The sequence below is a fragment of the endosymbiont of Pachyrhynchus infernalis genome (assembly GCF_004296515.1).
Lineage (GTDB): Bacteria > Pseudomonadota > Gammaproteobacteria > Enterobacterales > Enterobacteriaceae > Nardonella.
Map to the genome: position 1 here is coordinate 173,015 of NZ_AP018160.1, position 53,285 is coordinate 226,299.

At 18.0% G+C, this 53,285-nt stretch carries 53 protein-coding genes, 9 tRNA genes, 3 rRNA genes and 1 other RNA gene (1 of these 66 cut by a window edge); 47 read left to right on the top strand and 19 right to left on the bottom strand.

All coding sequences use genetic code 11. The features are described from left to right. Positions 1-1,264, top strand: the 3' portion of a protein-coding gene (gene rpoD / locus NARPIN1_RS00935; protein ID WP_130579324.1) for an RNA polymerase sigma factor RpoD. The gene continues 446 nt to the left of window position 1, outside the view; 1,264 of the gene's 1,710 nt are visible here — the last part of the coding sequence; its start codon lies beyond the left edge, outside the window; it ends in the stop codon at positions 1,262-1,264. A gap of 6 nt (positions 1,265-1,270) precedes the next feature. Here rpoD and NARPIN1_RS00940 read toward each other — a convergent pair. Both NARPIN1_RS00940 and NARPIN1_RS00945 read right to left on the bottom strand, forming a co-directional pair. Beyond that, positions 1,271-1,343, bottom strand: a tRNA-Ile gene (locus NARPIN1_RS00940). Positions 1,344-1,386: 43 nt separating this feature from the next. After that, on the bottom strand, positions 1,387-4,002 hold the full coding sequence (locus NARPIN1_RS00945; protein WP_130579326.1) for a valine--tRNA ligase: 2,616 nt from the start codon (positions 4,000-4,002) through the stop codon (positions 1,387-1,389). A gap of 71 nt (positions 4,003-4,073) precedes the next feature. Between NARPIN1_RS00945 and NARPIN1_RS00950 the strand changes: the two genes are divergently transcribed. The 3 genes from NARPIN1_RS00950 to murA all read left to right on the top strand — a co-directional run bounded on the left by NARPIN1_RS00950 (position 4,074) and on the right by murA (position 6,157). Continuing rightward, a tRNA-Leu gene (locus NARPIN1_RS00950) sits at positions 4,074-4,157 on the top strand. Between the two features lie 7 nt (positions 4,158-4,164). Next, a complete protein-coding gene (locus NARPIN1_RS00955) occupies positions 4,165-4,815 on the top strand; it encodes a Fe-Mn family superoxide dismutase (protein WP_172597010.1) in 651 nt (216 codons plus the stop codon). Between the two features lie 76 nt (positions 4,816-4,891). Further along, entirely contained in the window at positions 4,892-6,157 is a 1,266-nt protein-coding gene (gene murA / locus NARPIN1_RS00960; RefSeq protein WP_130579330.1) for a UDP-N-acetylglucosamine 1-carboxyvinyltransferase, read from the top strand. Between the two features lie 8 nt (positions 6,158-6,165). Here the strand turns inward: murA and NARPIN1_RS00965 are convergent, their stop codons facing one another. Continuing rightward, positions 6,166-7,584, bottom strand: coding sequence for a Do family serine endopeptidase (locus NARPIN1_RS00965; protein WP_320409196.1), 1,419 nt, complete (start codon positions 7,582-7,584; stop codon positions 6,166-6,168). A gap of 110 nt (positions 7,585-7,694) precedes the next feature. Here NARPIN1_RS00965 and rplM point away from each other — a divergent pair, with 110 nt between their 5' ends. Together rplM and rpsI are read left to right on the top strand one after the other, a co-directional pair. Beyond that, the gene (gene rplM, locus NARPIN1_RS00970; RefSeq protein WP_130579332.1) at positions 7,695-8,114 is read left to right on the top strand and encodes a 50S ribosomal protein L13; all 420 of its coding nucleotides are present in this window, start codon (positions 7,695-7,697) and stop codon (positions 8,112-8,114) included. 9 nt (positions 8,115-8,123) lie between these two features. Then, positions 8,124-8,510 carry a 30S ribosomal protein S9 gene (rpsI, locus tag NARPIN1_RS00975; protein ID WP_130579334.1) on the top strand — a complete coding sequence of 129 codons (387 nt, stop codon included), beginning with the start codon at positions 8,124-8,126 and terminating at the stop codon, positions 8,508-8,510. On the opposite strand, the gene NARPIN1_RS00980 is transcribed toward rpsI, so the two are convergent. Beyond that, a complete protein-coding gene (locus NARPIN1_RS00980; RefSeq protein ID WP_130579336.1) occupies positions 8,511-9,068 on the bottom strand; it encodes a hypothetical protein in 558 nt (185 codons plus the stop codon). 71 nt (positions 9,069-9,139) lie between these two features. Here NARPIN1_RS00980 and rnpB point away from each other — a divergent pair. The 9 genes from rnpB to NARPIN1_RS01025 all read left to right on the top strand — a co-directional run bounded on the left by rnpB (position 9,140) and on the right by NARPIN1_RS01025 (position 13,869). After that, positions 9,140-9,477, top strand: an RNA gene (gene rnpB / locus NARPIN1_RS00985) — RNase P RNA component class A. Positions 9,478-9,500: 23 nt separating this feature from the next. Beyond that, positions 9,501-9,839: a preprotein translocase subunit YajC gene (locus tag NARPIN1_RS00990; RefSeq protein WP_130579339.1), complete on the top strand. Its 339-nt coding sequence runs from the start codon at positions 9,501-9,503 to the stop codon at positions 9,837-9,839. A gap of 9 nt (positions 9,840-9,848) precedes the next feature. Continuing rightward, positions 9,849-10,748 carry a 50S ribosomal protein L3 N(5)-glutamine methyltransferase gene (prmB, locus tag NARPIN1_RS00995; protein WP_172597011.1) on the top strand — a complete coding sequence of 300 codons (900 nt, stop codon included), beginning with the start codon at positions 9,849-9,851 and terminating at the stop codon, positions 10,746-10,748. Positions 10,749-10,758: 10 nt separating this feature from the next. Next, positions 10,759-11,820 carry a chorismate synthase gene (aroC, locus tag NARPIN1_RS01000; RefSeq protein WP_130579343.1) on the top strand — a complete coding sequence of 354 codons (1,062 nt, stop codon included), beginning with the start codon at positions 10,759-10,761 and terminating at the stop codon, positions 11,818-11,820. Position 11,821: 1 nt separating this feature from the next. After that, a complete protein-coding gene (gene dnaX, locus NARPIN1_RS01005; protein WP_130579345.1) occupies positions 11,822-12,940 on the top strand; it encodes a DNA polymerase III subunit gamma/tau in 1,119 nt (372 codons plus the stop codon). A gap of 25 nt (positions 12,941-12,965) precedes the next feature. Continuing rightward, on the top strand, positions 12,966-13,634 hold the full coding sequence (locus NARPIN1_RS01010) for an adenylate kinase family protein (RefSeq protein ID WP_130579347.1): 669 nt from the start codon (positions 12,966-12,968) through the stop codon (positions 13,632-13,634). 2 nt (positions 13,635-13,636) lie between these two features. Further along, positions 13,637-13,707: transfer RNA gene (locus tag NARPIN1_RS01015), tRNA-Gly, on the top strand. A gap of 4 nt (positions 13,708-13,711) precedes the next feature. Continuing rightward, positions 13,712-13,782: transfer RNA gene (locus NARPIN1_RS01020), tRNA-Cys, on the top strand. 6 nt (positions 13,783-13,788) lie between these two features. Next, positions 13,789-13,869 (top strand) — tRNA-Leu (locus NARPIN1_RS01025). Here NARPIN1_RS01025 and cysS read toward each other — a convergent pair. Then, complete coding sequence (cysS, locus tag NARPIN1_RS01030; protein ID WP_232021809.1) at positions 13,858-15,228, bottom strand: cysteine--tRNA ligase; 1,371 nt, start codon at positions 15,226-15,228, stop codon at positions 13,858-13,860. The two genes, NARPIN1_RS01025 and cysS, sit on opposite strands and share 12 nt — an antisense overlap. An 80-nt stretch (positions 15,229-15,308) precedes the next feature. On the opposite strand from cysS, the gene ybeY reads away from it, so the two are divergent. Genes ybeY through NARPIN1_RS01065 form a run of 7 tightly spaced genes read left to right on the top strand, consistent with a single transcriptional unit; the run spans position 15,309 to position 23,263 of the window. Continuing rightward, complete coding sequence (gene ybeY / locus NARPIN1_RS01035; protein ID WP_130579351.1) at positions 15,309-15,752, top strand: rRNA maturation RNase YbeY; 444 nt, start codon at positions 15,309-15,311, stop codon at positions 15,750-15,752. 19 nt (positions 15,753-15,771) lie between these two features. Next, entirely contained in the window at positions 15,772-18,222 is a 2,451-nt protein-coding gene (locus NARPIN1_RS01040) for a class I tRNA ligase family protein (RefSeq protein WP_130579353.1), read from the top strand. 13 nt (positions 18,223-18,235) lie between these two features. Next, the gene (locus tag NARPIN1_RS01045) at positions 18,236-19,276 is read left to right on the top strand and encodes a hypothetical protein (protein WP_130579355.1); all 1,041 of its coding nucleotides are present in this window, start codon (positions 18,236-18,238) and stop codon (positions 19,274-19,276) included. Further along, on the top strand, positions 19,257-19,610 hold the full coding sequence (gene rsfS / locus NARPIN1_RS01050) for a ribosome silencing factor (protein ID WP_130579357.1): 354 nt from the start codon (positions 19,257-19,259) through the stop codon (positions 19,608-19,610). The genes NARPIN1_RS01045 and rsfS overlap by 20 nt, the downstream gene beginning before the upstream one ends. Beyond that, the gene (mrdA, locus tag NARPIN1_RS01055; RefSeq protein WP_130579359.1) at positions 19,588-21,420 is read left to right on the top strand and encodes a penicillin-binding protein 2; all 1,833 of its coding nucleotides are present in this window, start codon (positions 19,588-19,590) and stop codon (positions 21,418-21,420) included. Before rsfS ends, mrdA begins: the two co-directional genes overlap by 23 nt. Before the next feature lie 3 nt (positions 21,421-21,423). Further along, positions 21,424-22,494 (top strand): rod shape-determining protein RodA, encoded by a 1,071-nt coding sequence (gene rodA / locus NARPIN1_RS01060; protein WP_130579361.1) that lies wholly within the window; start codon positions 21,424-21,426, stop codon positions 22,492-22,494. Positions 22,495-22,534: 40 nt separating this feature from the next. Beyond that, positions 22,535-23,263, top strand: a complete 729-nt coding sequence (locus NARPIN1_RS01065) for a Bax inhibitor-1/YccA family protein (protein WP_130579363.1) — start codon at positions 22,535-22,537, stop codon at positions 23,261-23,263. A gap of 13 nt (positions 23,264-23,276) precedes the next feature. Here the strand turns inward: NARPIN1_RS01065 and rplI are convergent, their stop codons facing one another. The 7 genes from rplI to ppa are packed head-to-tail and all read right to left on the bottom strand — an operon-like array spanning position 23,277 to position 27,146. Then, complete coding sequence (rplI, locus tag NARPIN1_RS01070; RefSeq protein ID WP_130579365.1) at positions 23,277-23,726, bottom strand: 50S ribosomal protein L9; 450 nt, start codon at positions 23,724-23,726, stop codon at positions 23,277-23,279. A gap of 6 nt (positions 23,727-23,732) precedes the next feature. Continuing rightward, entirely contained in the window at positions 23,733-23,972 is a 240-nt protein-coding gene (gene rpsR, locus NARPIN1_RS01075; RefSeq protein ID WP_130579367.1) for a 30S ribosomal protein S18, read from the bottom strand. A 7-nt stretch (positions 23,973-23,979) separates the two neighbouring features. Beyond that, positions 23,980-24,318 carry a 30S ribosomal protein S6 gene (rpsF, locus tag NARPIN1_RS01080; RefSeq protein WP_130579369.1) on the bottom strand — a complete coding sequence of 113 codons (339 nt, stop codon included), beginning with the start codon at positions 24,316-24,318 and terminating at the stop codon, positions 23,980-23,982. 28 nt (positions 24,319-24,346) lie between these two features. Next, complete coding sequence (gene rlmB / locus NARPIN1_RS01085) at positions 24,347-25,084, bottom strand: 23S rRNA (guanosine(2251)-2'-O)-methyltransferase RlmB (RefSeq protein ID WP_130579371.1); 738 nt, start codon at positions 25,082-25,084, stop codon at positions 24,347-24,349. Position 25,085: 1 nt separating this feature from the next. Then, entirely contained in the window at positions 25,086-26,045 is a 960-nt protein-coding gene (gene miaA / locus NARPIN1_RS01090; RefSeq protein WP_130579373.1) for a tRNA (adenosine(37)-N6)-dimethylallyltransferase MiaA, read from the bottom strand. A gap of 4 nt (positions 26,046-26,049) precedes the next feature. Next, a complete protein-coding gene (orn, locus tag NARPIN1_RS01095) occupies positions 26,050-26,595 on the bottom strand; it encodes an oligoribonuclease (protein ID WP_130579375.1) in 546 nt (181 codons plus the stop codon). Positions 26,596-26,603: 8 nt separating this feature from the next. Beyond that, positions 26,604-27,146, bottom strand: coding sequence for an inorganic diphosphatase (gene ppa, locus NARPIN1_RS01100; RefSeq protein ID WP_130579377.1), 543 nt, complete (start codon positions 27,144-27,146; stop codon positions 26,604-26,606). 97 nt (positions 27,147-27,243) lie between these two features. Between ppa and trpS the strand changes: the two genes are divergently transcribed. Genes trpS through rpmG form a run of 3 tightly spaced genes read left to right on the top strand, consistent with a single transcriptional unit; the run spans position 27,244 to position 28,650 of the window. Then, positions 27,244-28,239, top strand: coding sequence for a tryptophan--tRNA ligase (trpS, locus tag NARPIN1_RS01105; protein WP_130579379.1), 996 nt, complete (start codon positions 27,244-27,246; stop codon positions 28,237-28,239). Positions 28,240-28,243: 4 nt separating this feature from the next. After that, positions 28,244-28,468, top strand: coding sequence for a 50S ribosomal protein L28 (gene rpmB / locus NARPIN1_RS01110; protein ID WP_130579382.1), 225 nt, complete (start codon positions 28,244-28,246; stop codon positions 28,466-28,468). A 5-nt stretch (positions 28,469-28,473) separates the two neighbouring features. Further along, positions 28,474-28,650 (top strand): 50S ribosomal protein L33, encoded by a 177-nt coding sequence (gene rpmG / locus NARPIN1_RS01115; protein ID WP_130579384.1) that lies wholly within the window; start codon positions 28,474-28,476, stop codon positions 28,648-28,650. A gap of 2 nt (positions 28,651-28,652) precedes the next feature. Here rpmG and tpiA read toward each other — a convergent pair whose 3' ends face one another. Genes tpiA through hslV form a run of 3 tightly spaced genes read right to left on the bottom strand, consistent with a single transcriptional unit; the run spans position 28,653 to position 31,305 of the window. After that, positions 28,653-29,411 (bottom strand): triose-phosphate isomerase, encoded by a 759-nt coding sequence (gene tpiA / locus NARPIN1_RS01120; RefSeq protein WP_130579386.1) that lies wholly within the window; start codon positions 29,409-29,411, stop codon positions 28,653-28,655. Between the two features lie 38 nt (positions 29,412-29,449). Continuing rightward, complete coding sequence (gene hslU / locus NARPIN1_RS01125) at positions 29,450-30,772, bottom strand: ATP-dependent protease ATPase subunit HslU (RefSeq protein WP_130579388.1); 1,323 nt, start codon at positions 30,770-30,772, stop codon at positions 29,450-29,452. Between the two features lie 8 nt (positions 30,773-30,780). Beyond that, positions 30,781-31,305, bottom strand: a complete 525-nt coding sequence (gene hslV, locus NARPIN1_RS01130; RefSeq protein ID WP_130579390.1) for an ATP-dependent protease subunit HslV — start codon at positions 31,303-31,305, stop codon at positions 30,781-30,783. A 154-nt stretch (positions 31,306-31,459) separates the two neighbouring features. Between hslV and rpmE the strand changes: the two genes are divergently transcribed. The 17 genes from rpmE (at position 31,460) to NARPIN1_RS01215 (ending at position 44,621) form a co-directional block, all read left to right on the top strand. Then, positions 31,460-31,669 carry a 50S ribosomal protein L31 gene (gene rpmE, locus NARPIN1_RS01135; protein ID WP_130579392.1) on the top strand — a complete coding sequence of 70 codons (210 nt, stop codon included), beginning with the start codon at positions 31,460-31,462 and terminating at the stop codon, positions 31,667-31,669. 54 nt (positions 31,670-31,723) lie between these two features. Continuing rightward, entirely contained in the window at positions 31,724-32,038 is a 315-nt protein-coding gene (gene rplU, locus NARPIN1_RS01140) for a 50S ribosomal protein L21 (protein ID WP_130579394.1), read from the top strand. Between the two features lie 5 nt (positions 32,039-32,043). After that, the gene (rpmA, locus tag NARPIN1_RS01145; protein WP_130579396.1) at positions 32,044-32,307 is read left to right on the top strand and encodes a 50S ribosomal protein L27; all 264 of its coding nucleotides are present in this window, start codon (positions 32,044-32,046) and stop codon (positions 32,305-32,307) included. Then, on the top strand, positions 32,304-33,353 hold the full coding sequence (locus NARPIN1_RS01150) for a GTPase (RefSeq protein WP_130579398.1): 1,050 nt from the start codon (positions 32,304-32,306) through the stop codon (positions 33,351-33,353). The genes rpmA and NARPIN1_RS01150 overlap by 4 nt, the downstream gene beginning before the upstream one ends. Before the next feature lie 48 nt (positions 33,354-33,401). Further along, positions 33,402-33,863 (top strand): transcription elongation factor GreA, encoded by a 462-nt coding sequence (gene greA, locus NARPIN1_RS01155; RefSeq protein ID WP_130579400.1) that lies wholly within the window; start codon positions 33,402-33,404, stop codon positions 33,861-33,863. A gap of 23 nt (positions 33,864-33,886) precedes the next feature. Then, the gene (locus tag NARPIN1_RS01160) at positions 33,887-34,492 is read left to right on the top strand and encodes an SAM-dependent methyltransferase (protein WP_172597012.1); all 606 of its coding nucleotides are present in this window, start codon (positions 33,887-33,889) and stop codon (positions 34,490-34,492) included. A 41-nt stretch (positions 34,493-34,533) separates the two neighbouring features. Beyond that, positions 34,534-36,324 (top strand): ATP-dependent zinc metalloprotease FtsH, encoded by a 1,791-nt coding sequence (gene ftsH / locus NARPIN1_RS01165; protein ID WP_232021810.1) that lies wholly within the window; start codon positions 34,534-34,536, stop codon positions 36,322-36,324. Positions 36,325-36,329: 5 nt separating this feature from the next. Then, positions 36,330-36,545 (top strand): hypothetical protein, encoded by a 216-nt coding sequence (locus NARPIN1_RS01170; RefSeq protein ID WP_130579404.1) that lies wholly within the window; start codon positions 36,330-36,332, stop codon positions 36,543-36,545. An 8-nt stretch (positions 36,546-36,553) separates the two neighbouring features. Continuing rightward, positions 36,554-36,633 (top strand) — tRNA-Leu (locus NARPIN1_RS01175). Between the two features lie 44 nt (positions 36,634-36,677). Continuing rightward, positions 36,678-36,751, top strand: a tRNA-Met gene (locus tag NARPIN1_RS01180). A 105-nt stretch (positions 36,752-36,856) separates the two neighbouring features. After that, on the top strand, positions 36,857-37,858 hold the full coding sequence (locus NARPIN1_RS01185) for a NusA N-terminal domain-containing protein (RefSeq protein ID WP_130579406.1): 1,002 nt from the start codon (positions 36,857-36,859) through the stop codon (positions 37,856-37,858). 16 nt (positions 37,859-37,874) lie between these two features. Beyond that, the gene (locus NARPIN1_RS01190) at positions 37,875-39,620 is read left to right on the top strand and encodes a GTP-binding protein (RefSeq protein ID WP_130579408.1); all 1,746 of its coding nucleotides are present in this window, start codon (positions 37,875-37,877) and stop codon (positions 39,618-39,620) included. Continuing rightward, on the top strand, positions 39,620-39,949 hold the full coding sequence (gene rbfA, locus NARPIN1_RS01195) for a 30S ribosome-binding factor RbfA (protein ID WP_130579410.1): 330 nt from the start codon (positions 39,620-39,622) through the stop codon (positions 39,947-39,949). The genes NARPIN1_RS01190 and rbfA overlap by 1 nt, the downstream gene beginning before the upstream one ends. 3 nt (positions 39,950-39,952) lie before the next feature. Continuing rightward, the gene (gene truB / locus NARPIN1_RS01200) at positions 39,953-40,663 is read left to right on the top strand and encodes a tRNA pseudouridine(55) synthase TruB (protein ID WP_130579412.1); all 711 of its coding nucleotides are present in this window, start codon (positions 39,953-39,955) and stop codon (positions 40,661-40,663) included. A 24-nt stretch (positions 40,664-40,687) separates the two neighbouring features. Next, a complete protein-coding gene (gene rpsO / locus NARPIN1_RS01205; RefSeq protein WP_130579414.1) occupies positions 40,688-40,924 on the top strand; it encodes a 30S ribosomal protein S15 in 237 nt (78 codons plus the stop codon). Positions 40,925-40,966: 42 nt separating this feature from the next. Beyond that, positions 40,967-43,039: a polyribonucleotide nucleotidyltransferase gene (gene pnp, locus NARPIN1_RS01210; protein WP_130579416.1), complete on the top strand. Its 2,073-nt coding sequence runs from the start codon at positions 40,967-40,969 to the stop codon at positions 43,037-43,039. A gap of 10 nt (positions 43,040-43,049) precedes the next feature. Further along, a complete protein-coding gene (locus tag NARPIN1_RS01215; RefSeq protein WP_130579418.1) occupies positions 43,050-44,621 on the top strand; it encodes a DEAD/DEAH box helicase in 1,572 nt (523 codons plus the stop codon). 1 nt (position 44,622) lies between these two features. Here NARPIN1_RS01215 and proS read toward each other — a convergent pair whose 3' ends face one another. Beyond that, complete coding sequence (gene proS, locus NARPIN1_RS01220; RefSeq protein WP_130579420.1) at positions 44,623-46,302, bottom strand: proline--tRNA ligase; 1,680 nt, start codon at positions 46,300-46,302, stop codon at positions 44,623-44,625. Positions 46,303-46,457: 155 nt separating this feature from the next. Here proS and NARPIN1_RS01225 point away from each other — a divergent pair. The 5 genes from NARPIN1_RS01225 to NARPIN1_RS01245 all read left to right on the top strand — a co-directional run bounded on the left by NARPIN1_RS01225 (position 46,458) and on the right by NARPIN1_RS01245 (position 51,301). Further along, positions 46,458-48,015, top strand: a 16S ribosomal RNA gene (locus tag NARPIN1_RS01225). 43 nt (positions 48,016-48,058) lie between these two features. Then, positions 48,059-48,130, top strand: a tRNA-Ala gene (locus NARPIN1_RS01230). Between the two features lie 17 nt (positions 48,131-48,147). Continuing rightward, positions 48,148-51,052: ribosomal RNA gene (locus NARPIN1_RS01235) — 23S ribosomal RNA — on the top strand. A gap of 50 nt (positions 51,053-51,102) precedes the next feature. After that, positions 51,103-51,217: ribosomal RNA gene (gene rrf, locus NARPIN1_RS01240) — 5S ribosomal RNA — on the top strand. Together the 16S, 23S and 5S rRNA genes with 2 tRNA genes alongside form the textbook arrangement of a ribosomal RNA operon. A gap of 12 nt (positions 51,218-51,229) precedes the next feature. Beyond that, positions 51,230-51,301, top strand: a tRNA-Trp gene (locus NARPIN1_RS01245). Between the two features lie 4 nt (positions 51,302-51,305). Here NARPIN1_RS01245 and mnmE read toward each other — a convergent pair. From mnmE to rpmH, 3 genes are read right to left on the bottom strand one after another with little or no spacing between them, the layout of a single operon-like run. After that, a complete protein-coding gene (gene mnmE / locus NARPIN1_RS01250) occupies positions 51,306-52,727 on the bottom strand; it encodes a tRNA uridine-5-carboxymethylaminomethyl(34) synthesis GTPase MnmE (protein WP_130579422.1) in 1,422 nt (473 codons plus the stop codon). A 1-nt stretch (position 52,728) separates the two neighbouring features. Then, positions 52,729-53,088 (bottom strand): ribonuclease P protein component, encoded by a 360-nt coding sequence (rnpA, locus tag NARPIN1_RS01255; RefSeq protein ID WP_172597013.1) that lies wholly within the window; start codon positions 53,086-53,088, stop codon positions 52,729-52,731. A 1-nt stretch (position 53,089) separates the two neighbouring features. Further along, complete coding sequence (gene rpmH / locus NARPIN1_RS01260) at positions 53,090-53,239, bottom strand: 50S ribosomal protein L34 (RefSeq protein ID WP_130579426.1); 150 nt, start codon at positions 53,237-53,239, stop codon at positions 53,090-53,092. Positions 53,240-53,285: the final 46 nt, after the last annotated feature.

Below are 53,285 nucleotides of genomic sequence, written 5' to 3' on the forward strand. Positions count from 1 at the left end.
AAATTATATAGATAATAAAAAAGAATTTTTTATTAAAAATATAAAATATGAAAATGATGATATAGATTTTAAATTAGTAAATAAAAAAATTATTAATTTAAAAAATCAATTTAATATAGTAAATAATTTAATAAAAGAAAATGGTAGATATGATAATAAATCTATAATAGAAATAAATAATTTATTCAATATTTTTAAACAAATAAAATTATCAAAAAATGAACTAAATAATATTGTAAATATAATAAGTGATATAAATAATGATATATTAGAAAAAGAACAATATATAAAATATTTATTAATAAATAAATGCAATATATCTAATAATATATTTGAATATTTATATAAAAATAAAAAAATTGATTTTATTTGGTTAGAAAAAGAAATTAATTCTAATAATAAATGGTCTAAAAAATTAAAAAAATTTAATAATGAAATATTTAAAACAATTTGTTATTTAAAAAATTTAGAAAAAAATGTAGGATTAAATATAGATCATATAAAAAATATAAATAAAAACATAATTATAAATTTATATAAACTTAAAAATTTAAAAAATAAAATGGTAAAAGCTAATTTAAGATTAGTTATATCAATATCAAAAAAATATTTAAATAGAGGATTACAATTCTTAGATTTAATTCAAGAAGGTAATATAGGTTTAATGAAAGCTGTAGATAAATTTCAATATAAAAGAGGATATAAATTTTCAACTTATGCAACTTGGTGGATAAGACAATCCATAACTAGATCTATAGCTGATAATGCAAGAACAATAAGAATTCCAGTCCATATGATAGAGACTATAAATAAACTAAATAGAATATCAAGAAAGATAATACAAGAATTTGGTAGAGAACCTACTTATGAAGAATTATCTAATAAAATGTTAATATCAGAAGATAAAATAAGAAAAATAATGAAAATAGCAAAAGAACCTATATCTATGGAAACTCCTATAGGAGAAGAAGATACTAATATAGGAGATTTTATAGAAGATACATCATTAACTTTGCCAATAGAAGAAGCTACATCAGAAAGTTTAAAATTAGTTACAAATAATATATTATCTACTTTAACTGCAAGAGAAGAAAAGGTTTTAAGAATGAGATTTGGTATAGATATGAAATCTGATCATACTTTAGAAGAAGTAGGTAAAAAATTTAATGTTACTAGAGAAAGAATAAGACAAATTGAAGCTAAAGCATTAAAAAAATTAAGACATCCAAGTAGATCAGATATATTAAAAGAATTTTTAGATTAAAATTTTTGGCTTCTGTTGGATTTGAACCAACGACCTAACGATTATGAGTCGTTTGCTCTAACCTCTGAGCTAAGAAGCCTAAAATAAAATTAATTTATAAATATAATATACAAAAGAAATATTTAAGTCAAAAATATTATTTTAATGTCATTTATTAAATTATCTTTATATATAATATTATTATAATTATAATTATAATAATTTATATATAATTCGTATATATTTACAAATTTAGATATTATATATATATCATTTTCATTTAATTCAATTTTAATATTATTAATAATTATTTTAAAATTATTATTTGTTATTTTACTTTTTATATTTCTTATTTTTTTAATTATTTCTTTTATTATATTTATTTTATATGTATATTTTAAATTTATATAGTTATTATTAAATTTTGGAAAATCTTGTTGTATTAATAATTTATTAATATTTAATTTTTGTGATATTTCTTCTGTTATAAATGGAATTATTGGATGAGATATTTTAATTATATTTATTAATATATATTTTAAAAAATATTTTATTTCTTCTATTTCTTGTTTTTTCTCTATCAAAATTTTAGAAAATTCTATATACCAATTACAAAATTCATTTTTAATAAATTTATATATTAATTCACCATATACATCTAATCTATAATTATTTATTTCTATATTTATATTTTTTATTAAAATATTTAATTTAACTAAAATCCATTTATTAATATCTAATTTTATATTAGATAATTCTATTTTATTATAATTTGTATAATTTGTATTTTTTATTACAAATAAACTTACATTCCATAATTTATTACAAAATTTATTATAACTATCAATTAAATTTATATTTAATTTAATATTTTTATTATTAGAATAAGATAATTTTATTAACCCATATCTTAATGAATCAGCACCATATGATTTTATTCCATTTGGAAATTCTTTTGTAGTTGATTTTATTATTAATTCTTTCTTATTTTTATTTAATAAATTACTAGTTCTTTTTATTATTAATTTCTCTAATGATATTCCATTTATTATATCTATTGGATCTATAATATTTCCATTAGATTTAGACATTTTATACCCATTTTCATCATTAATTAATCCAGTTATGTATATTTTATTAAAAGGAACTATATTTTTTATATTTTTATTATCTTTCATAAAATATATTGACATCATTATTATTCTAGATATCCAAAAAAATATAATATCAAATCCACTAATTATTATACTAGTTGGATAAAATTTTTTAATTTTTTTATATGATTTAGGCCATCCTAAAGAAGAAAAAATAAATAAACTAGATGAAAACCAAGTATCTAATACATCGTTATCTTTCTTTAAAATTAATGATTTAGATAAATTAAATTTTTTTCTTATATATATTTCATTAAATCCTACATATATATTATTATTATTATCATACCATGCTGGAATATTGTGTCCCCACCATATTTGTCTTGATATACACCAATCTTCTATATTTTTCATCCAATTAAAATATGTATTTTCATATTTTTTGGGTATAAATTCTATATCCTTATTTTTTATAACATTTATTGCATCTAATGATATTTCTTTTGTTTTTAAAAACCATTGATTAGTTATCAAATTTTCTACAATAGAATTACTTTTATTACTATATGGAATAATTATTTTTTCATTATTAATAGAATCAATTAAATTTAATTTTAATAATTCTTTTACTATTATTTCTCTAGATTCTAAAATAGTTTTATTTTGTAATAATGTTGGAACCTTTTCTAAATTATATTTTAGTTTATTATTTATATCTATTAATTCTAAAAATTCATTTATTTTCCCATTTTTATTAAAAATATTTATAATTGGAAGAGAATTTTTTATTCCTATTTTATAATCATTTATATTATGTCCTGGTGTTATTTTAACACATCCTGTTCCTTTATTTATATCTATACTACTATCGAATATAATAGGTATTATTCTATTTATTATTGGAATTAATACCTTTTTACCTATTAAATTTGTATATCTATTATCATTAGGATTTATTGCTATTGCTGAATCTCCTAATATTGTTTCTGGTCTAGTTGTAGAAACAATTATAAATTTATTATTTTTTATATTATTAAATGATACATCATTTAATAATGGAAATTTTATATTCCATACTTTATTTAAAGATTCTTTATATGAAATTTCTAGATCTGAAATAGCACTACCAATTTTTGTATCCCAATTAACTATTTTAGTATCTTTATATATTAAATTATTATTATATAATTTAATAAAAGCATAATTAACTGAATAATTAAATTTTTTATCTAAAGTAAATCTACTATTAGAAAAATCAATAAAATTTCCTATTTTTTTTGTTTGAAATTTTATTTTTTTTTTTACTTTTTCTTTTAAAATCCAAGCTTCTTTGTTTAAAAATTTTATATTTTTATTTTTATTCAAATTATTATATATATTTGTTTTTTTTTCTATTATTATCTGTGTTGCTATACCTGCATGATCTAATCCAGATTGCCATAAAACATTTTTTTTTATCATTTTATTATATTTAACTAAAAAATCCATAATTACATGTTGAAAAGCATGTCCTATATGAAGATTTCCAGTTATATTTAAAGGGGGAAGTATTATTGAATAATAATTATTATTATTTAAATTTTTATTAAATATAATATTTTTATTTTTATTCCATAATTTAGATATTTTATTTTCAATAAATTTTGGATTATATATTTTTTTCATTTTTTTATTTTTTATAAAATAATAATTTATATATTATCATAATTTATATTATATAGTATAATAATATAAATACCGAAGTGGTGGAATAGGCATACACAATTGACTCAAAATCAATTATCTTAAATGATATGTCGGTTCAAATCCGACCTTCGGTATCAATTAATGAATAATATAAAATTACCTAACTTAAATTTTAATTTTAATTATTTTGAACCATATATAGATACAGATACTATGAAATTACATTATTTTAGTTATCATAAATCATATGTTGATAATTTAAATAATATTTTAAAAGAAAAACATTATTTAAATAATTTTAATTTAATTAATTTAATTGAAAATTTAAGTAAATTTCCTAGATCAATAAGAAATATATTAAGATATAATATAGGAGGATATATAAATCATAATTTTTTTTGGGAAAGTTTAGGATACAATAATAATATTCATAATTCTCTTATTAATTGCATAAATAAATCTTTTGGAAATATAAATAAATTAAAAAATGAATTTGAATATAATGCTATATCTTCCTTTGGTGTAGGATGGTTATGGTTAATATTAAATGATAATAATATATCTATATTATTTACTAAAAATAATGATAATCCTATAATGGGTTTTAATTTTTGTAAAACATTTGGATATCCAATATTAGTATTAGATTTATGGGAACATTCTTATTTAAATAAATATAAAAATAATATATTAAATTACGTTAAATCATTCTGGAAAATAATAAATTGGAATTTTATTAGTTATAGATATTTAAATATAAAATTTAAATTAAATAAGAGTAATATGATATAAATTATTTATATATTTTTTAATTTTATAATATATATATATTATAATATAATAATAAGAAATTTATAAAATAATTAATATGAATAAAATTTGTATAAAAGGACCATCTAAATTAATAGGAGATATAAAAATATCAGGATCAAAAAATTCAGTATTACCTATACTTATACTTTCATTATTTTTAGATGGTGAAGTTATAATAAAAAATGTACCAAATATATTTGATGTTAATATAGTAATTAAATTATTAATATATATTGGTTCTAAAATAGAATATAGTAATTCTACTTATTACATAAATAATAAATTTATAAATACTTCATCAATTCCATACGAATTTGCCAGTAAAATAAGAGCATCTATATGGATTATAGCACCATTATTATATAGATTTAATTGTGTTAATACTTTTTTCCCAGGGGGCTGTTCAATAGGATTAAGACCAATAGATTTACATATATATGCTTTAAAAAAATTAGGTGTTTTATTTGAATTAAATAATAATATTATAAGTGCAAAAATAAATGGAAGTTTTTTTGGATCTATAATTAATTTAAATAAAATAAGTGTTGGTGCTACAATAACCAGTATAAGTGCTGCTATTTTAGCTGAAGGAACAACTATAATAAAAAATTCTTCTAAAGAACCAGAAGTAATAGATGTTATTAATTTTTTAAATATGTTAGGTGCTAATATAATTGGTGCAGGGACTAATGAAATTAAAGTAATAGGAAAAAAAAAACTAAATAATATTGGAAAATCTTATTATATACCATTTGATAGAATAGAAACAGGAACATTTTTAATAGCAGCTGCTATTTCTAGAGGAAATATAACATGTGAAAATGTAAAATTTGATAGACTTAAAATAGTTTTAAATAAATTAAAAAATACTGGAGCTTCAATTAATGTAGGAAATGATTTTATAAATTTAAATATGAATAGTAAAAGACCTAAATCAGTTTCTTTATACACTTTTCCATATCCTGGATTTCCTACAGATATGCAACCTCAATTTAGTATATTAAATTCAATAGGTACAGGAAGTAGTTATATTATAGAAAATATATTTGAAAATAGATTTACTCATGTAAATGAATTAATAAGTATGGGAGCTAATATAATTATAAAAAATAATAAAATAATATTTTATGGAGTAAATAATTTATTTGGTTCAATTATAGAAGCAAAAGATTTAAGATCTTCTATAAGTTTAGTATTAGCAGGATCAATTGCAATTGGAGAAACAATAATAAATAATATAAATTATATAAACAGAGGATATGAAAATATATTTAGTAAATTAAAATCTATAGGATTAAATTTTAAATTATTTTTTGATTAAATTCTAAATTATTTTCTAAAAATTAAAAATACATTAGAATTATTTCTAATTACTGATAATGACATTAATTTATTTTTACTATTTATTAAAATTTTTTTAAATTGGTTTAAATCGTATACTTTATTTTTATTTAATTCTATTATTATGTCATTTTTTCTTAATCCTATTAAATAAGCAATAGAACCTTTTATTATATCAGAAACTTGTATATAATTAATATTATCTTTTACGATATTTTTAAATGTAGCTCCTTTTAAAGAAGAAATTAATATTTTTTCTTCATTATCTGATAATGATAAATTATCTAATTTTACATATATATATTTTGTTATATTATTTCTTAGTATTCCTACTTTTAAATTTTCACCTGGTAATGAAATTCCTATTTTAAGTTTTAATTCAGAAAAATTGTTTATCTCTTTATCATTTATAGATAATATAATATCACCGGGTTTAATATCATATTTATATGCTGGAGATCCATACATTACTTCACTTATAAATATACCCTTACTAATACTTAAATTGAATGCTTTAGATATATCAGGATTTAATTCAATACATTTTATTCCTAATTGATTTCTTTTTACTTCTCCAAATTTTATTATTTGATAACTTAAATTTTTTATTATATTACTTGGTATCGCAAATCCTATACCTATATTACCTCCGTTTGGAGCTATAATAGCAGTATTTATTCCTATTAATTCTCCATTTATATTAACAAGAGCACCACCAGAATTACCTTTATTAATTGAAGCATCTGTTTGTATAAAATTTTCTAATCCATTAGAATTTAAACCACTTCTACCTAAAGCTGATATAATACCAGATGTTGCTGTTTGTCCTAATCCAAAAGGGTTTCCTATAGCTACAACAAAATCACCAACTCTAATTAAATCAGAATTAGCTATTTTTATTTCTACTAAATTTTTAGGTACATTTACAAATTTAATTATAGCTATATCATTTCTATTATCATTTCCTATTAATTTTGCATTAAATTCTCTACCATCATTTAATCTTATTTTTATTTTGTTAACATTTTTTACTACATGATTATTTGTAATAATATATCCTTTATTAGAGTCTATTATTACTCCAGATCCTATTCCCTCAAATAATTTATTATCTTTTGGTATATTAGGTCCAAAGAAATATTTAAATTCTTTTGGAATATTATATTGTTTTTCCTTTACTCCTTCTGTGTATATATTAACTACTGATGGTATAACTTTTTCTAACATAGGAGCTAAACTAAAAGTTATATTTTTATTATCTTTATGATTATTGTAAGAATGTATTATAGATGTACTAAATATATTTGATATTATTAATAATATTTTTAGTAATAAATTTAATTTCATATAAAATTTTAATTGATTATTTATTATAAATTTACTAAAATTATTATAAATTAAATACATATTTTATGTCAACTAATATCAAATTTTATATTAGACTATAAATTTATAATATTTAAAATTTTAATATTTTTACTATATTAAATATATAATTAAGATAATATTTATAAATTATGTTATTAAATAAAAAAGTAATAAGAAAGTGGTATTTATTAGATGCAGAAAATAAAAATTTAGGTAGAATTTCTACTTTAATATCATTAATTTTACAAGGAAAAAATAAATCAGAATATTCTTCTAATATAGATGTTGGAGATTACATAGTATTAATAAATGCAAAAAAAATTAAAGTAACTGGTAATAAATTTAATAATAAAATATATTATAAACATACTGGATATATAGGTAATTTAAAAAAATATTGTTTCAAAGATATTATGCAAAAAAATCCTAAATATATTATTATTCATTCTATTAAAGGAATGTTGCCTAAAAATAAACTTCAAAATATTTTTATAAAAAAATTAAAAATTTTTTTAGATTCTAATCATACTTATAAAAATATTAAATTTAATATTTTAGATATAAATTAATTTAAATTTATGCTTATTTATTATGGAACTGGAAGAAGAAAAAATTCCTCTTCTAGAGTTTTTATGAAAAATGGAAATGGTAATATTGTTATAAATAAAATTAATATAGATAAATATGTATATATGAACTTAAAAAAATATATAATTATAAGTCCAATGATTATTACAAATTTAATAGATAAATTTGATTTATTTATAACAGTTAAAGGAGGAGGATATTCAAGTCAATTATATGCTATTAGATTAGGTATTTCTAGAGCAATTGTAAAATATAATGAAAATTTTAAAAATATATTAAAAAAACTAAAATATTTAACTAGAGATTCTAGAAGTGTAGAAAGAAAAAAATTTGGATTAAAAAAATCAAGAAAAAAACCTCAATATTCTAAAAGATAATTATTTTTTTATTAAGAAATCTTTATGAATTATTGCTGTGATTATTTCTTTATTTTTAAAATAATAATTTATTAATCTTATTAAATTTATAGTATCTTTTCTATTACATATACCTATTATATATATTTCATCATTTACAATAAAAAATTTAATATTAGATAATTTTGTAGTATTAAACTTTAATAATATTAAATATAATTTAATATTTTCATAAAAATATTTTAAAAAATATTGTTTTTTTATTTTATTATTATTAATTTTTATTTTATTAAAAATTTTTATTTTATTATATTTATAATTATTAATAATTTTATTTAATTTATTTATTTCATTTAAAGAATCTAATTTACCAATTAATATTATATTATTATTATAAGATATAATTTTTATATTATTTTTATTAATATTTTTTTTTATAAAATTTTTTATTTTAAATTTATTTATTACATCAATTATTTGTATATTTATATTTCTTGGATCTGATATTATTTTAGTTAAAAATGCTGATATTAATATTAATGTAAATTTATTTATATTTTTATTAAAAATATTTAACATAGATATTATAATGTGTATATAGTTATAATTTATAAATTGTTTTTATTATATAATAATGCTATTATATAATATAAATTAACAATTTAGTCGCTTTAATTTTAATTTAAGAGGAAAGTCCGGGCTCCAAGAGTAAAGATGCCAGATAACATCTGGGAAATTATTTAATATAATTTACGACAAGTGCAACAGAAAATATACCGCTTTTTTAGAGTAAGGGTGAAAAGGTATGGTAAGAGCATACCATAAATTTGGTAACAAATTTAGTTATGTAAACTCCATCTGGAGAAAGGTCAAATTAAGAATTTATACTACTCGTATTTCTTTGGTAGACCGATTGAATTAATATGTGAATATTAATCTAGATAAATGACTATTTATACAGAATCCGGCTTATTAGTTAATTTATTATTTTAATTTATTTATTATATAATTATGCACATAAATTTTTTAAATAAAATTATTAATTTTTTAAATATTATATTTATATGTAATTATTATGATTTTATTTATATATTATTATTAACATTATTTTTGATAGTATTTACTATTATTATTCCAAATAAAATTAAATATATAAATTATAAAAAATTTGTAAATTCTATTAAAATTGGAGATGAAATACTTACATCAGGTGGTTTAATTTGCAAAGTATATAAATCATTAAATAATAATTATTTTTTAGTAATTATAAATAACAATCAAAAAGTTTTAATAAGTAAAGATTATATAAGATCTAAATTACCTAATGGAACTTTAGATAATTTAAATTAATTATATATTTTGAATAAAATATATACAGTTAAAAATATTATAATATTAATTTCAAATAAATTTAAAAAATCTAATATATTTTATGGACATGGATCATTAAATTGTTTTGATGAAGCAAAAAATTTTATATTATCTTATATTGGAATTAATAATAATTTATATTTTAAATATAAAAATACAAAAATATCTAATATATTAAAAAGTAAAATATTTAAATTATTATACAAAAGAATATATAATAGAATACCAGTTTTTTATTTAACAAATAGATTATATTTATATAATCTAGAATTTTTTATAAATAAAAATGTAGTTATTCCTAGATCTCATATTTTAGAAATAATAAGTAATAAATTTACTAATATAATAAATTATTATCCTAATAATATATTAGATTTGTGTACTGGTAGTGGATGTTTAGCAATTTTAGCAGCAAAAATTTTTTTTAAATCTAATATTTATGCATCAGATATATGTAATTTAGCATTAAATGTAGCTAAAAAAAATATAATTATTAATAATATAAATAATATAGTTTTATTTAGATCCGATATTTATAAATCTATACCAAATATAAATTTTGATATAATATTAACTAATCCTCCTTATGTTAATATAAAAGATAAATATTTTTTACCTAAAGAATATATTCATGAACCTAGTATTGGATTATTTGCTAAAAACAACGGATTAGAATTTATTAATGAAATATTAATAAATTCTATTAACTTTTTAACTAATAGGGGAGTTTTAATTTGTGAAATTGGAGATAATTATAATAAATTAATTAATTTATACCCTAATATAAAATTTAATTGGATAAATATAAATAGTAAAAATAAAAATGTCTTTTTTCTTAAAAGAACAGAATTGAAAAAATATAAAAAATATTTTGTAAAAAAATTATAAGGAGAAAATTATGTCTGGTAATTCAATAGGAAAAATTTTTCGTGTTACTACATTTGGTGAATCACATGGAATAGCATTAGGAGGTATTATAGATGGAGTTCCTCCAAAAATTCAAATAAATGAAGATGATATTCAATATGATTTAAATAGAAGAAAACCGGGTAATTCTAAATTTACTAGTCCAAGAAAAGAAAATGATAAAATAAAAATATTATCAGGAGTTTTTGAAGGTCTTACTACAGGTACTAGTATAGGTATATTAATAGAAAATAATGATTTTAGATCTAAAGATTATGAATCTATAAAAAATATATATAGACCTGGTCATGCTGATTATACTTATGAAAAAAAATATGGAATTAGAGATTATAGAGGTGGTGGTAGATCTTCTGCAAGAGAAACAATTATAAGAGTTGCTGCTGGTTCTATTGCAAAAAAATTTTTAGAAAATTTTAATATAAAAATTAAAGGTTACTTATCACAAATGGGAAATATACATTGTGAATTTAAAAATTGGAAAAATGTTGATGAAAATCCATTTTTTTGTTCTGATTTAGATAAAATTAGTGATTTAGAAAATTTAATAAATGATTTAAAAAATTCTGGGAATTCCATAGGAGCTAAATTAAAAATTATAGCTGAAAATGTTCCTGTTGGATTAGGAGAACCAGTTTTTGATCGTTTAGATGCTGATATAGCACATGCTTTAATGAGCATAAATGCAGTAAAAGGTATAGAAATAGGAGATGGATTTTCTGTAGTTGAGAAATTTGGTTCTGATAATAGAGATGAAATTTTTTCAAGTGGATTTTCTAGTAATCATTCTGGTGGAATATTAGGTGGTATTAGTACAGGCCAAAATATAATAGCTACTATTGCTTTAAAACCTACATCTAGTATTTCTGTAATAGGTAATACTATAAATAAATATGGTGAAGAAACTTTAGTATCTGTAAAAGGAAGACATGATCCATGCGTAGGAATAAGAGCTGTTCCTATAGCAGAAGCTATGATGTCAATAGTTATAATGGATCATTTATTACGTTATAGAGCACAATGTAATAATATTTAAAATGTCTAATTTTTCATTAAAATGGAGACCTAAAAAATTTTCAGAAATTGTAGGTCAAAATAATGTAATAAATTCTATAATAAATAGTTTTAAATATAATAGAATACATAATTCTTACTTAATATATGGACCATATGGTACTGGTAAAACATCAATAGCTAGATTGATATCCAAAGGTTTAAATTGTGATGAATATATAAAATCTTGTTTAAATATAAATTATAATTTTCCATGTAATAAATGTAATAATTGTCTTTTGATGGAAAATAATAAATTTATAGATTTTATTGAAATTGATGCATCTCTTAAAACTAAAGTAGAAGATATAAGAGATTTGTTAGATAATATAAATTATTTACCTTATTATGGATTAAATAAAATTTATTTAATAGATGAAATTCATACTATATCTAAATTAAGTTTTAGTACATTATTAAAATCTTTAGAAGAACCTCCTATTAATACTATATTTATACTTGTTACTACTGAAATAAATAAAATACCTAATACTATTTTATCTCGTTGTTTTAAATTAAATTTAAATAAATTAGATAATAATTTAATTATAAACAGATTATGTTATATATCCAATATAGAAAAAATAAGTTTTGAACAAAATGTTTTATATTATATATCTGATATTGCTAACGGAAGTTTAAGAGATTCATTAAATATATTAGAACAATTATCTATAGTAAGTAAAAATAATATTAAATTAGAATTAATTAGTAATTTATTTAATATATGTAATTTAGATATACTAATAAATTTAATTGAATATATTATTTATAATGATTTAAATAAATTATTAATAGAATTATATAATTTTTCTTTAATTAATTTAGATTATAATTTTATAATTAATAAATTGTTAATTATTATTCATTATATTTTTATGATTAATTTTAATAAAAATTATTATTTAGATTCAATATTTAATAATAAAAAAAATACTTTAATTAAATTATCAAATAATATATCTATAGAAAAAATAGAATTATTTTATAGTTTACTTATAGAATTAAAAGAAAAATTAATTTATTATTATAATTATAAAATAGCATTTGAAGCATATATAATTAAAATATTTTATAATATAAATAATAAATTAAATAAATAATAATTTAAAATATAAATTAAAAACTATGAATATAATTTTAATTGGACCTCCAGGATCAGGTAAAGGAACTCAATCTAAATTTATAATAAATAAATATAATTTATTATATATTTCTGTCGGTGATTTATTAAGAAATATATCTTTAATAAATAAAGATGATTTTTCTTTAAAAATAAAAAATTATATAGATAGTGGTAAATTATTAAATGATGATTTTATATTAAGTATAATAAATAATTATATAACTAAAAATATAAATAATAAATTTAATGGAATATTATTAGATGGATTTCCTAGAAATTTAAATCAAGCTTACTTACTTGATAAATTAAAAATTAAATTTAATATAATTATAGAATTTATAATTGACTATAAATTAATAATTAATAGATTATCTAATAGATTAATACATGAACCGTCAGGAAGAATATATAATAATACATTTAATCCTCCATTAATACCAGGATTTGATGATATTACAGGTGAAAAATTATCTAATAGAATAGATGATAATATAAAAACTATAAAAGATAGATTAAATATATATAATGATAATATACTTGATTTAAGAAAATATTTCTTTGATAAAATTAATAATGATAATGATATTAATTATTATCTAATTAATTCTGGAATAGATAATATTATTTTAAAAAATATTATATATAAAATTTTGTTTCTTTATAAAAAATAAATGCGGGAGTAACTCAAAGGTAGAGTGTAACCTTGCCAAGGTTAAAATACGAGTTCGAATCTCGTCTTCCGCTATATGACGCGTTGTCAGAGTGGAAATGTGATAGACTGCAAATCTATTTACCCTGGTTCAAATCCAGGACGCGTCTTTGCTTGCCCAGGTGGTGGAATGGTAGACACGAGGGACTTAAAATCCCTTAGCTTTTGCTGTATGAGTTCAAATCTCATCCTGGGTATTTTTTTTTCCAAATAGTTTTATTTATATTATCTTCTAATATTATTCCTCTTTTATTTAATATAAATCTTATATTGTCTGCAGTATTCCAATCTTTATTTTTTCTAGCAATATTTCTTTTATTTATTAATGTTAAAATTTCTAATTCTAAAATATTATTAATATTATTTTTAGTTTTAAGAAAAGTATTAGAATCATATTGTAATATTCCTAATATATTTCCTAAATTTATCATTTCTATAATTAAATTATTAGTTATAGTATTATTTAAATTTTTAAATTTATTTATTTCATTAGAAATTTCAAATAATATAGAATATGCTTTTGGTATATTTAAATCATTATTCATTGCTTCATTAAATCTATATGTAAATTCAGTTTTATAATTATAATTTTCTTTTTTTATTATTTTAAAATTATTAATTGATGTATATAATTTTTTTAACAAAAAATATGATTTTTTTAAATTATCAGAATTATAATTAATTGGATTTCTATAATGTTTAGAAATTAAAAAAAATTTTAACACCTCTGGATTAAAATATTTTAAAATATTTCTTATTAAAAATGAATTATTTAATGATTTTGACATTTTTTCATTAAAAAAAATAACAGATCCTATATGCATCCATATTTTTATATTAAAATCATCAAATCCAGAATATGATTGAGCTAATTCATTTTCATGATGAGGAAATAATAAATCATAACCTCCTCCATGTATATTTATTGTTTTATTTTTAAAAAATTTATTACTTATTGCTGAACATTCTATATGCCATCCAGGTCTTCCTTTTCCCCACGGAGAATTCCAATTAGGATATTTAGAATTTAATTTCCATACAACAAAGTCTGAATATTCATTTGAAATATTATTATTAAAATTAATATCTTTAAATCTATTAGACAATTTTCCATAATCTTTAAATGATTTAATAGAAAATAATAAATCTCCATTTAATGAACGATATACATGTTTTTTAATTATTAATATTTCTATTAAATTTATTATTTCTGAAATACATTCTGTAACTTTTGGTTCATGTGTTGGTTTATTTAAATTTAAAGATTTAAAATCATTATTCATATTATGTATAAAATTATTAGTTAGATTTTTATAGTCAATATTATTTTTATTCGATTCTTCTATTATTTTATTATCTATATCTGTTATATTTCTAACGTAATTAATTTCATATCCTAAATTTTTTAAAAATTTTAATAATATATCAAAAATTATAAATGTTCTAGCATGACCTATATGACAATATGAATAAACTGTTATACCACAAACATATATATTTATATTTTTTGATATAATTTTTTCTTTTTTTTTGCTATATGTATTAAATAAAATCATAATTATAATTTAATTAAATTTTTATTATTATTAATAATTTATTATATTGAATTTTATATTATTTTAAATTAAAATTTATTATGATATTAAATGTCTCATATAATAATATAAATAGAATTAATTTACCAAATATGTATTTTTTTGAAAAATTTATAAAATACATAATTAATTATAATAATTTTTATATTTTAAATATTAAAATAGTTAGCAAAAGTAATATTAAAAAATTAAATAATATTTTTAATAAAAAAAATAAACCTACTAATTCTTTAACTTTTTTAAAAAATATAAATATAAAAAATAATTCTATAAATGTTGGAGATATTGCTTTATGTAAATCTTTAATTGAAAAAGAATCTAAAAAATATAATATAAATTTGTATTTTCATTGGTCTCATATTTTAGTTCATAGTTGTTTACACCTATTAGGTTTTACTCATAAAAATTATGATGATACAATTTTTATGGAAAATAAAGAAATAGAAATTTTAAAAAAATTTAATATACCAAATCCTCATATATAAAATTATAATAAATAAAATAATGAATAAATATAATCCTAAAAAAATTGAATCATATGTACAAAAATTTTGGGAATTAAATAATACTTTTTCTGTAAAAGAGAATTATAATAAAAAAAAATATTATTGTTTATCTATGTTCCCATATCCTTCTGGGAAAATTCATGTAGGTCATGTAAGAAATTATACTATAGGAGATATAATATCAAGATTTTATAGAATGAATAATAGAAATGTACTTTATCCAATAGGATGGGACGCTTTTGGATTACCTGCTGAAAATGCAGCTATTAATAATAATACTTCACCTGAAGAATGGACATTAAATAATATAAATATAATGAGAAAACAGTTAAAATCTTTAGGTTTTAGTTTTGATTGGAAAAAAGAAATATTAACTTGTTCAAATAAATATTATATTTGGGAACAATATTTTTTAAAAAAATTATTTAAAAATAAAATGTTATATAAAAAAAAATCTTCTGTAAATTGGTGTCCATATGATAATACAGTATTATCTAATGAACAAGTTATAAATAACAAATGTTGGAGATGTGATTCTAAAGTACATATAAAAAATATAAATCAATGGTTTATTAAAATAACTAAATATGCAGATAAACTATTTTATGATTTAGATAAGTTAAATTATTGGCCTGAAAAGGTTAAATTAATGCAAAAAAATTGGATTGGTAGAATAGAATGGATTGAAACTAAATTTAAAATTTTAAATAATTTAAATATTAAATATATAAATATATATTTAAATAATAAATATGAATTAACTAATTTAGATTATATAGTAATATCATTTCAAAATAAAATATCAAAAATAATACTTGGAAATAAATTTAATTTTTATAAAAAATTTTTTAATAAAAATAATTTATTAAAAACTGATATATATATTGAACATAAATTAATAAATAAAAAAATAAATTTATTCATATCAAATAATAATTTTATAATTAATAATTTTTTTTATAAAAATATAGACAATTTTACTAAAAATAATTCTTATATAAAATCTTTTAATGATATTAATGAAATATTAAATAAAAATAAAAATATTTTATTAAAAAATGCTTTTATAATTTCTAATAATAGTAAATATAATATAAATTTTAATAAAAATAATAATAAACTTTTTATAAAAAAAATAATATATAATTTAAAAGATTGGTGTATTTCAAGACAAAGATATTGGGGAACTCCTATACCAATGGCTAAATATGTTAAAAATAATTTTATAATTCCTATACCTGATAAATATTTACCTATAAATGTACCTTTATATAATGATTTCTTAAATAAAAGTACAAAAAATAATATTATTATAAATAATAAATTAGCTATTAAAGATAAAGATACTGTAGATACATTTGTTCAATCATCTTGGTATTATATAAGATATATATCACCAAATTATTGTAAAATGATTAATAAAGAATTAGCAAATTATTGGTTACCAATAGACCAATATATAGGTGGAATAGAACATTCAAATATGCATTTATTATATTTTAGATTTTTTAATAAATTAATGAAAAAATTTAAATATATAAAATATTCTGAACCTTCTATAAAATTATTATGTCAGGGAATGATATTGTCAGAAACATTTTTTTATTTAAAAGAAAATAAAAAAATATGGGTTAATTTTAAAGATGTAACTAAAATATGTAATAAAGAAAACAAATACAGTTATTTTTTTAATAAAATTGAAGTTAATTATGCTGGATTAAGTAAAATGTCTAAATCAAAAAATAATTCAGTTAATCCAGATACAATTATAAAAAAATATGGAGCAGATACATTAAGAATGTTTATAATATTTTCTGCTCCTGTAAAATGTGATTTTGTTTGGAATCAAAAAAATATAATTGGTATATATAGATTTTTAAATAAAGTTTGGAATTTAGTAATTAAATTTATATATAATACAGATTATGAATCTATTGATGATTTATATAATATAAAAAAAAATAAATTAATTATTTTTATAAATAAAACTATAGATAATATAACCAATGATATAAAGTATAAACAATCATTTAATATTTCAATATCATCTATAATGAAATTAACAAATTTAATAAAAAAAAATATAAATTTAAATAAAAATAATAATGAGTTTAATATTAAAATATTGTCTGTATTATTAAAATTATTATATCCATTTGCGCCTCATATTAGTTTCTTTTTATGGAAAAAATTAGGATATAAAAATACTATAGATTTTGAAACTTGGCCTAAAAAAGAAGATGAATGTTTTAATAATAAAATTAAATTTATTATATATATAAATAATAAATTTATTAAATCAATAAATATTAAAAAAGATTTATCTAAAAATGAAATATTAAAATATATAAAAACCATAAATTTATTATTTATAAAAAAATATGAATTTAATAACTATTCAAAAATAATTTTTATAAAAAATAAATTAATTAATATATTAATTAATTAATTTTTTATTAATTATGGAAATTATTAATATAAATAATTTATTAAATTTAGTAAATTTTAATAAACAAATATTTTTTATAATATTAAATGATTTTTTTTTAACAAATAAAATAAAAAATATATTAATAAATAAGATTTATAAGTTAGAAAATAATAATAATATATATATAAAAAATTATTATGTAAATAATAATTCAGATTTATTTAATATTTTATATATTAATAATAATTTAAATATTTTTAATAAAAAAATAATTATTATTATAAATCTAGAAAATTTATTTTTTTTTAATGAAAAAATATTTAATTTTTTAAATATAAAAAATATTGATATTATAATAATTTTTATTTTAAATAATAATTATTATAATATCAATATAAATATATTTTTAAATAATTTTAAAAAAACAAATATTTATTTTATAAAAGAAAATCATATATCTTATAATACTTTTATATTTTTAATAAAAAATATTTTTATTAAAAAATATAAATTCAATTTAATTTCTAAAAAAACTTATAATTTATTATATTTAATGTATGAAAATAATTTTATAGATATAAATAAAATTTTAAATTATTTATGTATTAATAATAAAAAAATACTTAATAATAATGATGTAAATAAATTATCTAAAATATATTTTATAAATCCTAATTATAATAGTTGGATATTTTTATCTATATTTGGATATAAAGAATTATCAAATTTAAATATTTTAATAATCAAAAATAGTAAAAATAATGATTCTTTTATAAATATATTAAAAAGTTTAAAAAAAAATTTATTATTTATAATTTCAAATAGTTTTAAAAAAGAAAATAAAAATTATTTATTTATTAATAATTTAGATGTAAAATATAAAAATATTATATTAAAAAATATTAATAAATTAAATAAAAATGTATTATATAAAATAATAAAATTAATGTTTGAAATAGATTTATTTGTTAAAAATTCTAATTATAAAGATGAAGAAATTATATGGAATAAATTGGATTTAATATCTTTATTGTTAAATAATTTAATTTATTATGAAAAAAATATTAAATGATAAACCTAATATAAGAAAAATATATAATAAAATATTAGATTTAAAAGTAAAAGATATATCTATATTTAAATCTTGTAAAAATAATAGTTTATTAGATTATATATTAATATGTACAGCAAATTCTAAAGAACATATAAAATATATAAAATATAATTTTTTTAATAAATCATATATAAAAAATATTAATTTTTTTATAAATGAAGATAATTTATATGAATGGATAATTATTGATTTAATAAATATTAATATACATATAATGCAAAAACATATAAGAAATTATTATCTAATAGATAATTTATATAGAGAAAATTATGAAATTAAATATAATATATAATAGAATATTATTATTTTTAATTTATGTGTTTATATTTAATATTATTTTAATATCAAATATATATATTATCCAAATAATAAATTTTAAAAATTATAATACAAAATCATATAAAAATTGTACAAAATTAATACCAATTTATCCAATAAGAGGTTGTATATTTGATTGTAATGGTATACCAATAGCTATAAATAATATAAAATATAAAATAGAAATAATTTCAGGAAATATAAAAGATATTGATAATTTATTATTTAATTTAAGTAAATTTATTTATTTAAATAAATATGAAATTTTAGATATAAAAAAAAACATTAAAAAAAATCCTCCTTATATTCCTATAACAATAAAAGATAATTTGGATATAAATAATATATCTAAAGTATTAGTAAATAAATTTAAATTTAAAAATTTAATAATAAGAAAATATTATATAAGATATTATCCTTACAGAGATTTATTATCTCATTTAATAGGATATGTCTCTAAAATAAGTAAAAATGATTTAGATAATATTAAAAATAATAGTAAATTTTATAATAATTATACTATATATGATAATATAGGAAAAATAGGAATAGAAAAATATTATGAAAAATTATTAAGAGGTAAATTAGGATTTTTAGAGGTAAAAGTTAATAATAAAGGAAAAATAATAAAAATAAAAAATAAAATAAATAGTGAACATGGAAAAGATATTTATTTATCTATAGATATTAAACTAAGCAAATTAATAAAAAAATTATTATCAAATAGTAAGTCTTCAGTAATTGTTACAGATCCTAGAAATGGAAATATATTATCATTAATTTCAAATCCAAGTTTTAATTTAAATAAATTAGTTTCTAAAATTTCTATAAAAAATTATAAAAAAATATTTTCTAATAAAAATTTTCCTATGTTTAATAGAGCAACACAAGGTTTTTATCCACCAGCTTCTACTATAAAACCTTATATAGCTTTATATGCATTAAATTCAAAATTAATTAATGAAAATAGTTTAATATTTGATCCAGGATGGTGGAAATTACCTAAATCAAATAAATTATATATGGATTGGAAAAAAGAAGGTAGAGGATGGATAAATATAATTAAAGCAATAGAGGAATCTTCTGATATATTCTTCTACGAAATTGCATATAGAATTGGTATAAATGAATTATCTAAATGCATGTTTAATTTTGAATATGGAAAAAATGTAGAAATAGATATTTTAGAAAAAAGTAAAGGCTTAGTTCCTACAAAAAATTGGAAATTAAATAAATTAAAATTACCATGGTACGATGGTGATACTATATCTGTAGGTATAGGTCAAGGATATTTATCTGTTACACCATTACAAATGGTGAATTCTTTAAATATATTAATAAATAATGGTATAAAAAAAAAGCTAAGTATAATTGAAAGTTTTTATGATTATAAAAAAGAGTTTAAAATATATTTAAATAAAGAAAATAATAGTAATAAATCTGAATATTTTAATAATATATCTATAAATACATGGAATATTGTAAAAAAAGGAATGTATGGAGTAGTTAATAATTCAAATGGTACAGCTTTTAATTATTTTAAAAATTTAAAATATAAAATAGCAGCAAAAACTGGAACAGCTCAAGTATTTAGTTTTAAAAACAATTATATTAAAAATAATATATCTACTAATCTTAGAAATCATAAATTAATGATAGCATATGCTCCGTTTGATAATCCTAAAATATCTATAGCTATAGTTTTAGAAAATGAAGGATTTGGAGGAAATAATAATATTGGATATATAGTAAAAAAAATTTTTGATTATTATTTATTAAATTAATATATGAAAATTATTAATAATAAATACTATTGCGATTTTGTATTAATTTTATATATTTTAATATTATTAATAATAAAATTATTATTAATAAGTAATAATTCAAGTAAATATTTATATAAATCTATAATAAGTATATTTATAAGTTTATCAGTAATGTTTATTTTTTCTAAAATAAATTATAGATTTTATGAAAAAGTATCTTATATATTTTATATTATAAGTTTAATATTAATAATATTAAATATTTTTATTGGAAAAAATTGTAAAGGATCTTATAGATGGATAAATTTATACTTTTTTAATTTTCAAGTATCAGAAATTTTTAAAATTTCTATTCCAATGTTAATATCTAGTATTTCATATAGAAATAAAGATATAAATTCCATTAAATTAATATTATTATCTATTTTTATAATATTTTTACCTTCATTAATAATATTATTTCAACCAAATTTAGGAACTTCTATATTAATTATTTTATCTGGATTTTTTACATTATTCTTTTCTGGAATAAATTTTATTAATATATTATTTATTAATTTTATACTTTTTATTTTTATTTTAATTTATTATAATTTTTTTATAAAAGATTATCAAAAAAATAGAATATTAACATTATTAAATAATAAAAATAAATTAAATTATCATATAAATCAATCTAAAATAGCTATTGGATCAGGTGGAATTTTTGGAAAAGGTTTATTTAATGGAACTCAGTCTAGATTAAATTTTCTTCCTGAATCACATACAGATTTTATATTTTCTGTTTTAGCTGAAGAATTTGGTTTATTTGGTGTAATTATTTTATTATCAATTTATTTATTAATAATAATAAAATGTTTAAAATTAGCACTTAATTCTAATAATATATTTAATAAAGTATTAATTTCTTCATTTATATCTTCTATATTTTTTTCTATATTTATAAATATAGGAATGGTAATTGGTATACTACCAATAGTTGGTATTCCTCTTCCAATAATAAGTTATGGAGGATCTTCATTATTTATAACTTTAATTAAAATTGGAATTATATTATCAATAAAAAATAATAATGAAAATTTATATTTTTGATATATAATATTTTTACTTATTAAATAAATTTTAAAAAATTATGAATGAATTTTATAATTTTGAAGATAATGAATTAAGTGGTAAAATATCTACTTTTAAAATCTTTATTACAAAAGTATATGCCTGGATGAGTATAGGATTATTAATAACATCATTTGTATCATTTTATTTTACAAAAATATCATTTTTATTTAACTTACTTTATAATAGTAAATTATTATTATTAATAACTTTTTTTCAAATAATTTTAGTTTATTTATTATCTAATATAATAACAATTTTAAGTTATAAATTATCTATTTTTTTATTTGTATTATATTCAATTTTAAATGGAATAACTATGTCTGGTATTTTTTTAATATATACCTTTGAATCTATATTTAATATTTTTTTATTAACATCTTTTATATTTATGTTTATGAGTATATATGGTTTTTTAACTAAAAAGGATTTAACAAATTTAGGAAATTTATTATTAATGTTATTATTGGGAATATTATTATTTTCTATATTTAATATAATATTTAAAAGTATATTATTATTATATCTTTTATCATATATAAATATAATTATATTTACTGGATTAATAGCATTTGATACACAAAAATTAAAAGATTTAAGTAATAAGCTATATTATACTAATAATAATAAATTATTATATAAATATTCAATACTTGGTGCATTAATATTATATTTAGATTTTATAAATTTATTTTTAATTCCTATTAAAATTTTTGGTAAAAAAAAAGATGAAGATAATTATTATTAATAAATAATTATAATTATTTATTTTTAATAATTATATTCATGTTAATAAAATATGTATTATTAATAGAAATTTTTATATAAAAATTACCTATATTTTTTATATTTTTATTTAAAAAAACTTTTATGAATTTACTTTTACAATAAGAAATATTACTTATTATATAATTAATAATATTTTTTTTATTAACGGAATCAAACAATTTTCCATTTTTATTAGATTTTTTATAAAATATTATATTTTTTATTTTTAATATATCTTCATACATTTTCTTAAAATCATATTTATAAATATTATTATTATAATTATTATCTAATTTTATTTTTTTATTTTTTATTAAATTATAATTTACATAATATTTACTTTTTTTACAAATTAAAAAATTTCTTACATATCCTGATTTAACTTCTACTAAATCATTCTTATTACCTAAATTTTCTATTTTATCTAATAAAATTATTTTCATATATTTTTAAATTTTATTTTTAAATTGTCTATCTGTATAAAATATTAATGATAAATATCTAGCTATTTTTATTGCAGAAGATAATTTTCTCTGAAATTTAAGTTTTGTACCAGTTATTTTACTTGGTATTATTTTACCACTTTCAGTTATATATTTTTTTAACATATCTATATCTTTATAATCTATATAACTTATTTTGTTTATTGTGAACTTACAAAATTTTTTTTTTTTATTTATATTAAACATAATTTTATTAAACTTTATTTATGTTTTGTTTATTATTCATTATTATTGAGGGTTCTTTAATTGCTTTTTTTATATTTAATATTATATTTCTTATAATATAAGAATTTAATTTAAAATTATTTTTTAATTCATTTATTAAATCTATTTTACATTCTATATTAATTAAAGAATAATATGCTTTATTTATTTTTTTTATTGAATATGCTAATTCTCTTCTTCCCCAATTTTCTAATCTATGTATTATTCCTCCATGATTTTTTATTATCAATAAATATTTTTCAATTATCTTTTTATATTGAACTTCACTTGTAGTATTTAATAATAAAACTATTTCATAGTTTTTCATTTTTTACCTTTATTTTAATTAAATAAATTTATTTAAAATAATTTTGTCTAATTATTTCAAATAAAAAAATTCCAACAGAAACAGAAACATTTAATGAATTAGTTTTACCTAAAATAGGTATTTTAATTATATCATTACAATATCTACTAGTTATATTTCTTATTCCTTTACATTCTGATCCAAATATTATTGCTATAGGTAATTCAAATTTATAATTAAATATTATTTTATTAGATTTATCAGAAGTACCTAATATATTAATATTATTTTTTTTTAAAAAAATTAATATATTTATAATATTTTTAACTATAAATATATTTAAGTTATCAACAGCACCACTAGCAACTTTCCTTACAACTTCTGTTATAGGTGAAGATTTATATTTAGTTATTATAACACAATCTATGTTTGCAACATCAGCAGATCTTAAACAGGATCCTAAATTTCTAGGATCTTGTATATTTTCTAATATTAAAATTATATTTTTATTTAATAAGTCTTCCATTTTTACTATTTTTTTAATAATATTTTTATTATTGTAAATGATAATAAAAATATTTTTTATTTCTTTTATATTTGTAAATTTATTAATATTATTTTTATTTATATAATTTATATTAATTTTATTTTTTTTTAATAATCTTATTATTTCTATAATTCTTATATTTAGTTTTAAATTTAATATTATATAAGATTCTTTTATTATTTTAGGATTATTATCTAATATAGATCTAATAGTATTTAATCCATAAACTATTTCTGACATTTTAAATATTATAATTATAATTTTTAATTATATTTTTAATATGATGTATTAATTTATTTATAGAATTATTATCTGTATTAAATTTTTTAAATTTAAATTTCCAATTATTTATCCAATTAATTTGTTTTTTATATAAATTTATTGTTGATTTAATAGAATTATTTATCATATCTTTATAACTAATTTTATTAGAAAAATAATCCCACATTTGTTTATATCCTATTGATTTTATTGATTGTTTGTTATAATCCAAATCACCTCTATTAAATAAATTAAGTACTTCATTTTCAAATCCATCATCAATCATTTTATAAAATCTAAATTTTATTTTTTTATTTATATTAGTTTTGTCTTCATTAATTATTATAATTTGATAAATATCAAATAATTTATTTGAAATATTATTTAATCCTATAAATTTACTATTATTTTTTATTAAAAAATAATTTTCTATATATTTATATATTATTTTATTATTATTAATATTTAAATTATTTTTATTTAATTTAAAATATAAATTTTTAATTTTGTATATATTGATATCATTTATACTTTTTTTTATATTAAAATTTATAAATAAATTAGAGTATAAATTTATACCATTTAATAATGTTTTTATATAAAACATACTTCCACCAACAAATGTTGGAATTTTATTACATAATAATATTTCATATATAGAAGTTATAGAATCTCTACAAAAATCTAATACAGAATATTTTTGTATAGGATCTCTTATATCAATTATTTTATATGGATATTTTATTAATTCTTCTTTGTTAGGTTTTGATGTTCCTATATTCATATCTCTAAATATTAAAGTTGAATCAGAATTTATTAATTTTATAGGAAATAAATTACTTAATTTAAATGATAATTTTGTCTTACCAGATGCTGTATGACCTATAATAAATAATATAGGTATTTTATTAAATTTTTTATTAATAATAAATTTATTCATTTTATTAAGAATAAATAAAATTTTTTCTATAAAAAATTAATTCTTCTACAGATTCATATATATCAGAAAAAGCTCTATGAATATTTCTTTTTTTAAAATTACATAATATTTCAGGTTTCCATCTTTTTACTAATTCTTTTATTGAATTTACATCTAAATGTTTATAATTAAAATAATTTTCTAATTTAGGCATATATTTTACTAAAAATCTTCTATCTTGACTAACATTATTTCCACACATAGGAGATTTTTTATAATTTACCCAATTATTTAAAAAATCTAATGTAATATTTTCAGCTTCATTTTCATTTATTTTACTATTTTTAATTTTATATATTAATCCATTATTTGTATGAGTATTTATATTCCATTTATCCATATTTGATAAATTTTTATCAGATTGATATATAATAAATTCTGGACCTTTTGCTAATATGTTTAATTCAGAATCTGTTATTAATGTAGCTATTTCTATTATATGACATTTAATTGGATCTAATCCTGTCATTTCTAAATCTATCCATATTAGATTTTTATCATTTTTTAACATTATTTAATTTAAAATATATTTTTTATATTATTTTTTTTTATAAATTTATTTATTGAGTTTATTATTTCTTCTTTTGCATATTTTTTATCTTTAAAATCTTTTACTTTTGACCATTTATTTTTATAATTATTTTTATAATTTTCAAAGAAGTATCTTATATTATGTAAAATAGTTTCAGAAATATCATATATATCTTTAATATTATCAAATTCATTTGATATATTAAAATTTGGAACAGCAATTATTTTATTATCTTCTCCACTTTCGTCACACATATTTAAAATACCTATTGGTCTACAATTTATTATTGATCCAATTTGTAATGATAAATTTATTGGAATTACAACATCTAAATTATCATTATCATTTGATAATGTTTTATTAATAAATCCATAATTACATGGATATGACATTTTATTTATAAATCTGTCTATTAATATATTTCCATATGAATCTATTTCATATTTTATGTTTAATTTATTAGGAATTTCTATTATTACGTTTATATCATCTGGTATATTATTACCAGGTTTTATATTATTAATATTCATATTGTTATTTCCTTTAAGTTTTTAATATAATAGTTTAATTTTTATAAATAATATATTATAATTTTATTAAAAAATTAATATAATATAATAATATTTAATGAATAAAATAAAAATATTTAGTGGTATACAACCATCAGGTAATTTAACTATAGGTAATTATATATCTATTTTAAAACAAATTAATAAAATTCAATATGATAATATATGTATGTTATGTATAGCTGATTTACATATTATGAATAAATATATTAATCCTATATCTGTAAGAAAAAATATATTAGATTTAATATCTATATTAATATCATCTGGAATAGAATATAAAAATAATATAATATTTTTACAATCTGATATATTAGAAAATACTCAATTATATTGGATATTATCTAATTTTATAAGATTTAATGAATTAAAAAGATTAAATCAATTTAAAGAAAAAATCAATATATTAAATAATTCAATAAATTTAAATTTATTGAATTATCCAATTCTAATGGCATCTGATATTTTATTATACAGAATAGATAATATTATAGTAGGAAAAGATCAAAAACAACATATAGAAATAATGAATTTAATAGCAAAAAGATTTAATAGTTTTTATGGTTATTATTTTAAAATTCCAAATATTATCATAAATGAAAATCATTATATAATGTCATTATCTAATCCTAATAAAAAAATGTCTAAATCAGATAATAATGATAATAATTCAATAAAAATATTAGACGATGAATATACTATAAGAAAAAAAATAAAAAAAGCTGTTACTGATTCAAACAATAGTATTAATTATAATAAAATAAATCAACCTGGTGTATATAATTTATTAAATATTTTGTCTTCTATAAGTAATGTTTCTATAAATGATTTATTAATTTATTTTAAAAATAAATCTTATAATGATTTAAAAAATAAACTTTCTGATGAAATAGTTAATGAATTAAAAAAAATAAAAGATAAATATATATATATTAGATCTAACGAATATTTATTAAATAAAATTATAGAAAATGGTTTTAATAAAGCTAAAAAAATAGCTAAGAATACGTTATTTGATATTAAAAAATTAATAGGTTTAAATAAATTAAATTAAAATTATGTTAAAATGTATTATAACTAATAAAAAAGTTTTATTTGGTAATAATAGATCTAATGCTATGAATGCAACTAGAAGAAAATTTTTTCCTAATATACATATGAAAAAATTTTGGATACCTAGTAAAAATAAATATATAAAATTAAAAATATCTACAAAAGGTATAAGATTAATAGATAAATTTGGAATAGAAAATTTATTAAAAAAATTTAAAATTAAATATTAATTTATATGAGTAAAAAAAAATTAACAGAAATTATAAAATTAATATCTTCAGAAACAAAACATTTTTATACTACTACTAAAAGTAAAAAAATAAAATTAAAAAAAATAAAAATTAAAAAGTTTGATCCAATAATAAAAAAACATGTAATTTATAATGAATATAAAATAAATAAAAATAAATAAAATTATATTTTATTTATTTTATTAATCATATATAAAAAATTATTTATATCTAGTGATGATTTACCAATTAATAAACCATTTATAAAATATTTATTCAAAAATATATCTATATTATCAATTGATACTGACCCTCCATATAAAAATTTTATATTATTAGATATATTTTTATCTATTTTATTTAAATATTTTAGAATAGAACATATTATATATTCTATATGATCTATACTAGCATTTACATTAGTTCCTATTGACCAAATAGGTTCATATGCTATTATAGAATTATAAAATATTTTTATACCACCATATTTTATAAATTCTTTTATTTGATTAATACATTTTAATAATGATTTTTTATTTATATAATCATTATTATTTTCTCCTATACATAATATAGGAATTAAATTATTAGATTTAACTAATATAAATTTTTTTATTATATTTTTATTTGATTCTTTATGTATTATTCTTCTTTCTGAATGACCTAATATTACATATGAAACTCCTATTTCTTTTAACATATATATAGATATTTCTCCTGTATATGGTCCTTCAAAATTTAAATCAACATTTTGAGAAGATGAATAAACATTATTAATATTATATTTTTTTAGTAAAATATTATTAAGATAATCTAAATATATAATAGGAGGTGCTAATATAATTTTATTATTAATAATTTTTTTATTTTCATATAACTTATTTATAAAATTATTTAATAATAATTTATTTCCATTTAACTTCCAATTTGCTACTAATAACATATTTAATTTAATTAATTTAAGTTTTATTATTTATAATTTTATATTATATATTTATATAAATCTATATTATTAAAATTTTTACTTAATTTAAGATTTACATAATTTTCATCAATAATTATTTTTTTATTTGATATATTTGGTGCATTAAATAATATATCTTCAAGTAATTCTTCTAATATACTATATAATCTTCTAGCACCTAAATTATCATGTAATTCATTCATTTTATAAGAAAATTCTGCAATTTTTTTTATAGAACAATCAGTAAAATTAATGTCAATTTTTTCTGTTTTTATAAGTAATTTATATTGATTTATTATGGAATTTTTTGTTTTTGTTAATATTTTTTCAAAATCTAATAAAGATAAACTATCTAATTTTACTTTTATGGGTAATCTACCTTGTAATTCTGGTAATAAATCTGATACATCTACATTATAAAATGATCCTGATGCAATAAATAATATATTATCAGTTTTTATTATTCCATGTTTTGTATTTATTGTACATCCATCTATTAATGAAAGAAGATCTCTTTGAACTCCTTCTCTAGATACATCTATACCATTATATATATCATTTTTTTTTCTACAAATTTTATCTATTTCATCTATAAATACTATACCATTTTGTTCAATTAAATTTATAGATTCCTTTTTTATATTATCTAAATTTAAATTTTTATTAAATTCTTCTTCCATTAGTATTTTTCTTGCTTCTTTTACTTTTACTTTAAATATTTTATCTTTATTTTTAGATATATTTTTTAATATTGATTGAATTTGATTATTTATATCATCTACTTCGGTAGATATAACTTCTACTCCTACAGATGAAGATAATAAATTTATTTCTATTTCTATATCTTCTAATTCTTTATTTGATAATTTATTTTTTAAATTATTAATTTCAATATCTTCAATATCATTATTTATGCTATTTTTATTATTAATTAATATTTTTAATATTTTATCTTCAACTATTTTTTTAATTTTTATTTTATTTTTTTTTATATGTTTAAATTTTAAATTTTTTATAGTATTTTCTAATAAATCTTTTATTATTGAATCAACTTCTTTACCTATATATCCAACTTCAGTAAATTTTGTTGCTTCAACTTTTATAAAAGGAAAATTTAGTAATTTTAATAATCTTCTAGATATTTCTGTTTTACCTACTCCTGTAGGTCCTATCATTAATATATTCTTAGGAGCTATATCATTTCTTAATGATTTATTTATATTCATTCTTCTATATCTATTTCTTAAAGCTATTGCTATTGTTTTTTTAGCTTTATCTTGTCCTATAATATATTTATCTAAATAATTTACTATATCTTTTGGAGTAACAGTTTTATACATTTTATTTGTTAATATTTTAATTCTTCTATTATAAAATTCTTATTTGTATATATACATATATCACTTGCTATACATAATGATTTATTAACTATATCTTTAGCAGATAATTCAGTATTTTCTAATAATGCACATGCTGCAGATTTTGCATACATTCCACCTGATCCAATAGCAATTAAATCATTATTTAATTGCATAACATCTCCATTACCACTTATTAAAAATGATTTATCTATATCTACTACAACTAGTAAGGTTTCTAATGTTTTTAAAAATTTATCATTTCTCCAATTTTTTGATAAATCAACAGAAGACTTAAGTAAATTTCCATTATTTTCATTCAGTTTTTGTTCAAATAATTCTAATAAAGTAATAGAATCTGATGTACTACCAGAAAATCCTACTATAATACTATTATTATAAATTTTACGTACTTTTTTAACATTTGGTTTTATTATATAATCACCAAATGTGGCTTGTCCATCACCACCTATTACAACATTGTTTTTTTTTCTAACACTTAAAATAGTTGTCATAATATTTATATTAAAATTTATATAGTAAATAATATAATTATATTATATATAATTTATAAATAAAATAATTTTAATAAAAATAATAAAATCATATTTTACATATTAATAAATTTATATTAATATATAAAATAAAATTTATTTATTATAATTATATATGAAAAAAAATATTCATCCTAATATATTTAATATAGATGTTATATGTTCTTGTAACAATATAATAAAAATTAAATCAACTTCTAATAGTAATATTAATATAGATACTTGTAATTTATGTCATCCTTTTTATACTAATAAAAATCGTATTATATATAATATAGGTAAAATAGGGAAATTTAATAATAAGTTTAAAGATTTTTTTGAGTAATATTATTATAACTTAATATTTTATTGTTTATACATTAATTTAAATTGGTATATTATGATGTATGTAGTTTTTTGTAATAAAGGAAAACAATATATTGCTGAAAATAATAGTATATTATTTATAGATAAATTAAATAATAATGAAAATGATTATATAGAATTTAATAATATTATTTTAGTTTATAAGGATAATGATATAATAATAGATAAAGAGTATTTATCTAAAATTAAAATAATAGCTTTAGTTTTAAAACATATAAAAGGAAAAAAAATAGGAATAGTAAAATTTAAAAGAAGAAAAAATTATTTAAAAAGATATAATCATCGTAAATTAATTACTAAAATAAAAATTTGTAACATTATCTTATAATATTTATGGCTCATAAGAAAGCGGCTGGATCTACTAAAAATGGTAGAGATTCTATAGGTAAAAGATTAGGAATAAAATGTTATGATGGAGAAAATGTACTACCTGGATATATAATATTAAGACAAAGAGGAATGAAAATTAGACCAGGTTGTAATGTAAAATGTGGTAGAGATTATACTATATATTCTTTAATAAAAGGAAAGGTTAAATTTATTAAAAAGAATAATATTAATAAAATATTTGTTAATGTTATTAAAAATAATATATGAAAAATTTTTATGAAACTATTATAACAGTATATGCTGGTAATGGTGGAAATGGAAATTGTAGTTTTAGTAAATCTTCTAAAAAATTATTCAGTGGAAAACCTGATGGAGGAAATGGTGGTAATGGAGGTAATATATTTATATTTTCTAATAAAAGTATAAATAATTTATTAAAAATAAATAATAAAAAAATATTTAAAGCCGAAAATGGAAGAAATGGTTTGAATAATAAATGTAATGGAAGAAATGGTAAAAATTTAATAATAAATGTACCAATTAATACTAAAATATATAATTTAGATACATCTGAATTAATAGATAATTTAGATATAGATAATAAAATTATATTAGTTGCAAAAGGTGGAAATAAAGGATTAGGTAATTTTATTTTTAAATCTTCTATTAATAGATCTCCTAAAAACTTTACAAATGGAAAAAAAGGAGAAATAAGAAAATTAAAATTAATATTTAATTTAAGACCAAATGTTTGTATATTAGGAATGGTTAATTCAGGTAAATCTTCTTTAATAAATTTAATATCTAACTCAAATTCTAAAATAGATAATTATCCATTTACTACTAAATATCCTATATTAGGAACTTTATTTAGTGAAAATTATAAAAAAATATCTATATTAGATACACCAGCAATATTTAATAATATTTATAAAAATAAATATTTAAATTTAAATATATTTAAATATTTTGAAAAGTGTAATTTAATACTATATATAATAGATTCTTCAATAATAAATCAAAAATTTATTTATGATAATATAAATATTATTAATTATATTATAAACGATAAATTAATATGTAAAAATATATGGATTGTATTTAATAAATTAGATTTAGTAAATAATATATTTAATTTTAATAAAATTATTAAATTTAATTTTAATAATAAATATAAATATTATATAATTTCATGTTTAAACAAATTTAATATAAATAACCTACTATTAGATATAAATAATTTTATTGACAAAAATATGTATTTAAATATTCATAAATATGAAAATAAAGATTTAAATATTAATTGGAATTAAAAATTTTAAAATTATATTAAAAGGTATTTTAATGACTAAAATGTTCCTATGACTTTAAATGGTGCAAATAAATTAAGAAAAGAATTAAATTTTTTGAAAAAAATAAGTAGACCTAAAATAATTCAAAGTATTATTGAAGCTAGAAAACATGGTGATTTAAAAGAAAATTATGAATATCATGCAGCTAAAGAACAACAAAAATTATGTGAAAATAGAATAAAAAATATAGAAATTAAATTATTAAATTCAAAAATAATAGATATAAAAAATATAAAAAATAATAATTTAATTATATTTGGATCAACAGTAGAATTAGAAAATTTAAATTCTAATAATAAAGAAGAATATTGTATAGTAGGTGAAGAAGAATTTGATATAAAAAATAATAGGATATCTATATATTCACCTATTGCTAAAGGATTAATAGGTAAAAAAATAGGAGATATTGTTTATATACAAGTTCCTATGGGTGTTTTAAAATATAAAATAGTTAATATAAAATATATCTAATATATAAATTTATTTACTATAATTTGAAAAATAAATATTGGATAAAAAATAGATTAAATGATTTTTATGTAAAAAAATCTATAATTAATAATTATAGATCTAGATCTAGATTTAAAATACAGGAAATAAATAATAAATTTAATATTTTTAAAAAAAATATTAATATTGTAGATATAGGATCTTCACCAGGTGGATGGTCAGAATATGCTAGTGAAATTATAAATAATACTGGTAAAATATTTTCATGTGATATTTTACCTATGAAAAATATTAATAATGTTTTATTTTATAAAGGAGATATATTAGATAATAATTTTTTAAATAAATTTATAAAAGAAATAAATGGTTATGATATTAAAGTTGTAATGTCAGATGTTTCTCCAAATATAAGTGGATTTTCTTGTATAGATTTACCTAAAATTATTACTTTAGCTAATTTATCTTTAAAAATATATTTAAATTTAGTTAAATCTAATGGATATTTTATATTAAAATTATTTTATGGAAATGATATTAATATTTTTTTAAAAAAAATTAAATTAATTTTTAAAAATGTTAATATTTTTAAACCTTTTTCTTCTAGTAAAAATTCTAGTGAATTTTATATTATTGCTAATAATTTAATATAAATATTTAATTATCTAATTATAAATTTAGTATAAAGGTATTTATGGACATACTAAAAAATTTTTTTATTTGGTTATTTGTATCAATAGTATTAATTTTTATATTACAAAATATAAACTTTAATAATAATTATAGTAAAGATAAGATAGAATATTCTAGATTTATATATGACTTAAATAATAATAGAATAAAAGAAGTATATATAAATGGTAGAGAAATTTTAGTTACAAAAAAAAATAATAATAATTATATTACATATATTCCTTTTTATGATTCTGAACTATTAAAAAATTTATTAAAAAAAAATATAAAAATAATTGGAGAACCTATAGAAAAAAATAATTTATTAACTTCTATATTTATATCATGGTCTCCTATATTAATATTAATAATTATTTGGATATTTTTTATTAAACAAATTCAATTAAACAATAAGAATGCTATAAATTTTAGTAAAAATAGAGCAAAAATAATATTTAATAAAGTTGATATTAATTTTTCTGATGTTGCTGGATGTGATGAAGTTAAAAATGAGATAAGCGATATAATATTTTTTTTAAAAAACCCAGAAAAATTTAAAAATATTGGTTGTAGAATTCCTAAAGGTATATTGATGGTAGGACTTCCAGGAACAGGAAAAACTTTATTAGCAAAAGCATTAGCTGGAGAATCAAATGTTCCTTTTTTTAATATTTCCGGTTCTGATTTTGTTGAAATGTTTGTTGGAGTAGGAGCTTCAAGAGTTAGAAATATGTTTTATGAAGCAAAAAAAAATAGTCCTTGTATAATATTTATAGATGAAATAGATGCAGTTGGAAGACAAAGAGGATTTGGATTAGGAAGTGGAAATGATGAAAGAGAACAAACTTTAAATCAAATACTTGTAGAAATGGATGGATTTAATACAAAAGATAATATAGTAGTAATAGCTGCTACAAATAGGTTAGATATATTAGATCCAGCTTTATTAAGATCAGGTAGATTTGACAGACAAATTTTAATAGATCTTCCAGATATAAAAGGTAGAGAAGAAATATTAAGAATACATACGAAAAAAATATTTATGGATTTAAATATTAATTTATCATTAATTTCTAAATATACTTCTGGATTTTCTGGAGCGGATCTGTTTAATTTAGTTAATGAATCTGTAATACTTGCTATAAAAAATAATAAAAATCATGTATCTATGGATGATTTTGAAAAATCAATAGATAAAATATTATTAGGTTTAGAAAAAAGTTCAATGGTTATAACAAATGACCAAAAAGAATTAACTGCATATCATGAATCTGGACATACAATAGTTGGTAAATTAATATCAAATAATGATTTATTACATAAAGTAACAATAATACCTAGAAGTAAATCATTAGGAGCAACTTGTTTTTTACAAGAAGAAAATTTATTAAATTTTAATAAAATTAAATTAGAAAATCAAATATCAATATTATATGGAGGTAGAATAGCTGAAGAAATAATATATGGCAAAAATTTTGTTTCTACTGGTTCTAAAGATGATATAAAAAAAGCAACAATAATTGCTAGAAATATGATAATGAAATGGGGATATTCTTATAAATTAGGTCCATTATATTATGATAATATAGATTTGTCTAATAAAAAATTATTTAATAATAATAAAAATATATCTGAATATACACATAAAATAATAGATGAAGAAATATTAAATTTAATAAAAATTAATTATAATAAAGCAAAAAATATATTAATAAATAATATAAATATTCTACATAATATGAAAGATGCTTTAATAGAATATGAAACATTAGACTCTATTCAAATAAATAAAATAATAAATAAAAAATTATAAATAATATGCGTATAATATTTACTTTATTATTTGTAATAACATCTATATTTTTAATTTTTTTTATAACCTATTTTAATATAAATAATGAAAGATTAGAATTTAATTATTTAGATGATTTAAATATGGTTAATAGAAAATCTTTTGATTATTTAAATAATATTATATCTTTTTTTTCATTATTATTTTTTATATTTAGTTTAATATTAAAATTTTATTATTAAAATATTATACCGAGGTGGTGAAATTGGTAAACACGCTATTATGAGATAATAGTGCTTATGCTTATGGGTTCAAATCCCTTCCTCGGTAATTTAAAAAATTGTTTTTTTACATAAAATATAGTATATTATTTAAGCGGAGTAGAGCAGTTTGGAAGCTCGTCGGGCTCATAACCCGAAGGTCGTTGGTTCGATTCCAACCTCCGCAACTTAAACTTAAATATATATAAAATTAAAATAATATTATTATATTTATATTATTTTAATTTTATATATTTTATATTAATATTATTAAATTATTATAATAAATTGTAATGAAAGATATTCTAAATATTGTTGAATATTTATCTAATGATAAATTAATTAAAAAAGATAAAATTTTTGACATAATAGAATCAATTATTAAATTTTCTATAAAAAAAAAATTTAAAGATGATTTTAATAATATTAAAATTATATTTGATAGAAAAATTGGATCATTAAAAATATTTAAAATAATAAAAAATAATAATATTACAAATGAAAAAAAAACATATATTAATAAATTAAATACAGATTTTTTTTTAGAAGAAATAAAAGATATAGAATATAATAGAACTATAATACAATATGCTAAAAATTTTATATTTAAAAAAATAAATAATTTAGAAAAATTAGAACTTTTTAATAAATATAAGAATTCTATGAATAAAGTATTTTTATGTATTGTAAAGAAAATATATAATAATAAGATATTATTACTTATAGATAACAATATAGAAGGAATTATATTTAATAAAAATTTATTATATAATGATAATTTTAAGGTAAATGATAAATTTAAAGGAATTTTATACTTTATAAAAAGTACTAAATATAATATACAATTATTTATAAGTAGAATAGGTTCTACAATAATTAGAGAATTATTAAATAATGAAATTTTTGAATTAAATAATAATACTATTACAATAGTTTCAATATCTAGAGAACCAGGAATAAAAACTAAAATAGCAGTAAAATCTAATAATAGAAATATAAATCCTATACATTTTCTTGTTATAAATAAAAAATATGTATTAAAATTAATATCTAACGAATTTAATAAAGAATCAATAGATATAATTTTATGGAATTCAAATCTATTAGAATTTATAAAAAATTCTATATATCCTATAAATATAAAATCTATTTATTTTAATAAAAAAAATAATAATATAAATATATTAATAAATAAAAATGATATATTAAAAGTAATTGGTAAAAATGGTATAAATATTAAATTAATATCTTCTTTAGTAAATCATAGTATAAATATTTCTTATAATAAAAATTAGATACTATAAAATTTGTATGAGTAAAATTATAAATAATAATTTAATAGAAATAAATAAAAAAATAAATTTTACTAAATTAATAAGTAAACTTTCTTTAAAAGAAAAAGATATTAATTATATAAAAAGTATATTTAATATAGATAATATTAAAATTATTAATATTGATTTATTAAAAAATATTTTAAATAAATTAAATTATATTATTATAGAAGAATTTAATGATAATATAGATAAATTATATATTACATTAAAAAAAAATAATAATATTGATTATAGACCACCAATAATTACATTAATAGGACATGTAGATAGTGGTAAAACTTCTATATTAGATTGTATAGAATTAAATAATTCTATTAATAATGAAGTTAGAGGAATAACTCAATATATAAGATCTTTTAAAGTTAATTATTCTGATAATAAAAATTTTATATTTATTGATACTCCAGGTCATGAATCATTTGTTAATATTAGAAATAATTGCATTAAAATTTCTGACATTATAATTTTAGTTATATCTGTTGATGATATACTTAAAAATAATATTATAGATAAATTTATAAATGAAATTTTATATACAAATTTAACATTTAAATTAATAATTATTATAAATAAAATAGATAAAATAAATGATTTTAATAGTTTAAAATTTAAATTTGAAAATAATTATAATTCTATATTTAAAAATATTGATATAAATTATGATATTTTATATTTGTCAGCTAAATATAAAAAAAATATTGATTTATTAATTAACAATATTAAATCAAAATTTAATTATATTGATTTAAAATTTAGTAAAGAAAATATTGCATATGGTATAGTTATTGAATCATATATTGATAAAAATATGGGACCTACAGCTAAAATAATAATAAAAGATGGTACAATAAATGTTGGTGATTTAATACTATTTGATTATTTTTTTTGTAAATTAAAATTAATAATAGATAATAATAATAAAATAAATAGTGCAAATCCTTTAAATATTGTTAAAATTTTCGGTTTGCCTACCTTATCTAAAATAGGTGAAAAAATAATTATATTAAATGATATAAAAAAAATAAAAAATATAATTTCATATAGAAATATCATTAAAAATAAAAATAATTTATATATTAATAAATATAATGATTTTTTAAATAAAAATAAATATAATTTAAATTATATAATAAAAACAAATTCTATTGGAATTAATGATGCTATTTTACATTCTATAAAAGAAATATCTAATAATAATTGTAATAATATAAATATAAATATATTAAAAATAGAAACAGGAATTTTAAAAAAAGATGATATATATTTATCTTTAAATTCTAATTCAGAATTATTATTATTTAATGTTAAAATTGATTTAAATTTAATCAAATTAATTAATAATTTTAATATTAAAATTAAATCTTATTCTATAATATATGATTTAATAGATTATATTAAATATTCTATTAAAAATATTTTAAGCTTAGAAGAAAAAAGTAATATAGAAGGAAATGCTAATGTTATTAAAATATTTAATATAAATAATTCTATTATTATAGGATGCAAATTAGAAAATGGTGTGTTTCGTAAAAAAAATAATATAAAAATTTTTAGAAAAGATATTTTATTATATGATGGAAATATATTGTCTATGAAAATTCTTAAAAAAAGTGTTAATGAAGTAAATAATAATACAGAATTTGGTATTTCAATAAATAAAAATAATATATTAATAAAAGAAGGAGATAAGATTATTTCTTTTAAAGAAATAAATGAATAATGTTTTATATAAATAGATTAGAAAAAGATATAAGATATAAAATATATTATATTATATTAAAGTTCATAAATGATAATAGATTAAAAAATATAACTATATTAGATGTTAAATTATATAAAGATTTTTCTATTGTAAAAATATATATATTACATTTAATTAATAATTCATGTAATATAATTAAATTATTAAATAATTCTTCAAATTTTATTAGAAAAAAATTATTTAAAAATATTAAAATAAAAAAAATTCCTAAATTGTTATTTGTTTATGATAAATATGTAAATAATACTATTAATATTATTAATTTAATAAATAATTTAAAATATTAAAGTATGAATGGTCTTTTATTATTAGATAAACCATATAAATGGACTTCTAGATTTTCTTTAAAAACAGTTTGTAATTTATTAAAAAATAATAATGCAGGTTATTATGGAGTATTAGATTCAATTGCAACTGGAATTTTACCTATATTATTTGGCAAAAATAAAAAAATTTCTATTGAATTATCTAATTCAGACAAATGTTATGAAGTTATTGCTTGTATTGGAATTAGAACAAGTACTTATGATTCTGAAGGAACTATTATAAGTAAATTGTCTATTATTAATATAAGTAAACATTATATTTTATCTATTTTAAAAAAGTTTTGTGGGAATATAAAACAATACTCTCCTATATATTCTAATGTTAAATATTTAGGAAAACCATCTTATAAATATGCTTTAAATAATATTGAAATAATAAAAATACCTAGATATGTAAATATATATAATATTAAATTTATATATTTAAAAAATAATTTATTAAAATTAAAAATTTTATGTTCTAAAGGAACATATATAAGATCTTTAATAAATGATATAGGTAATTATATTGGATGTGGGGCATATGTTTATTATTTAAGAAGAATAAAAATGTATAATTTTAATGAATCTGATATAATATCATTTAATTATATATATAAAATATCTAATTTTTATAATTTTAATAAATATAAAATTATGAGATATTTATTTACTAAAAAATTAGATTTTATTTAATAATAAATAAATTTATTACAAATTATGGATATTTGTTTAAAATATAATAGTTATTGTGGATCAATTGAATTTCAAATAACAAATTTAACTAATAAAATTAATAAATTACAAGAACATTTTAAAATTAATAAAAAAGATAATCATAGTAAGAGAGGTCTTATTTTAATGATATCTAAAAGAAAAAAATTATTAAGTTATTTAAAAAGAAAAAATACAAATTCATATATAAATTTAATAAGCAATTTAAATTTACGTAAATAACTTATATAATAAATTTATTTTTTAACTATTTAGGTAATATTTTTGTTTTACTCATTTATAAAAGAATTTAAATATTGTGGATATTCTATAAAAATAGAAATTGGAAATATAGCTAGACAAGCTACATCTTCTTTGTTAATAAGTGCAAATGATACTTCTATAATAATTTCTATAGTAGAGAATAATAAAAATTTATTAAATCAAAATATTTTACCATTAACTGTTAATTATTATGAAAGAGCTTATGCTTCAGGAAAATTTCCAGAAAATTTTTTAAGACGTGAATTTAAATTATCTGAAAATGAAATAATAATGTCTAGGTTAATAGATAGATCTATAAGACCATTATTTAGTAAAAATTATTTTAATGAAATACAGATAACATTAACTGTTTTATCATTAGATCCTGATGTTAATTTAGATATTATATCTATAATAGGTGTTTCTACTGCTTTAAGTATATCAAATATTCCATTTAATGGACCTATAGGTGTATCTAAAATAGGATATATAAATAATGAATTAGTGTTAAATCCAAATAATAATGATTTAAAAAATAGTGAATTAGATTTATTAATTTCTGGAACTTTAGATTCTATTACAATGATAGAATTATCATCAAATTTTTTAGAAAAAAAAATAATATTAGATGCAATAAAGTTAGGTAAAAAAAATTATAGTTTTATTATAGATAATATAAATGATATAAAAAATAAAATTAATATTAATAATAATCTTAAAGAAATAGAATATAATAATGATATATCATTATATAATTTAATATACGATATTTCATATGATAAATTTAATATTGCATATTCTATAGAAAATAAAAATGATAGATTAATAGAAATAATTAAAATAAAAAATAATATTTTAGATCAAATAATAAATATTTTATCTAAAAATCAAGAAAATAATATATTAATTAATATTAATAATGTAGAAAAGGATGTAGTTAGAAATAAAATAATAAACAATAAAGTTAGAATAGATGGTAGAAATTATGATTCTATAAGAGATATAAGTATTAATATTGGAATTTTAAAAAGGGTTCATGGATCATCTATATTTACTAGAGGATATACACAATCTTTAGCTTCAATAACATTAGGTAGTGAAAAAAATGGTATAGAAAACTCTAATGGTATAATTGATAATTTTTTATTTCATTATAATTTTCCTCCATATTGTGTAGGAGAAATAGGAAATTATGGATTTCCAAAAAGAAGAGAAATAGGTCATGGTAAATTAGCTAAAAAAAGTTTAATTTATACAATGCCTAAATTTAAAGATTTTCCTTATTCTATAAGGGTTGTTTCAGAAATAATGGAATCTGATGGATCTTCATCTATGGCATCTGTTTGTAGTGCATCTTTAGCTTTAATGGATTCAGGTGTACCTATAAAATCTCATATAGCTGGTATAGCTATGGGTTTAATAAAGAATAATAACGATAACATTATTTTATCTGATATATCTGGAAATGAAGATAATTTTGGAGATATGGATATGAAAGTTTCTGGAATAAATAATAAAATAACCTCTATACAAATGGATGTAAAAAATGGATTAATATCTATTGATATAATAGATAATATTTTAGATAAAGCCTTGATTTCAATAAATAAAATTATTGATATAATGAATTCTTATATTTCATGTCCTAGAAAAAAATTATCTAAATTTGCTCCTAAAATATTTACTATTAATATAGATAAAAGTAAAATTAAGGATGTTATAGGTAAGGGTGGATCTACTATAAAATCTATAATGAATGATACAAAATCTTTAATAGATATAAATGATTGTGGATTTATTAAAATATATTCTAATAGTGATGAATTAGGAAAAAAAGCAATAAATAAAATTATTAATATAACATCTTATATTAAAAATGATAAAATATATAAAGGTATAATAACAAAAATAATAAGTAATATTGGTATACTTGTATATTTAGAAAATAAAAAAAAAGAAGGATTGATAAAATTAACTTCTAATAAATTAGTTAAAAATAATATTAATTCTTTTAAAATCGGTCAAGAAGTTTATGTTAAAATATTAAATATAGAAAAAAATGGAAAAATGAAATTATTATTAAATAATAATTAAAAAATTATTTATGTCATATAATAAAACTTTTTTAGATTTAGGATTAGAAGTAAATATATGTAATAAGTTAAGTGAGTTAGGATTTGATAAACCTTTTCCTATACAAATAGAATCTATACCTAAATTAATTAATGGATTAAATATTATAGGTAATGCTAGAACTGGAAGTGGTAAAACAATAGCATTTGTAACTCCTTTTTTAAATAAAATAGATATAAATTTAAAATATCCTCAATTTTTAATAATTGAACCTACAAGAGAATTAGTTATACAGGTTAGTAAAGTTATATATGATATTTCTTCTGGAATAAAAAAAATAAACATTAGTTCTTTATATGGTGGTCAAAATTATAATATACAATTTAAATCATTAAAAGATAATCCTAATTTTATAATTGGAACTCCCGGAAGATTAATAGATCATATAAAGAAAGGTACATTAAATATATCTAAAATAAAAGGATTAGTAATAGATGAAGCTGATGAAATGTTAAATATGGGATTTATAAATGATGTTAAATATATATTATCTAATATAAATAATAAATATCAAATTGCATTATTTTCTGCTACTTTATCTAAAGAAATAAAAAATATAGCTTATAAATTTACAGATAATCTTGTTGAAGTAGTAGTAAATGATAGTGATTGTAGTAATTCAAAGATAGAACAAAACTATATTATTATAGATTATAATTTAAATAAAAAATTAGTTTTATTAACTTTTATAGAAATATCAAAATTTAAATTATGTATTATTTTTGTTAATACAAAAAATTTAACTATTGAAATATCTGATTTATTAAAAAAATTCGATTATAATTCTTCTTATATAAATGGAGATATTAATCAAAAAATAAGAGAAAAAACTATAAAAATATTTGTAGAAGAAAAAATAAATATATTAGTTGCTACAGATATTGTAGCTAGAGGAATTGATATAAATAAAGTTGATTTAATTATAAATTATGATTCTCCTAATAATATTGATACTTATATACATAGAATAGGAAGAACTGGTAGAGCAGGAAAAGATGGTAAATCATTTATTTTTATAAATAAAAATGATTTTAAAATATTAAAAATAATAAAAAATAAATTTAATATAAATAGATATTTTTTACCAAGTTTAGAAGAATTAAATAAATTAAAAGAATCTAAATTTATAGATAAGATAAAAAATAGCTCAATTAATATTAAATTAATAGATTTTAATAAAATAATAACTAAATTATTAGATTTATTTAATAATGATTATATAAATTTAATTAATGTTATTTTAAATATTTTAAATAAAGAAAAACCTATAATTTTAAATGAAAAAATTAAAGATTTTAAAAATAATTCTATAAAAAATAAAAAATATTATATATTTAAAATAAATATTGGTAAAAATAATAAAATAGATAAAAAATTTATTATAAATATTTTATTAAAAAACTTTTCTATAACTTATAATAATATAGGATATATAGTTATTTATAATTATTTTTCAAAGATACAATTATTTAATTTTATAAATAATATTATTAGTTATAATAATTTTCTTAAAAAAAATATTAAATTAGAATTGATTAAATAAATTAATTTTTTAAAATAAATAAAATTTTATTATAAAAATCATTTTCATTAATTAATATTCTATTTTTTTTTTTTTTATCAATATATTCAATAATATTTTTATCTATATTTTTTTCACTAATTATAATTAATTTAGATATTCCTATAATATCCATATTATATAATATATCACCTAAATATTCATTTTTATCATTAAATAATACATCTATATTGTTTTTTAATAGAAAATTATATATTTTTTCTGATATTTTTTTTATTTTTATATTATTTAAATTTATAGATATTATTGAAATTTCAAATGGTTCTATATTAGATGGCCATAATATTTTATTATTATGATAATTTTGTTCTACTAATGAAAAAAATATTCTAGATATTCCTATTCCATAACAACCCATTAATATATTTTTATTATTTATAAAAAAATTATATAAACTTGAATATTTATCATATAATTTAAATATATGTGCTATTTCTATACTTTTCTTTATTATAATTTTACTATTTATTTTAAATAAACTTTTATCATTATAAGTTATTTCTCTTATATCTTCTATTATAGGTAATTTTATATCTCTATACCAATTAACTCCATAAAAAAATTTATTATCTATATTTGCTCCAGTAATAAAATTATTCATAATAGATACATCGTAATCTATTATTATTGGAATTTTAATATTTAATATTCCTACATAATCAATTGATGTTTTTGTTATTGAATAAATCTCATCTTTATTTGCAAATTTTATTGGTTTTTGTATATATTTTAATTTATTTATTTTAAATAAACTTAATTTATGATTATATTTTATAACTACAGCTATAAATTTAGATGATATATAATTTTTATTAGAATATAATATAAAAACTTTAATTAAATTATTTTTATTTACTTTGTTCTCATTTATTAATTTAATTTTGTTTTTTATATTAATAAAATAATTATTTTTTTTTTTTATATAATTTTTAATAATATCTATATTACCTGATATATTTGATTTTTCACATAATCCAATTTTATTTTCTCCATATTTAGATAATATATGAAATTCATGTGATAAATTATCACCTATAATTCCAGAATTTGCTTTATTTATAAAAAAATTTAAATTTAATTTTTTAAAAATTTTTTTATATGATATTAGTATTTTTTCATAAGTTTCATTAAGAGATTTTTTAGAATTATGAAATGAATAAGCATCTTTCATTATAAATTCTTTAGTTCTAAGCAATCCATTTTTAGGTCTTAATTCATTTCTAAATTTACTTTGTATTTGAAAAAGTATAATAGGTAATAATTTTTCGGATTTTATTTCTTTTTTTAGTATATTAGTTATTATTTCTTCATTAGTTGGACTTAGTATATAACAATTATTATTTTTTATTGTATTACAATATAACAGTTCTGATTTATAAGTATTAAATTTGTTACTAATATTACATATATTTATTGGTTGTAATATAGGCATAAGAATTTCTGTTGCATATATTTTTTTCATTTCCTCTCTTATTAATTTACTAATTTTGTTTATTATTTTTAACCCAATTGGCATATATGAATATATACCTGATGATAATTTTCTTATTAATCCAGATTTAATCATAAAATCATTAACAAATGAAAATGTGTTTAATTTTTTATCTTTTAATGTATATAAAAAATATTTACTTGTACGCATAAAATTATTAATATATTATTTAATTTAATATAATTAATTCATTTTTTTAATTAAATAGTATATACTAATTTCTATGTATTTTATATTTAATTTAATTAATTTAATATAAAGAATAAATATTATTATTTTTTTTTTAAAATTTTTAATATTTATTTAAAAATAAGAGTTTGATCATGGCTCAGATTGAACGCTGGCGGCAAGCTTAACACATGCAAGTCGAGCGGTAATGTAATTTTTTTACAACGAGCGGCGAACGGGTGAGTAATATCTGGGAATCTGCCTTATAAATAAGAATAACTATTGGAAACGATAGCTAATGCTTAATAATGTTATTAATTTAACCAAAGTAGGGGATTTAATTTTAGAATTAAACCTTATGTTATAAGATGAGCCCAGACGAGATTAGCTAGTAGGTAGGGTAATGGCTTACCTAGGCAATGATCTCTAGCTGGTCTGAGAGGATGATCAGCCACACTGGAACTGAGACACGGTCCAGACTCCTAAGGGAGGCAGCAGTGGGGAATATTGCACAATGGGGGAAACCCTGATGCAGCTATGCCGCGTGTGTGAAGAAGGCCTTAGGGTTGTAAAACACTTTCAGTAAGGGAAGAAATTAATATTACTAATAATAATATTAAGTGACATTACCTACAAAAGAAGCACCGGCTAACTCCGTGCCAGCAGCCGCGGTAATACGGGGGGTGCAAGCGTTAATCGGAATTATTGGGCGTAAAGGGTGAGTAGGTGGTTTTATAAGTCAAATGTGAAATCTCTAAGCTTAACTTAGAAACTGCATTTGAAACTATTTAACTAGAGTGCTATAGAGGGGAGTAGAATTCTAGGTGTAGCGGTGAAATGCGTAGATATCTAGAGGAATATCAGTGGCGAAGGCGACTCCCTGGATAGATACTGACACTGAATCACGAAAGCATGGGTAGCAAACAGGATTAGATACCCTGGTAGTCCATTGCTGTAAACTATGTCGATTTGAAGATTGTAATTATTTATAATTTTCGTAGCTAACGTGTTAAATCGACCGCCTGGGAAGTACGATCGCAAGATTAAAACTCAAATGAATTGACGGGGGCCCGCACAAGCGGTGGAGCATGTGGTTTAATTCGATACAAAGCGAAAAACCTTACCTGCTCTTGACATCCAAAGAATAAAATAGAAATATTTTAGTGTCTTTTAAAAAAAGAAGCTTTGAGACAGGTGCTGCATGGCTGTCGTCAGCTCGTGTTGTGAAATGTTGGGTTAAGTCCCGCAACGAGCGCAACCCTTATTCTTTGTTGCCATCGAGTAATGTCGGGAACTCAAAGAAAACTGCCAGTGATAAATTGGAGGAAGGAGAGGACGACGTCAAGTCATCATGGCCCTTATGAGCAGGGCTACACACGTGCTACAATGATATATACAAAGAGAAGCTATTTCGTAAGAATAAGCAAATCTCATAAAGTATATCTAAGTTCGGATTGAAGTCTGCAACTCGACTTCATGAAGCAGGAATCGCTAGTAATCGTGAATCAGCATGTCACGGTGAATACGTTCTCGGGCCTTGTACACACCGCCCGTCACACCATGGAAGTGAATTGCAAAAGAAATAAGAAAGTTTAACCTTTTATAAGGGGAACTCTTATTACCTTGTGATCCATAACTGGGGTGAAGTCGTAACAAGGTAACTGTAGGGGAACCTGTGGTTGGATTACCTCCTTTTTATAAAAAGGTGTGAAATTAATTGATTAAATATATAAATTAAGGGGTTATAACTCAATGGTAGAGTATCTGTTTTGCATACAGAAAGTTAGGGGTTCGAATCCCCTTAACTCCATAATATTTTATACTTATAAATAAGTAAATTAACGTATATAGTGGATGCCTTGGCAATCAGAGGCTATGAAGGACGTGCTAATCTGCGAAAAGTATCGGCTAGTTGATAAGAAACGTAACCGGTAATATCCGAATGGGGTAACCTAAATAATAGTAATATTATTTATTATTAAGTGAATAAAATAGCTTAATAAAGCTAACCAAGAAAACTGAAACATCTTAGTATCTTGAGGAAAAGAAATCAAATAGAGATTCCCTTAGTAGTGGTGAGCGAAAAGGGATTAGTCAATAGATTTTAGAATTAATAAAATATTATAAGAATGATATTGGAAAAATCAGCGAAACAAGGTGATAGCCCTGTATTTTAAAGTATTTTATTAATAATCTATAAGTAGATCGAGAAATGTTATCTTGATTGAATATAGGGGAACCATCCTCTAAGACTAAATACTACTGATTGACCGATAGTGAACTAGTACCGTGAGGGAAAGGTGAAAAGAACCCCGGATAGGGGAGTGAAATAGATCCTGAAACTGTATACGTACAAGCAGTAGGAGCATGAAGTAAAATTGTGTGACTGCGTACCTTTTGTATAATGGGTCAGCGACTTATATTTTGTAGCAAGGTTAACTTTAATAGGAAGCCGTAGGGAAACCGAGTCTTAAAAGGGCGTTTTAGTTGCAAGGTATAGACCCGAAACCCGGTGATCTAACTATGGACAGGTTGAAGATTAGGTAATACTAATTGGAGGACCGAACTGACTAATGTTGAAAAATTAGCGGATGATCTGTGGTTAGGGGTGAAAGGCCAATCAAACCGGGAGATAGCTGGTTCTCCTCGAAAGCTATTTAGGTAGCGCCTCATAAATTATTTTTTGGGGGTAGAGCACTGTTTCAATTAGGGACTTTTAGTTACCAATTTGATGCAAACTACGAATACCATAAAATTTATTATGGGAGACACACTACGAGCGATAATGTTCGTTGTGGAAAGGGAAACAACCCAGACCGAAAGCTAAGGTCCCAAAATTATGATTAAGTGGTGAACGAAGTAAAATTTCTTAAACAACTAGGATGTTGGCTTAGAAGCAGCCATCATTTAAAGAAAGCGTAATAGCTCACTAGTCTAGTTATTTTGCGCGGAAGATTTACGGGGCTAAAATCATATACCGAAGCTTCGGCAATTAATTATTTGTAATTAATTGGGTAGAGGAGCGTTCTGTAAGTCTGTGAAGATATATTGTGAAATATGTTGGAGATATCAGAAGTGCGAATGCTGACATGAGTAACGATAAAACGAGTGAAAAACTCGTTCGCCGAAAAACTAAGGGTTCCTATCCAACGTTAATCGAGGTAGGGTAAGTCGATCCTAAGATGAGGTCGAAAGGCGTAGTCGATGGATAACAGGTTAATATTCCTGTACTAATTAAATTTTATTTAAAAAAACGAAGGAAGCTAGATTTGCTAAGTGATGGTTATCTTAGTTTAAGTGTGTGGATATAATTAAAATTATATTAAGGCATGATGATTAATTATTTATAATAATTAAAAAATTGACGCTAAACTTCCTAGAAAAAATTTTTAAATCATAAAATTTAATTAATCGTACCATAAACCGACACAGGTGGTTAGGTAGAGAATACTAAGGCGTTTGAGAGAACTCGGGTAAAGGAACTAGGCAAAATAATGTCGTAACTTCGGGATAAGACATACTAATTATGAATGAAAAAAATTATATTTTATAACTTTTTAGTAGTTTAAATTAGTCTAAGATAACGGCTGGCTGCAACTGTTTATTAAAAACACAGCACTGTGCTAACATGAAAATGGATGTATACAGTGTGACGCCTGCCCGGTGCCGGAAGGTTAATTGATTAAGTTATTTTATTTAAAAAAAGCTTTTGATAGAAGCCCCGGTAAACGGCGGCCGTAACTATAACGGTCCTAAGGTAGCGAAATTCCTTGTCGGGTAAGTTCCGACCTGCACGAATGGCGTAATGATGGCCAGACTGTCTCTACCCGAGACTCAGTGAAATTGAAATTGCTGTGAAGATGCAGTATACCTGCGGCAAGACGGAAAGACCCCGTGAACCTTTACTATAGCTTGATATTGTTTATTTAAATCTAATGTGTAGAATAAGTGGGAGAATATTATTTACCAAAAGTATGTTTTATTCATCAGTGAAATACCACTCTTTATTTTTAAATAAACTAACTTTAATCCGTTATCCGGATTTAGGACAATGTCTGGTGGGTAGTTTGACTGGGGCGGTCTCCTCCTAAAAAGTAACGGAGGAGTACAAAGGTTAGCTAATTACGGTTGGAAATCGTAAGGTTAGTACAAAGGCATAAGCTAGCTTAACTGTAAGAATGACAGTTCGAACAGATGCGAAAGCAGGTCTTAGTGATCCGATGGTTCTTTATGGTATGGCCATCGCTCAACGGATAAAAGGTACTCCGGGGATAACAGGCTAATATCGCCCAAGAGTTCATATCGACGGCGGTGTTTGGCACCTCGATGTCGGCTCATCACATCCTGGGGCTGAAGAAGGTCCCAAGGGTATGGCTGTTCGCCATTTAAAGTGGTACGCGAGCTGGGTTTAGAACGTCGTGAGACAGTTCGGTCCCTATCTGCCGTAGGCGTTTGGAAGATTGAAAGGAACTGCTCCTAGTACGAGAGGACCGGAGTGGACATACCTATTGTGTTCGGGTTGTCATGCCAATGGCATTGCCCGGTAGCTACGTATGGAAAAGATAACTACTGAAAGCATATAAGTGGGAAACTTACCTTAAGATTAATCTTCCCAGTAATATTAAAATATTACCTAAAGGGACGTTAAAGACTATGACGTTGATAGGTCAGATGTATAAGCATTGCGAAATGTTGAGCTAACTGATACTAATATCCCGTGAGTCTTATTTTATAAGTATTGAAAAGTATAATTTTATAATATAAAATTTATAAATATATATATTTGATATTCATAACGTGATGGAAACACCTGATCCCATTCCGAATTCAGAAGTGAAATATCATAGTGCCGATGGTAGTATAGATTATTCTATGTTAGAGTAGGAAAATATCATTTATATAAATAAATAGGGATGTAGATCAATGGAAGATCGCCAGTCTCCAAAACTGGATGATGGGAGTTCAAATCTCTCCATCCCTGTTTATTATTTACCTATACAAAATTTTGAAAATATTTCTGATAATATTTTTTCTGAATTATGTGTATTTTTATTTATATTTATTAAACTTAATAATTCTTTTTGAGAAAGTGAAATATTATCCGATAATATTGATATATCAAATTTATTTTCATCAATATTTAAAATATTAAATGATTTTTTTAAAATATCTATATGTCTTTTAGAAATTAGAAATTTAATTTCATTTATATTATTTAATTTTAAAATTTGTTCTATATTTTTTATTATTAAATTTATTCCAGTATTTAATTTTGCAGATATTGTTATTAAAGAAATATTTTTTTCAAAATAATTATCATATATTTTTATATCATCTTTTGATAAATCACATTTATTTTTAACTATAATTATAGGTATACAAGTATTATTTATAATATTAAATATATATTTATTAACCTTATTTTTTAATATATTTAATTTATTTTTAATTAGTAAGTTATTTCTTATATCTATATTATCTATAACTAAAATTAATAAATCAGATTTATTAATTAATTCTTTAGTTTTTTTTATACCTAATTTTTCTATAATATCATCAGTATTATGTATACCTGCTGTATCAAATAAATTAATATTTATGCTATTATTTAATACTAATATTTCATTAATACTATCTCTAGTAGTTCCAGGTATTGACGTTATTATAGATCTATCTTTATTAATTAATAAATTAAATAAACTAGATTTTCCTACATTAGGTTCTCCTATTATAGATATAATAATACCTTTACTAATTAAGTAACTTTTTTCTGAATTTAAAATTAAATTATTAATTTTATTTATAATGTTTTTTAATAAAAATTTTATTTTTAAATTTAAATTAATATCTATATTTTCATAAGAAAAATCTATAAATGTTTCAATTAATATTTTAATTTCATCTAATTTTTTAATTAAATTTTTTATTTCATTAGAAAAAATTCCTTGTACAGATTTACTATATAGTCTAGATTCTAATAATGAATTTGAATTTATTAAATTAATAATAGATTCTGATTGAAATAAATCTAATTTATTATTTAAATAAGCTCTTTTAGTAAATTCTCCTGGATATGCTAATCTAACATTTGGACATAATAATATATTATCTAATATATAAGACATCATATGTGGATTTCCATGACATTGAAATTCTAATAAATTTTCTCCAGTAAAAGAATTAGGTTTTTTAAAAAAAATAACTATACCTTTATCAAGAATTTCATTATTTTTATAATCATGAAAACTTAAATATTCTGCTTTTCTTATTATAGGTATTTTTTTAAAAAATTTATTAGATATATATTCAACTTCATCTCCAGATATTCTTATTATTCCTATACCTCCTTTCCCATATGGAGTAGATATAGCAGCTATGGTTTCACTATCAATTAAAATATTATTCATATTATATATTTCTTTTAATAAAAAAATTAAAAATTTTATTTATATCTTTCTTAAAATAATCAATATTATAATTATAATTAAAATTAAAATTATATTTTAATTTTAATATATAATCTAAATTATAAATTTTATATTTATTAATTCTAAAATATTCTCTTATTAATCTTTTTAGTAAATTTCTTTTATTAGATAATTTAATACATTTTTTACTAATGTATATTCCTAATCTTGGATAATTTAAATTATTATTTGAATAATTGATTTTAAAAAAATCACTTTTTTTAAAAAAAAAATTATTAGATATTATTTTTCCATAACTAAAAGATAATTTATATTTTTTTTTAAATGAATTTAATTTCAAATTAATATTTATATTTTATTAATATTAAATTTTTTCTTTTTTTATTTCTTCTATTAGATAATATTCTTCTTCCAGATTTAGTAGACATTCTAATTCTAAATCCTATTTTTCTAATTCTTTTAATTCTTGATGGTTGAAAAGTTCTTTTCATAATAAATATTATTTTATAATTAATTACATAATTAAATAATAATTAT

Coding starts and splice junctions, on each gene's coding strand:
- rbfA (WP_130579410.1), top strand. CDS start 39,620: ATGTTTTATATAAATAGATTAGAAAAAGATATAAGATATAAAATATAT.
- NARPIN1_RS01010 (WP_130579347.1), top strand. CDS start 12,966: ATGAATATAATTTTAATTGGACCTCCAGGATCAGGTAAAGGAACTCAA.
- NARPIN1_RS01190 (WP_130579408.1), top strand. CDS start 37,875: ATGAGTAAAATTATAAATAATAATTTAATAGAAATAAATAAAAAAATA.
- NARPIN1_RS01150 (WP_130579398.1), top strand. CDS start 32,304: ATGAAAAATTTTTATGAAACTATTATAACAGTATATGCTGGTAATGGT.
- rpsF (WP_130579369.1), bottom strand. CDS start 24,318: ATGAAAAACTATGAAATAGTTTTATTATTAAATACTACAAGTGAAGTT.
- rpmG (WP_130579384.1), top strand. CDS start 28,474: ATGAGTAAAAAAAAATTAACAGAAATTATAAAATTAATATCTTCAGAA.
- NARPIN1_RS00990 (WP_130579339.1), top strand. CDS start 9,501: ATGCACATAAATTTTTTAAATAAAATTATTAATTTTTTAAATATTATA.
- NARPIN1_RS00980 (WP_130579336.1), bottom strand. CDS start 9,068: ATGTTAAATATTTTTAATAAAAATATAAATAAATTTACATTAATATTA.
- cysS (WP_232021809.1), bottom strand. CDS start 15,228: ATGATTTTATTTAATACATATAGCAAAAAAAAAGAAAAAATTATATCA.
- tpiA (WP_130579386.1), bottom strand. CDS start 29,411: ATGTTATTAGTAGCAAATTGGAAGTTAAATGGAAATAAATTATTATTA.
- rpsO (WP_130579414.1), top strand. CDS start 40,688: ATGGATATTTGTTTAAAATATAATAGTTATTGTGGATCAATTGAATTT.
- truB (WP_130579412.1), top strand. CDS start 39,953: ATGAATGGTCTTTTATTATTAGATAAACCATATAAATGGACTTCTAGA.
- rplI (WP_130579365.1), bottom strand. CDS start 23,726: ATGAAAATAATTTTATTAGATAAAATAGAAAATTTAGGTAATAAGAAT.
- NARPIN1_RS01065 (WP_130579363.1), top strand. CDS start 22,535: ATGAATGAATTTTATAATTTTGAAGATAATGAATTAAGTGGTAAAATA.
- orn (WP_130579375.1), bottom strand. CDS start 26,595: ATGTTAAAAAATGATAAAAATCTAATATGGATAGATTTAGAAATGACA.
- rodA (WP_130579361.1), top strand. CDS start 21,424: ATGAAAATTATTAATAATAAATACTATTGCGATTTTGTATTAATTTTA.
- rpmA (WP_130579396.1), top strand. CDS start 32,044: ATGGCTCATAAGAAAGCGGCTGGATCTACTAAAAATGGTAGAGATTCT.
- ppa (WP_130579377.1), bottom strand. CDS start 27,146: ATGAATATTAATAATATAAAACCTGGTAATAATATACCAGATGATATA.
- ftsH (WP_232021810.1), top strand. CDS start 34,534: ATGGACATACTAAAAAATTTTTTTATTTGGTTATTTGTATCAATAGTA.
- murA (WP_130579330.1), top strand. CDS start 4,892: ATGAATAAAATTTGTATAAAAGGACCATCTAAATTAATAGGAGATATA.
- miaA (WP_130579373.1), bottom strand. CDS start 26,045: ATGAATAAATTTATTATTAATAAAAAATTTAATAAAATACCTATATTA.
- mrdA (WP_130579359.1), top strand. CDS start 19,588: ATGAAATTAAATATAATATATAATAGAATATTATTATTTTTAATTTAT.
- NARPIN1_RS01045 (WP_130579355.1), top strand. CDS start 18,236: ATGGAAATTATTAATATAAATAATTTATTAAATTTAGTAAATTTTAAT.
- NARPIN1_RS01170 (WP_130579404.1), top strand. CDS start 36,330: ATGCGTATAATATTTACTTTATTATTTGTAATAACATCTATATTTTTA.
- rpmH (WP_130579426.1), bottom strand. CDS start 53,239: ATGAAAAGAACTTTTCAACCATCAAGAATTAAAAGAATTAGAAAAATA.
- rlmB (WP_130579371.1), bottom strand. CDS start 25,084: ATGTCAGAAATAGTTTATGGATTAAATACTATTAGATCTATATTAGAT.
- NARPIN1_RS00945 (WP_130579326.1), bottom strand. CDS start 4,002: ATGAAAAAAATATATAATCCAAAATTTATTGAAAATAAAATATCTAAA.
- rpmE (WP_130579392.1), top strand. CDS start 31,460: ATGAAAAAAAATATTCATCCTAATATATTTAATATAGATGTTATATGT.
- hslV (WP_130579390.1), bottom strand. CDS start 31,305: ATGACAACTATTTTAAGTGTTAGAAAAAAAAACAATGTTGTAATAGGT.
- NARPIN1_RS01215 (WP_130579418.1), top strand. CDS start 43,050: ATGTCATATAATAAAACTTTTTTAGATTTAGGATTAGAAGTAAATATA.
- rpsI (WP_130579334.1), top strand. CDS start 8,124: ATGCTTATTTATTATGGAACTGGAAGAAGAAAAAATTCCTCTTCTAGA.
- mnmE (WP_130579422.1), bottom strand. CDS start 52,727: ATGAATAATATTTTAATTGATAGTGAAACCATAGCTGCTATATCTACT.
- NARPIN1_RS00965 (WP_320409196.1), bottom strand. CDS start 7,584: ATGTATTTAATTTATAATAATTTTAGTAAATTTATAATAAATAATCAA.
- rpmB (WP_130579382.1), top strand. CDS start 28,244: ATGTTAAAATGTATTATAACTAATAAAAAAGTTTTATTTGGTAATAAT.
- rplU (WP_130579394.1), top strand. CDS start 31,724: ATGATGTATGTAGTTTTTTGTAATAAAGGAAAACAATATATTGCTGAA.
- aroC (WP_130579343.1), top strand. CDS start 10,759: ATGTCTGGTAATTCAATAGGAAAAATTTTTCGTGTTACTACATTTGGT.
- dnaX (WP_130579345.1), top strand. CDS start 11,822: ATGTCTAATTTTTCATTAAAATGGAGACCTAAAAAATTTTCAGAAATT.
- NARPIN1_RS01185 (WP_130579406.1), top strand. CDS start 36,857: ATGAAAGATATTCTAAATATTGTTGAATATTTATCTAATGATAAATTA.
- trpS (WP_130579379.1), top strand. CDS start 27,244: ATGAATAAAATAAAAATATTTAGTGGTATACAACCATCAGGTAATTTA.
- rsfS (WP_130579357.1), top strand. CDS start 19,257: ATGAAAAAAATATTAAATGATAAACCTAATATAAGAAAAATATATAAT.
- proS (WP_130579420.1), bottom strand. CDS start 46,302: ATGCGTACAAGTAAATATTTTTTATATACATTAAAAGATAAAAAATTA.
- ybeY (WP_130579351.1), top strand. CDS start 15,309: ATGATATTAAATGTCTCATATAATAATATAAATAGAATTAATTTACCA.
- hslU (WP_130579388.1), bottom strand. CDS start 30,772: ATGTATAAAACTGTTACTCCAAAAGATATAGTAAATTATTTAGATAAA.
- NARPIN1_RS01040 (WP_130579353.1), top strand. CDS start 15,772: ATGAATAAATATAATCCTAAAAAAATTGAATCATATGTACAAAAATTT.
- greA (WP_130579400.1), top strand. CDS start 33,402: ATGACTTTAAATGGTGCAAATAAATTAAGAAAAGAATTAAATTTTTTG.
- rpsR (WP_130579367.1), bottom strand. CDS start 23,972: ATGTTTAATATAAATAAAAAAAAAAAATTTTGTAAGTTCACAATAAAC.
- rplM (WP_130579332.1), top strand. CDS start 7,695: ATGTTATTAAATAAAAAAGTAATAAGAAAGTGGTATTTATTAGATGCA.
- NARPIN1_RS00955 (WP_172597010.1), top strand. CDS start 4,165: ATGAATAATATAAAATTACCTAACTTAAATTTTAATTTTAATTATTTT.